44 protein-coding genes, 1 tRNA gene and 1 pseudogene (2 of these 46 running past the window's edge) are annotated in these 57,671 nt (G+C 67.5%); 17 read left to right on the plus strand and 29 right to left on the minus strand.

Features of this window, described 5'->3' with window-relative positions; genetic code table 11:
• Positions 1 to 80, minus strand: the start of a protein-coding gene (locus HRL51_RS10605; RefSeq protein WP_172191748.1) for an ROK family glucokinase. 868 nt of this gene lie to the left of the window's left edge; the window shows 80 of its 948 coding nt (coding positions 1-80); its start codon is at positions 78 to 80; its stop codon lies off the left edge, out of view.
• A 342-nt stretch (positions 81 to 422) separates the two neighbouring features.
• On the opposite strand from HRL51_RS10605, the gene HRL51_RS10610 reads away from it, so the two are divergent.
• Entirely contained in the window at positions 423 to 2,777 is a 2,355-nt protein-coding gene (locus tag HRL51_RS10610) for a prolyl oligopeptidase family serine peptidase (RefSeq protein WP_172191750.1), read from the plus strand.
• Positions 2,778 to 2,906: 129 nt separating this feature from the next.
• Here HRL51_RS10610 and HRL51_RS10615 read toward each other — a convergent pair whose 3' ends face one another.
• On the minus strand, positions 2,907 to 4,409 hold the full coding sequence (locus tag HRL51_RS10615; protein WP_172119236.1) for a DHA2 family efflux MFS transporter permease subunit: 1,503 nt from the start codon (positions 4,407 to 4,409) through the stop codon (positions 2,907 to 2,909).
• A gap of 171 nt (positions 4,410 to 4,580) precedes the next feature.
• A complete protein-coding gene (locus HRL51_RS11905) occupies positions 4,581 to 5,057 on the minus strand; it encodes a maltose acetyltransferase domain-containing protein (protein WP_172119235.1) in 477 nt (158 codons plus the stop codon).
• A gap of 191 nt (positions 5,058 to 5,248) precedes the next feature.
• Between HRL51_RS11905 and HRL51_RS10625 the strand changes: the two genes are divergently transcribed.
• A complete protein-coding gene (locus tag HRL51_RS10625) occupies positions 5,249 to 6,961 on the plus strand; it encodes a GMC oxidoreductase (RefSeq protein WP_172119234.1) in 1,713 nt (570 codons plus the stop codon).
• A 758-nt stretch (positions 6,962 to 7,719) separates the two neighbouring features.
• Here the strand turns inward: HRL51_RS10625 and HRL51_RS10630 are convergent.
• The 10 genes from HRL51_RS10630 to HRL51_RS10675 all read right to left on the minus strand — a co-directional run bounded on the left by HRL51_RS10630 (position 7,720) and on the right by HRL51_RS10675 (position 21,831).
• Positions 7,720 to 8,721 (minus strand): TIM barrel protein, encoded by a 1,002-nt coding sequence (locus tag HRL51_RS10630; protein WP_172119233.1) that lies wholly within the window; start codon positions 8,719 to 8,721, stop codon positions 7,720 to 7,722.
• A gap of 6 nt (positions 8,722 to 8,727) precedes the next feature.
• Positions 8,728 to 9,153 carry a C-glycoside deglycosidase beta subunit domain-containing protein gene (locus HRL51_RS10635; protein ID WP_172119232.1) on the minus strand — a complete coding sequence of 142 codons (426 nt, stop codon included), beginning with the start codon at positions 9,151 to 9,153 and terminating at the stop codon, positions 8,728 to 8,730.
• A gap of 29 nt (positions 9,154 to 9,182) precedes the next feature.
• Positions 9,183 to 9,575, minus strand: coding sequence for a C-glycoside deglycosidase beta subunit domain-containing protein (locus tag HRL51_RS10640; RefSeq protein WP_172119231.1), 393 nt, complete (start codon positions 9,573 to 9,575; stop codon positions 9,183 to 9,185).
• Position 9,576: 1 nt separating this feature from the next.
• Positions 9,577 to 10,608: a sugar phosphate isomerase/epimerase family protein gene (locus HRL51_RS10645; RefSeq protein WP_216666060.1), complete on the minus strand. Its 1,032-nt coding sequence runs from the start codon at positions 10,606 to 10,608 to the stop codon at positions 9,577 to 9,579.
• Positions 10,609 to 10,782: 174 nt separating this feature from the next.
• Positions 10,783 to 11,907 (minus strand): Gfo/Idh/MocA family protein, encoded by a 1,125-nt coding sequence (locus HRL51_RS10650; RefSeq protein ID WP_172119230.1) that lies wholly within the window; start codon positions 11,905 to 11,907, stop codon positions 10,783 to 10,785.
• Positions 11,908 to 12,399: 492 nt separating this feature from the next.
• Entirely contained in the window at positions 12,400 to 15,315 is a 2,916-nt protein-coding gene (locus HRL51_RS10655) for a glycosyl hydrolase (protein ID WP_172191752.1), read from the minus strand.
• An 89-nt stretch (positions 15,316 to 15,404) separates the two neighbouring features.
• Positions 15,405 to 16,940 carry a family 43 glycosylhydrolase gene (locus HRL51_RS10660; protein ID WP_172191754.1) on the minus strand — a complete coding sequence of 512 codons (1,536 nt, stop codon included), beginning with the start codon at positions 16,938 to 16,940 and terminating at the stop codon, positions 15,405 to 15,407.
• 17 nt (positions 16,941 to 16,957) lie between these two features.
• A complete protein-coding gene (locus tag HRL51_RS10665) occupies positions 16,958 to 18,016 on the minus strand; it encodes an alpha/beta hydrolase (protein ID WP_172191756.1) in 1,059 nt (352 codons plus the stop codon).
• A gap of 30 nt (positions 18,017 to 18,046) precedes the next feature.
• Entirely contained in the window at positions 18,047 to 20,299 is a 2,253-nt protein-coding gene (locus tag HRL51_RS10670; protein ID WP_218957637.1) for a glycoside hydrolase family 3 N-terminal domain-containing protein, read from the minus strand.
• A gap of 107 nt (positions 20,300 to 20,406) precedes the next feature.
• On the minus strand, positions 20,407 to 21,831 hold the full coding sequence (locus HRL51_RS10675) for an MFS transporter (RefSeq protein WP_172191758.1): 1,425 nt from the start codon (positions 21,829 to 21,831) through the stop codon (positions 20,407 to 20,409).
• Positions 21,832 to 22,033: 202 nt separating this feature from the next.
• On the opposite strand from HRL51_RS10675, the gene HRL51_RS10680 reads away from it, so the two are divergent.
• A complete protein-coding gene (locus HRL51_RS10680) occupies positions 22,034 to 23,344 on the plus strand; it encodes an ROK family protein (RefSeq protein WP_172191760.1) in 1,311 nt (436 codons plus the stop codon).
• An 87-nt stretch (positions 23,345 to 23,431) separates the two neighbouring features.
• Here the strand turns inward: HRL51_RS10680 and HRL51_RS10685 are convergent, their stop codons facing one another.
• Genes HRL51_RS10685 through HRL51_RS10695 form a run of 3 tightly spaced genes read right to left on the minus strand, consistent with a single transcriptional unit; the run spans position 23,432 to position 26,586 of the window.
• Complete coding sequence (locus HRL51_RS10685; protein WP_172191762.1) at positions 23,432 to 25,087, minus strand: DUF5597 domain-containing protein; 1,656 nt, start codon at positions 25,085 to 25,087, stop codon at positions 23,432 to 23,434.
• A gap of 53 nt (positions 25,088 to 25,140) precedes the next feature.
• Positions 25,141 to 25,545 (minus strand): C-glycoside deglycosidase beta subunit domain-containing protein, encoded by a 405-nt coding sequence (locus tag HRL51_RS10690; RefSeq protein WP_172119223.1) that lies wholly within the window; start codon positions 25,543 to 25,545, stop codon positions 25,141 to 25,143.
• 9 nt (positions 25,546 to 25,554) lie between these two features.
• Complete coding sequence (locus HRL51_RS10695) at positions 25,555 to 26,586, minus strand: sugar phosphate isomerase/epimerase family protein (RefSeq protein ID WP_172119222.1); 1,032 nt, start codon at positions 26,584 to 26,586, stop codon at positions 25,555 to 25,557.
• 258 nt (positions 26,587 to 26,844) lie between these two features.
• On the opposite strand from HRL51_RS10695, the gene HRL51_RS10700 reads away from it, so the two are divergent.
• The 4 genes from HRL51_RS10700 (at position 26,845) to HRL51_RS10715 (ending at position 31,371) form a co-directional block, all read left to right on the plus strand.
• Positions 26,845 to 28,062, plus strand: a complete 1,218-nt coding sequence (locus tag HRL51_RS10700) for an ROK family protein (protein ID WP_172119221.1) — start codon at positions 26,845 to 26,847, stop codon at positions 28,060 to 28,062.
• 193 nt (positions 28,063 to 28,255) lie between these two features.
• Entirely contained in the window at positions 28,256 to 29,263 is a 1,008-nt protein-coding gene (locus HRL51_RS10705) for a sugar phosphate isomerase/epimerase family protein (protein WP_172119220.1), read from the plus strand.
• Positions 29,264 to 29,470: 207 nt separating this feature from the next.
• Positions 29,471 to 30,769, plus strand: a complete 1,299-nt coding sequence (locus HRL51_RS10710) for an AAA family ATPase (protein ID WP_172191764.1) — start codon at positions 29,471 to 29,473, stop codon at positions 30,767 to 30,769.
• On the plus strand, positions 30,766 to 31,371 hold the full coding sequence (locus HRL51_RS10715) for an RloB family protein (protein ID WP_172119218.1): 606 nt from the start codon (positions 30,766 to 30,768) through the stop codon (positions 31,369 to 31,371). The genes HRL51_RS10710 and HRL51_RS10715 overlap by 4 nt, the downstream gene beginning before the upstream one ends.
• 190 nt (positions 31,372 to 31,561) lie before the next feature.
• Here the strand turns inward: HRL51_RS10715 and HRL51_RS10720 are convergent, their stop codons facing one another.
• The 5 genes from HRL51_RS10720 to HRL51_RS10740 form a co-directional block, all read right to left on the minus strand.
• On the minus strand, positions 31,562 to 33,073 hold the full coding sequence (locus tag HRL51_RS10720; RefSeq protein ID WP_172119217.1) for an MFS transporter: 1,512 nt from the start codon (positions 33,071 to 33,073) through the stop codon (positions 31,562 to 31,564).
• Between the two features lie 74 nt (positions 33,074 to 33,147).
• Positions 33,148 to 33,957 (minus strand): IspD/TarI family cytidylyltransferase, encoded by an 810-nt coding sequence (locus HRL51_RS10725; RefSeq protein ID WP_172191766.1) that lies wholly within the window; start codon positions 33,955 to 33,957, stop codon positions 33,148 to 33,150.
• Positions 33,958 to 34,068: 111 nt separating this feature from the next.
• Complete coding sequence (locus HRL51_RS10730) at positions 34,069 to 34,563, minus strand: CarD family transcriptional regulator (RefSeq protein ID WP_172119215.1); 495 nt, start codon at positions 34,561 to 34,563, stop codon at positions 34,069 to 34,071.
• Between the two features lie 222 nt (positions 34,564 to 34,785).
• On the minus strand, positions 34,786 to 35,490 hold the full coding sequence (locus HRL51_RS10735; protein ID WP_172191768.1) for a response regulator transcription factor: 705 nt from the start codon (positions 35,488 to 35,490) through the stop codon (positions 34,786 to 34,788).
• On the minus strand, positions 35,487 to 36,770 hold the full coding sequence (locus tag HRL51_RS10740; RefSeq protein ID WP_172191770.1) for a sensor histidine kinase: 1,284 nt from the start codon (positions 36,768 to 36,770) through the stop codon (positions 35,487 to 35,489). The genes HRL51_RS10735 and HRL51_RS10740 overlap by 4 nt, the downstream gene beginning before the upstream one ends.
• Positions 36,771 to 37,015: 245 nt before the next feature.
• Between HRL51_RS10740 and phoU the strand changes: the two genes are divergently transcribed.
• Positions 37,016 to 37,696, plus strand: coding sequence for a phosphate signaling complex protein PhoU (phoU, locus tag HRL51_RS10745; protein ID WP_172119212.1), 681 nt, complete (start codon positions 37,016 to 37,018; stop codon positions 37,694 to 37,696).
• Positions 37,697 to 37,889: 193 nt separating this feature from the next.
• On the opposite strand, the gene HRL51_RS10750 is transcribed toward phoU, so the two are convergent.
• Positions 37,890 to 38,627: a phosphoglyceromutase gene (locus tag HRL51_RS10750; RefSeq protein ID WP_172119211.1), complete on the minus strand. Its 738-nt coding sequence runs from the start codon at positions 38,625 to 38,627 to the stop codon at positions 37,890 to 37,892.
• 280 nt (positions 38,628 to 38,907) lie between these two features.
• Between HRL51_RS10750 and HRL51_RS11810 the strand changes: the two are divergent.
• Positions 38,908 to 39,191, plus strand: a pseudogene (locus HRL51_RS11810) (integrase core domain-containing protein); the annotation flags it as partial.
• Positions 39,192 to 39,305: 114 nt separating this feature from the next.
• Here HRL51_RS11810 and HRL51_RS10760 read toward each other — a convergent pair.
• The 3 genes from HRL51_RS10760 to HRL51_RS10770 form a co-directional block, all read right to left on the minus strand.
• Positions 39,306 to 39,635: a histone-like nucleoid-structuring protein Lsr2 gene (locus HRL51_RS10760; RefSeq protein ID WP_172191774.1), complete on the minus strand. Its 330-nt coding sequence runs from the start codon at positions 39,633 to 39,635 to the stop codon at positions 39,306 to 39,308.
• A 387-nt stretch (positions 39,636 to 40,022) separates the two neighbouring features.
• Entirely contained in the window at positions 40,023 to 40,406 is a 384-nt protein-coding gene (locus tag HRL51_RS10765; protein ID WP_172191776.1) for an RNA polymerase sigma factor sigma-70 region 4 domain-containing protein, read from the minus strand.
• Positions 40,407 to 40,533: 127 nt separating this feature from the next.
• Positions 40,534 to 40,609, minus strand: a tRNA-Thr gene (locus HRL51_RS10770).
• Between the two features lie 195 nt (positions 40,610 to 40,804).
• Between HRL51_RS10770 and HRL51_RS10775 the strand changes: the two genes are divergently transcribed.
• On the plus strand, positions 40,805 to 42,253 hold the full coding sequence (locus HRL51_RS10775; RefSeq protein ID WP_172191778.1) for an amino acid permease: 1,449 nt from the start codon (positions 40,805 to 40,807) through the stop codon (positions 42,251 to 42,253).
• Between the two features lie 5 nt (positions 42,254 to 42,258).
• Positions 42,259 to 43,287 (plus strand): asparaginase, encoded by a 1,029-nt coding sequence (locus tag HRL51_RS10780; protein ID WP_172191780.1) that lies wholly within the window; start codon positions 42,259 to 42,261, stop codon positions 43,285 to 43,287.
• A gap of 244 nt (positions 43,288 to 43,531) precedes the next feature.
• On the opposite strand, the gene HRL51_RS10785 is transcribed toward HRL51_RS10780, so the two are convergent.
• From HRL51_RS10785 to HRL51_RS10800, 4 genes are all read right to left on the minus strand, one after another.
• The gene (locus tag HRL51_RS10785; RefSeq protein ID WP_172119209.1) at positions 43,532 to 45,067 is read right to left on the minus strand and encodes an alpha/beta hydrolase; all 1,536 of its coding nucleotides are present in this window, start codon (positions 45,065 to 45,067) and stop codon (positions 43,532 to 43,534) included.
• A 357-nt stretch (positions 45,068 to 45,424) separates the two neighbouring features.
• The gene (locus HRL51_RS10790; RefSeq protein WP_172191782.1) at positions 45,425 to 46,660 is read right to left on the minus strand and encodes a DNA polymerase III subunit delta'; all 1,236 of its coding nucleotides are present in this window, start codon (positions 46,658 to 46,660) and stop codon (positions 45,425 to 45,427) included.
• Positions 46,657 to 47,418 (minus strand): dTMP kinase, encoded by a 762-nt coding sequence (gene tmk / locus HRL51_RS10795; protein ID WP_172191784.1) that lies wholly within the window; start codon positions 47,416 to 47,418, stop codon positions 46,657 to 46,659. Before tmk ends, HRL51_RS10790 begins: the two co-directional genes overlap by 4 nt.
• A 59-nt stretch (positions 47,419 to 47,477) precedes the next feature.
• Positions 47,478 to 48,500 carry a LacI family DNA-binding transcriptional regulator gene (locus HRL51_RS10800; RefSeq protein ID WP_172119198.1) on the minus strand — a complete coding sequence of 341 codons (1,023 nt, stop codon included), beginning with the start codon at positions 48,498 to 48,500 and terminating at the stop codon, positions 47,478 to 47,480.
• Between the two features lie 143 nt (positions 48,501 to 48,643).
• On the opposite strand from HRL51_RS10800, the gene HRL51_RS10805 reads away from it, so the two are divergent.
• From HRL51_RS10805 to HRL51_RS10830, 6 genes are all read left to right on the plus strand, one after another.
• On the plus strand, positions 48,644 to 51,862 hold the full coding sequence (locus HRL51_RS10805; RefSeq protein WP_172119197.1) for an alpha-mannosidase: 3,219 nt from the start codon (positions 48,644 to 48,646) through the stop codon (positions 51,860 to 51,862).
• Between the two features lies 1 nt (position 51,863).
• Entirely contained in the window at positions 51,864 to 53,063 is a 1,200-nt protein-coding gene (locus HRL51_RS10810; RefSeq protein ID WP_172191786.1) for a glycoside hydrolase 5 family protein, read from the plus strand.
• A gap of 159 nt (positions 53,064 to 53,222) precedes the next feature.
• Positions 53,223 to 54,518, plus strand: coding sequence for an ABC transporter substrate-binding protein (locus HRL51_RS10815; RefSeq protein WP_244960175.1), 1,296 nt, complete (start codon positions 53,223 to 53,225; stop codon positions 54,516 to 54,518).
• A 95-nt stretch (positions 54,519 to 54,613) separates the two neighbouring features.
• Positions 54,614 to 55,711, plus strand: coding sequence for a carbohydrate ABC transporter permease (locus HRL51_RS10820; RefSeq protein WP_172191788.1), 1,098 nt, complete (start codon positions 54,614 to 54,616; stop codon positions 55,709 to 55,711).
• Positions 55,708 to 56,604: a carbohydrate ABC transporter permease gene (locus HRL51_RS10825; RefSeq protein WP_172119194.1), complete on the plus strand. Its 897-nt coding sequence runs from the start codon at positions 55,708 to 55,710 to the stop codon at positions 56,602 to 56,604. Before HRL51_RS10820 ends, HRL51_RS10825 begins: the two co-directional genes overlap by 4 nt.
• A 615-nt stretch (positions 56,605 to 57,219) precedes the next feature.
• On the plus strand, positions 57,220 to 57,671 hold the 5' portion of the coding sequence (locus tag HRL51_RS10830; RefSeq protein WP_172119193.1) for an arginine deiminase. It continues 772 nt past the right edge of the window; only the first 452 of its 1,224 coding nucleotides appear in the window; it begins with the start codon at positions 57,220 to 57,222; its stop codon lies beyond the right edge, outside the window.

Genomic DNA, 57,671 nt, shown 5'->3' on the forward strand with positions numbered 1-57,671 from the left:
GCGATGACGTTGCCACCCTCGTCCACGACTCCCGCCGCGATCTTGGTGCCGCCGACGTCCACACCGATGCTCAGTGCCATCCCTCGCTCCTTCACAACCTGACCTGGGTGCGCTACCCCAGCGATAGTAGTGGGCTGAGGTACCTATCGATCCTATTGTCAGGCAGGGTGATGGTCACCGTTGGGGGCCTTACCCGCTCATTCTGCCCACCAGGAACAAAAGTCCACGCCATCTCCTCCCCGGCTCCTGCGCCACAGACACACACTCACAGCAATTCAGCACACTTCCAGCCGCTGCGGGCGGAAGTGCACCTCCTTCCCCTCCCCCGGGAGCAGACAGCTCCCTATCGTCCGAGGGCACCACCACACGGTCACACGGAGGTCGCCTTGTCAGCCCCCACCACCCCAGGCAGGGCTGAGCACATGCCAGCCCACCCCGGCCCAGTCCCACTTCCCAGTGATCTCCTCGCACCCGCATGGCTTGAGGAGGTCACTGGAAGGCGTGCCACCGCATGGGTTGAGGCGCACAACCGCGCCACCCACGAGCGCTTCAACGATCCCGCCACGCACGATCTCACCATCACCCTGCAAAGGCTCATGGACTGCCCTGGGCGGATCCCTGTGGTCTCCTCCCATCACGGCATGCTGTACGGACTGTGGACCGATGCGGACCATCCACGCGGCATCTGGCGACGCACCACCTGGCTCTCCTACGTCGCCGGAGCCCCCAGCCGTGCTGACCGCGCCCCCGGGCACACACAGTGGGAGGAGCTGCTCGACGTTGACGCGCTGAGCGCCACCAGCACCGAGCCACTGGCCTGGGCGGGGGCACAGGTCCTCAGCCGGGGCCCGCTCACGGGCTGTCGTGCCCTGGTCAGCCTGTCCCAAGGTGGCTCCGACGCCACATCGGTCCAGGAGTACGACCTAGAACAGCACCGCTTCATACCGGCCAGCGAGGGAGGTTTCACCCAGGCCCCCTCAAAAGGGATGATGACCTGGGCTGATGACACGGGACAGCGGGTCCTCGTCAGTGGCGGCCTACCTGACCGATTCGCCTTGGCGGCGGGGCTGCCTCGTCAGGTGCGACGGCTCACGCGTGGTCAACGCATGGAGGATGCCGAGGTCCTGGTCACCGCGTCCGCCGACTCACTGGCGGCAGTGGCCGCACGCGATCCCTGGGGGCGTACCTGGCTGACGACCATCCCTTCCTGGGACCGCACACGCATCTGGCTGCTACCCGACTCCGCCTACGGCGAGTCCGGCATCGGTGACCGCCTGCTTGATGACGGTGGAGAGCACGTGCCCGCCGGGGCGGTACGTCTAGAGGTGCCGGACAGTGCCCGGGCGGGAGTCGGGCGGGACTGGTTGACCATCGAGCTGCACGATCCCTGGTGCGTGCAGGGGCGGACCTACCGTCCCGGCACGCTGCTGGCGGCACCGTTGGATGCGTACCTCGCCGGGCAGCGGGACCTCGAGGTGCTCTTCGAGCCGACCGACTCCTGCGTCCTGGCCTCCGCCACCTGGACGCGTCACCACCTGGTCCTGACGATCCTCGACGACGTCGTCACGCGCTTGGAGGTCTGCACCCCACCTCGGCCCGACTCCTCTGAGGCACCCCAGAGCGGTTGGCTCCATCATGACCTTGACCTCACCGGCGCAGCAGATGTGCCAGGTCCGCCGGACACACCTCGCAGTGAGCTGCGTGCGGGCCGGGCCCTGCTGACCGTGTCCGCACAGGCGGTCGATCCAGCGGACACTGATGAGGGGGACTATGTGTGGATCTCCGCTACGGGCTGGACGACGCCGTCCTCCCTGGCAGTGGCGCGTCTGTCTGACAACGGCCACGTGGTGGGGATGAGGGTTGTGCGGCAGGCTCCCGCACGGTTTGACGCGCGCGGGGTGGATGTCACCCAGCACGTGGCGGTGAGCGCCGACGGCACGCTGGTGCCGTACTTCCAGGTGGGACGCACCGACCCTCTCCCGGCCTCACCGCGACACCATGAGCAGGGAGCGCAGCATGACCAGGGTGCGGATGTGCAGCGTGACGGACAGGGCCAGCAGGTAGGCGGGTGCAAGCACCCGCGCCGGGTCCTGCTCCACGCGTACGGGGGCTTTGGACATGTCACTGGGCCCCGCTACGAGCCAGTGATGGGCAAGGCGTGGCTCGAGGCCGGTGGCACCTACGTGCTGGCGTGCGTGCGTGGCGGGGGTGAGTACGGTCCCGCCTGGCACGAGGCCGGCCGCTTGGCCGCTCGCCACCATGTGGTTGAGGACCTGGAAGCGGTGGTGGACTCGCTCCACACGCGTGGCGTGGCCTCGCCGTCGAGCCTGACGGTGTCGGCGTCGTCGGCTGGCGCCCTGGGAGTGGGGGCGCTGATGTGCCGGCGCCCGCACCACGTGGGCGCCGTGGTGCTGGAGGCACCTTTGACCGATCTGGGACGTTATCCCCATCTGCTTGCCGGGGCCTCGTGGATCGGGGAGCTGGGTGATCCTGACGATCCTCAGCAGTGGACGTGGATACGCAAGCTGTCCCCGTTGCATCAGGTGAGCACAGGGGTGAGGTATCCGCCGCTGCTGGTGCTGGCCTCCAGCCACGATGATCGGGTCCATCCCTGGCATGCCCGCGCACTGGTGCACCGCCTCGAGGAGCTGGGGCAGCCGGTGTGGTACGAGGAGACTACGGAGGGAGGCCATCACAGCGGGGTCACCAGCGCGCAGACAGCAAGGACGGCGGCGCTGACCTACACCTTCGCGTGGGAGCACACGACCTCCCACTAGCTGCCCCTCCCACCCGCACCCCGCACCCGCACCCCGCACCCCGCACCCGCACCCCAGCCGGACAACCTTTTCGTATCCTGGACAACGTAAAACCCTGGTTTCCCATTGTCCGAGTTACGAAAAGGTTGTCTACCGGGAGGAATGGGGGGCGCGGACCAGCTGCATCGGCAGACGGAACGCCATGACAAAGGCCAGTCCCATCGCCACCGCTGGGACCCAGAAGGCCCCGGCAAAGGCCTCAGCCGCCTGGGACAGGCCCACCACCCGCTGGGCGCCCCCGAACTCTCCCGCCACTGCCGCGCTCGCCAGCTCAGACGCAGCCAGCAGCAGAGCCAACGTCACCGACACCACCGCAATCCCTACCGCCCCGAAGACCTGCTGGCCGATGTTGAACAGCGTCGTGGCGTTACCAACCTCGGCCCGCGGCACCGCCTGCAGGGCAGCAGTGGACACCGGCATCATCGTTCCCCCGATTCCCATGCCTTGGAGCGTGAGGATCGCAGCGAGGTACCACAAGCTCGTGTCTGCGCCGACCTGGGTCAGCGCCAGGACAGAGGCAAACATCGCAGCCATCCCGAACGGGATGACCTTGCCCGGGGCATGGCGGTCAACCGCATTGGCGGCCAGGGGCATCGTTATCAACGCCCCCAGGCCGGTCGGCGCGATGAACAGCCCCGCTTCCATGGCCCCCAGGCCACGCACCTGCTGGAAGTAGGAGGGCAGAAGCAGCAGGTCAGCGGTGAAGCCGGTCTGGAAGAAGACGGCCAGCATGATGGCGTTGCGGTAAGGGCGCAGTCGCAGGATGCTCAGGTCTAACAGGGGATGTGCAGCCTGAAGTGAATGACGAACGAAGGCCGCGACCATGACGAGCCCGAGCACAAGCGGCAGCCACACCATCGGCGCGGTCACGGGCAGACCGGAACCTGCATTGGACACACCCCACAGCGTCAGTGCCAGTCCTGGGGACATGAGAGCCACCCCCACACCGTCGAGCACAGCCTGACCGCTCTGCCGCGAACGTGGCAGCACCGCCAGCCCCAGAACCACCGCGGCAGCTCCGAAGGGCACGTTGATGAGGAACACCCAGTGCCAGGACGCTACCTCGACCAGCCACCCGCCCAGGATGGGACCCACGATGGGCGCGATGAGCATAGGAATGCCCATCAGCCCCATCATCTTGCCCAGGCGGTCGCCAGCAACCGAGGCGACCAGAGCTGTACCCACCGGCATGATGCAGCCACCACAGAGTCCCTGCAGGACACGCATGGTGATGAGAACCCCCAGGCTGGGGGACAGGGCGCACAGCACCGAGGCGATGGTGAACAATGCGATGGAGCCGATATACATCCGACGGTGGCCAGTACGGCGAAGACCGTAGTCGGTCAAAGGGATGATGGCAGCCGTGGCCAGCGCATATCCGGTAATAGCCCAGGCCACCGAGGAGTACGCAGGGAGGGCACCGTCGGGAGCTGCGTAGTAGCTCTGGAGGGCCGGAATCGCCACGTTGATGATCGTCCCGTCCAGAACCGACATGAACGAGCCGATCATGACGACGGCAGCAACCTTGTACGGGTTGACTCCGCTGCTGTTGCCCTTGACGGAGTGGGTGTGGGCAGAGGTGTCCACGGACATGGATTCACGCACTTTCTTCTGGGGTTGGGGACCCACTATGGAACTCTTCGACGCCGGTCTGCGGGCGCTTGATGAACGCGCTGCGCAAGGACCGCTCCAGGGCCGGTCACAAGGCTGGGCTGTGACTCTCGAGGTCATCACCAGATCGTCAGGAAGGGACCGGCCCAGCCGTCAATCCGAGCCCGCCCCAGCAGGACGCTGCTCGCTGCTTAACCGGCCATGGACGAGCGAGCCAGGTGAATGGACAGAATCCGCCTCGTCGATCGGTCGCACCGGGCGTGCCGGCGATCCGACGGCGAGCCATCCGGAAGGCAGGTCATGCGTGACAATGCTGCCGGCTCCGACCACCACGTCATCGCCAATGGTGACAGGAACGTCGTTGAGGATCGTGACGTTGAAGTTGGCAAAGAAGCGTTTGCCAATGCGTGTATGGACACCGCAGTTGACCTGGAGAGGACCACGAACATAGAAGCCCTCGCCGATCTCATCAAAGATCTGGGGGATGATCTCCTGGCGCTGAGGGTCTAGCTCGTCGAGCGCGTTATACCGCCGGCACAGGTCATGGGCACGTGCCTTCATCGGCCGGTAACCGGGCCAGGCGGCATCAAAGAGCAGCCCGGCACGTGCTCGAGCGTCCTGGTCCTCCATCAGCCACCTCCCGCCTCGTCCTTGCGACCATGGCCCATCCTGCCGTGGAGGGAGGTCTGAGAGATCGCCGACGGAGCGCACCTTCTGCTCGAGGCGTGCGGAACGAAGAGCTTGCAGCACCTCAACTGGGACCGCGCTCTCTAGCCTGTTACCAGCTATTCGATGCAAGCACTAAGGAAGGTGTTGCTGTCATGGCAGACAGCCAGAACATCGATCGTCACTTTGACGCCATCGTCATCGGATCCGGTCCGGCCGGTTCTACCGCGGTCCATGAGCTCACGCAGGCGGGCATGGATGTCCTCCTGCTGGAGGCCGGCCGAGAGCTGACCGAAGAGGACTTCACGCCACCGGTATACGGAAAGCCGAAAGGTATGGGCCTCGACCTTGGCGTCCGGGCAAAGCGGGTCCTCAAGGACCACCAGTGGAACCAGGCCCGGCGCTCTTTCTACTCTGACACCTCCTCCCGTTTCCTCGTCAATGACTGGGAGCACCCCTACACCTACCCGCTGAACGCGCCCTTCCTCTACATCCGTTCCCGCCTCCTGGGTGGGCGCATGCACGCCTACGGACGCGTGCTCCAGCGCATGAGTGACCTTGACTTCAAGGCCGCGTCTCTCGATGGCGTGGGTATCGACTGGCCTTTCGAGTACAAGGACATCGCTCCTTACTACGACCGCGTCGAGGAGCTCGTCGGCCTGTATGGCGACGACGATCCTGGCGTCACCCACCCTCCGGCGGGAAAGTACATCGGCCCCAGCCACCTCAACGAGATGGAGACTGAGTTCAAGCACGTCGTCGAACAGCGCTGGCCGGAGCGTCACGTCATCGGCTACCGGTTCCAGGCCCCTTTCCTGGACCGAGTGCCACCGGGGATCCGTGAGGCCCGCAAGACGGGCCGGCTGACGATCCGCACCCACGCCGTCGTCACACGTATCACCACTGACCCGCGCACAGGGCTGGCTACCGGGGCCGTGTTCGTGGATGCACGCACCAAGGTGGAGCACAAGGTGGTGGGCGACGTCGTCCTGCTGTGCGCCTCAGCCATCGAGTCGGTGCGGCTGCTGCTGAGCTCCGGGAGCTCGCGTCACCCTGAGGGGCTGGCCAACTCCAACGGGCTCGTGGGCCACTACCTGCTGGAGCAGGCCCTGGCCCTGGGGTACGGCGACGACCCCAAGCGGCCCGGATACTTCGGTCCCTCCACCCAGGCCGAGCCCGATCCGTTCTACGGTGGTAGCGGCGGCTTCCTCATCCCCCGCTACCAGAACATGAACGGACAGACCGAGCGATTCAAGCGTGGCTACTCCTTCCAGGGACTGGCGGGACGTGTGCCGGTCCCCGAGGACGCCCCCGGCATGTTTGGGTTTGGGGCAGGAATTGAGATGCTGCCGCAGTTCGGTAACCACGTGCGCCTCAACAAGCGCGTCAAGGACAAGTGGGGAGTGCCTGCGCCGCACATCGTGGTGCGCAACAATGACAACGACCGCCTCATGGTCGATGCCGCCGTGCGGGACATCAACGAGATGATGGATGCGGCAGGACTGCGCAAGAATTTTGTGGCCTCCAACTTCGGCATCCACTCGCGCACGGTCTGGCCGGACTTCAACCCGGCGCAGCGGGCGATCTTCCGCATGGGTATCCGCATGTCGGTGATGAATGGGGTGTCGATCCACGAGGCAGGGGGAGCCCGCATGGGCCACGACCCGGCACTGAGCGTCCTCAACGGCGTCAACCAGTCCTGGGACGTGCCCAACCTCTTCGTCACTGACGCAGCCTCCTTCCCCACCGGATCGACCGAGGGACCAGCCCTGACGATCATGGCCGTGACGGCGCGCGCCTGTGACTACATCGCCAGGGCCCATGCCTCGGGTGAGCTGACCCGACCAACCCAGGACGTGGCTCTCTAAGGGCGTCCGTCTGGGGGCTCGCTCAGCCCCAGGTGCCCACGCTGCCTTCGCGGCGCCTCGTTGCTACGAGGCGCCGCGAAGGCATGGCACGGGTTCCCACGCCCGAGACGGCAGGATCCACAGGCCGATCTCGGCCACGTGCGAGGGCTGTCCCCTCAGCCTCCACAGAGATCCAGCACACGCGTTCCCACCAAAGCGTGCAGAAGTCAGCGACGGGCTACCGACATCAGTATCAGCCATTTTCTCCCGTCATCACGCCATTTTTTCAAAGAACGCACGTCATCTGCGTCGAGAGTCACAGCGTGACAGGCATAAGAGCAGCATCCTGGCGGCGCTTAGGGTAGAGCCATCACGACCACATGACTGATCGGACCGATCAGCCCGTGTTCGCGGATACCACATCACCAATCTCCGAAAGGAACGCCCATGTTCTTCAACTCCATTGACGCCAACACTGTCCGTGCCATGGCTGAGGTCGTGAACGACAAGCTCACCGAGAAGGCCACCGAGGACGACCAGCACTGACCCTGGGGTCCCGCCGCTGAGACGGGACGCTGCGCAGGGACTCGTATCCTCCCGGTCTCGCTCTGACGAGGCCACTGACACCAACAGGCCGGAGACAATGTGGTCTCCGGCCTTTACTGCGTCCAGACACAGCCGCCCACCCCCTCCCTCCCACGAGCACGACGGCGGCAGCCCCCCCCCACAGGAGGCTCACCGCCGTCGTGGTCGAAGCCGCTAGAGGCTCGCCCCGCTCGTCACAGCGTCTCCAGGATCCCTCGGCACAGCTCGAGGTGGCGATCGATCTGCTCGTCGGCGTCGTCAAGGTAGAAGGCGTGCCCCTCGTACTCAGTGAGGAAGACACCCTGGAACCCGCCCTTGACAAGGATGCTCAAGGCCTGCTCATAGGGGATGGTCGGCTCCACGATCCGTCCGTCAGCCTCACGCTCCAGGTGGTAGAACTTGCCGTGCACGTAGTTGACGAACGGCACCATGTCCCCAAAGGTGTCCAGCTCGGCGGGGGCAAAGGACAGGTACCCAAACCACTCAGAGATAGCGATCCTCTCCCCCTCACCACCACCCATGGTGGTGCGCACGTGCTCCCACATCTCCTCCTCGCTCATCCCGCCGTGGCGGTGAGCGATGATCCAGTCGAGGTTCTCGCGCTTGGCACCCAGGCCCACGTAACGTTCCACCGCGATCTGGGTGGGACGCTCAATGAAAATGCCGAAGTCCGGGACCAGGCCAAAGCTGCCCAGCTGGTGCCTGTCGATCGTCTCCATGAATCCCAGGGTGGTGGGGTCCGACGGCGTGTGCGGGGCATGGATCTCGAAGCCGATCTTCACTCCGTACTTCTCGGCCAGGTCGTTGACCTGGGGCGCCAGCTCCGGGCCGAAGCCGGTGGCACGCATGACGGTGGCGCCCAGGGCACGCGCCGTCATGATGTCCAGGCGGATGTCGGAGAGGATGTCCTCCTGGCTCATCCGGTAGCCGGTGATACGGCCCAGGTCCACGTAGCCGCCGTAGGAGTAGACCTCGACGCCGTGCCGGCGGCCAGCCTCCAGGACCGCGTCGATCTCGTCGGCGCGCGGGGTGGGGTACTGCTGGAAGGTCTGGGCTCCCACCAGCTCCACCTTGGACACGCCCTTGGCAGCCACGTGCTCAAAGATGGTGTCGATGCTCCAGTCATCACGCTCAATGAACTGCTGGGTGTAGCCGTAGCAGGAGACGGCTTGCTCAATACCGTTGATCGTTGCCATGTCTGCTCACTCCTCAACCGTCAGGGTCTTGCGGGCGGAGGCGTCCAGCATCCCGAAGACACCGGGTGCGAACTCCATGTAGACCACGCGGCACTCGCACACGAGGTCGACGTCGTACTGGCCGGCAGCGAGCGGCTCGCCAGACACGTGCAGGCGGAGAGGGGTCTTGACCCCCCAGTACTCGGTGAAGGCGAGGGGCAGCTGCGAGATGCGCAGGAACTTGCCGTTGACCTCGACGAGGATCCGGTCCTCATCCACCCGCTGACCGTCCACGCTCAGCTCGAGACGCTCGATGGCGGACACTGGCGTCCCCCGGTAGTAGTTGAAGCCGACGTCGAGCACGTAGCCGACGGCACGACCCTCCTCGGTCTCGTTAGCAAGACGGCGCAGTACCTTCTCGTCAAAACCGAGCTTCATGAACTTGGTTGGCATTGCTCACTCCTTATCGTGGCTCAAGGCGGTCAGGCGATCGTGACCGTACGGGTGAAGCGGTTCTCGGAGAGGATGGGCAGGTAGGACACCCGCAGCCTGAGGTTGACGTGGATCTCGTGCTCGCCAGCGGCCAGCCCACCTGGACGCAGCACCTGGATCTGGGCGAAGGTGCGCAGCTCCCACCGCACGTCAGACACGTCTGCGAGCTCGGCGAAGGTACGACTGACACCGTTGTAGACGAAGCGAAGGTCCACCTCATCCACCGCGACGCCGTCAACGACGACCTCGGGCACCTCGATCATGGACAGGCCCAGCCCGCGGTAGTAGGGGATATGGGTGTCGAGCTCAAAGCCCGTCACCTCGCCGCCCTCGCTCACAAGGTGACGGACCGAGCCCTCGCGGATGATCATCTCGTTGAACACGTCACTTCTCCTCGCGCGCTTCAGCCGACAGCAGGGCCTTGAGCATGGTCTGGTGGGCAGCAACCTGGGCGACGGAGTCGACCGTCTCCACGTCCTCAACGTGCCGGTTGCCCTCGTACTCGCTGGACAGGTACCCGTCGTACCCGATCTCCTCCAGCACAGGCACGATCTCGTGGTAGGGGATGGAGTACTCGTGCCAGTAGTCGAAGCCCTCCACCTCGTGCATCTCGTAGAACTTGGCGTGGATGTGCTTGATGAGCTGCGCATGCTCACGCAGGCAGTCCACCGGCTGGGCGATCATGAAGGTGGCGTTGCGAGCAAGCCCCAGCGTCACACCATCAGCGCCCTGCTTCTCAAGGCGGTCGAACAAGGCCTGAGTGTCACCATGGGCGTTGTAGGTCTCCACGATCTCCTGGGCAAGAGCGGGGTCGGCACCATCGCGCAGGGCACGATCGGCCAGGACGCGGGGCAGACGGTAGACGAAGATCCCCATGTCCGGCACGCAGCCGACGACGTCGGTCCCCACGCGCTCGCCCACCTCAAGGTGACGCTTGATCCAGTCATCCTCGAAGGAGTAGGGGGAGTGGACCTCCACCCCCATCCACACCCCGTGGTCGCGGGCATAGGGGGCAGCGGCCTCCACCACCTGCGGGGGCGTGTTGACGATGACGCGGATACCTTTGGCCCCTAGCTTGGCGGTATGCCGAATGTCTCGCTTGAGGGAGTCGACCATCTCATCAAGGTTGAGCAAGCGGTCCTTGTAGCGCTTGGTGTCCAGGAACATGTCGTGGACGGTCGGCGTGGTACCGTAGCGCTCCATCAGCTCGCGCCAGTGGTCATAGAACGAGTCAGGTAGGTCAGGCTGGCCGGGGAAAGGGAAACCGGGGATCATCTGCTCGCCGAGCGTCTCGATACCCAGCGCACCCTCCTTGGCGGCTGCAGCGACCGCGTCCTCAAGGGTGAAGGTCCCGTGGGCGTACTCGTGCTGGTAGGAGTAGAGGCTGACACCGCGTTTGATCTGTGATGCGGTCACAATGCGCTCCTCTCTGAGCGGGTGCGTGGGGGGGGCTGGCTGTGGCGTCAGCTCCGGGTGGTGGTGGCCGACGGCGTCAACCACCTGTGCCTGCCCCGCACCCTGGGTGCGGGGCAGGCCGGGGGCGCGGGGCGCCGTCGTCGCCTCTGAGACAGGACGACGGCGCTCCGCAGCTCAGTCGAAGTAGACCGGCTTGCCGCCCTGAGCGGCGGAGGTGTAGATCCCGTCCAGGATCTCGGTGACAACGACGGCCTGGTCAGCCGTGACGTAGGGCTCGGTGTCATTGATGATGGCGTCCAGCCACAGGCCCGCCTCTCGGCCACCCATGTAGGCGAAGCCGTTCTGGGCACCGCCCACACCACCGGCGGAGAAGTAGGCGCCTCCCTCGCCGAAGGTGGTGTTGGTCTGCTTGCCGCCCTCGATCTGGTTGACCTCGACGACGAGGTTGGCCGAGCCGCTCGGGTCCTGGATGGTCTCGGCACCAGCCTCAGTACCGCACAGGGTGACGCAGCCTTCGCGAGCCGCCTTGATGTTGAGGGCCCAGGAGGCCTCGACGAAGAGCGAGGCGCCGTTCTTGAAGGTGACGAAGCCGAAGGCCGAGTCCTCGACCTCGTAGGTGGCGGGGTCCCACTCACCGCCGATGTTGCCCTGAGGCTTGTCGCCCAGCTTGTAGTTGACCACGCCGGTCACCGAGGCGATCTCGTAGTTGTTCATGAGCCACAGGCACACGTCGATCGAGTGACCACCCAGATCGATGAGAGGGCCACCGCCCTGCTTGGACTTGTCGGTGAAGACACCCCAGATCGGCACGCCGCGACGACGGGTGGCGTGGGCCTTGGCGGTGTAGATCTCGCCGAACTTGCCCTCGTCCACCAGGGCCTTGAGGAACTGGTACTCCTCGCGCTGACGGTACTGGAAGCCGACGGAGAGCTTCTTGCCCACGCGCTTGGCGGTGTCGCGCATGAGCCGGGCGTCCTCAGCGGTGACGGCCATGGGCTTCTCCACCAGGACGTGCTTACCTCCCTCCAGGGCCGCGCAGGTGATCTCGCAGTGGTTGGCGTTCCACGTGCACACGTGGATGACGTCGATGTCGGGGTCCTCGGTCAGGCGCTTGTAGTCGGTGGTGGTGTAGGCGCTGTCATTGCCCCACTGGGCCTTGGCGGCCTCGGCACGCTCGATGTCGTAGTCACAGAAGGCCACGACCTCCGCCTTGTCCTTGTGCTGGGCGAGGCCCACCAGGTGCTTCTGGGTGCCGATGAATCCGAGGCCGACGATGCCGACGCGAAGCTTGTCACTCATGGGTGAACTCCTGTGTTCGTCCTTGGGGCGGCCTGCGGTGGCCGTCCGTGGCGGGGTGTGTCCCCCGCCTCACGGGATTCATTAAATCGACGCTCGCGGGCCGATCCCAATACTTTCACCGCCCACTTACGCCCTGACCGTGCATAAGAAGTGATCGCGTCACCGCATCAGCGGCAGGCAGCGACGGACCCGAAGCAGGTCGACGAGGGAGTACGGATCGTGCGGATGCGCAGCTCGCGGTGCAGCCGAGGGCTCGCACTCAGGGGCGAAGCGGGCCCAGCGCCCCACACGCTCAGCGACCTCCATGCACAGAGGCGTGGATCGTCGTCGACCATGACGGGCAGGACCGTCGGCCCTTCCTCAGTGCGTGCGAGAAGCTGAGCAGTAAGAGCACCATCGTCCACGGTGTCGTCTCCGTGCCCCTCGACCACCGTGCCGCACCTGCTACGCAGACTCGGGCTTCTGTGAGACCACCGGCCGGCCTTCGCGGGCTCAGACGAGCAGGCGCACCGGCCCGAGGAGGCCGTGAGGCACGCTCGGATGCTCCACGGGCCACGGGCCGGTCATGTACACGTCGGCGGCGAGGGTGGCGTTGCGCAGGGTCGTACGTACCTCGATCTCGATGACCAGCTCCCGGCCCGCCGCGACCTCGTCCGCGAGCGCGCTGCCGACCTCCACAACGTCGTCGGGCCGCAGGACGGTGGCGAGCACGCTCCCGCCCACGCTCACCGTGGCGACGCCGCCAACGCGCCCGAGGCTCAGACGTGCCCCGGCCAGGAGCCCGGCCTCAACGGGCGCGCCGTCCGCCCCGGTGACACGAGCGCGGTAGCGGCCCGTGCCGGAGACGTCCGTGAGACCGGGGACCTCACGCCAGTCGGCGGGGCCCTGGCCGTCGAGGGTGAGGGTGCGTGCTCCCGCCTCCTCTTCCGCGGTGACGACCAGCTCGCCCCACACGAGACCAAGAGCCTGCCCACAGGGTGCCAGCGCCTCGGTGCGGGCGCCGGTCCCCACAAGCGCCCCAGCCACGCGCACCGGCGCCTGCGGCTGCGCCCCCGCAGCCAGGGCCGGCGCCCCCACGCGCACGATGGCCAGGCCGAGCGGGGCGAGGGCAAGGTCGACGAGGGTGCGTCCCTCGGCGCTTCGGGCTGCCACCGGCCGCAGGGCCCCGGCGTCGAGGTCGATGACGGTTGCCGCCCCCTCGCCCTCGACGTCGAGCGTGAGGCTCACGGCGGAGTCGGCGTCGGGGTTGTAGACGAGGACGAGACGCCCCTCGTCGGCATCACGCACCTGGGACAGGAGGACCGGCCCCCGCCAGCCGGCGCGCGGGCGCACGCCCAGGTCGGCGAGCGCGGCGGGTACCTCGTCCCAGTCGGCCACCCGCCGGGTGCGCGCAGCCGCCAGGGCCCGCACGACGTCGTCGGCCACCTGAGCCGAACGGTCGTGCCCGCCCCACCCGGTGTCGCGGGCAGGCGGGGGCCCCACGACGACGACGGCGAGGCCCGCCTCGGCGGCGTCGGCGAGCGCACGGGCGGCGTCGGCGGTCAGTGACGAGGTCTCGAGGACGAGGGCCCGGTAGGCGGGCCCGTCGGGGAAGAGGACGGGTGTACCGGTGGCGTCCTGCCCCACGACGCCGGGCTCAGCCAGGCCGACGGGGTCGAGGACCTGCACGCCGTAGCCGGCGCGCTCGAGCGGCTCGGCGTCGATGAGGCGGTCGGGGGCGGTGGCGTCGTCGTCTGCGGACCCCCGGGCGGCGGTCGTGAGGAAGCCGTCGCGGTAGACGGCGACGTCGGTGCGCGGCGTGCCGGTCTCGAGGACGGCGGTGCCGCGCGCCCAGTAGCCGGTCAGCGCCTTCCACGCCTCCCACTGGGGGAAATGACGGTGGTTCCACGACTCGGAGACGATCGTGCCGAAGCGGCCTTGAGTGGGCCAGGGCGCGTCGGGGGCCTGTGAGGCGAAACCGTGCACGAATGGCTTGGTGACCCCCAGTGCCCACTCCTTGTCAAGCATCTGGCGATAGTCAGGCAGACCGAAGTCGTAGCACCGGTCCATCTGAGCACCCAGCTCGGTGGAGACACGCAGCGCCCCGCCCTGGTGCGCGCCAGAGATGCACGAGCGCTGCCAGTCCACGGAGAACCGCCACGTGGGGAAGTCCATGCGCATCGGCACCCTGTCCCCTGAGTTGAGGGACTCCACCTCCGCACGCCCGCCGCAGCGCACCAGCTCCCGGAAGGACCGCACCGGCTCCAGGTTCTGCCCGTACGCGGCCTGGGCCTTGTAGCGCATCCCATGACCGCGAGCCCAGCCCTGAATGACGTGCAGGTGCTCGCTGACGTAGAGATCGGTCAGGAGCCGCTCATAGTCGCTGCGCACCCGGCGGCCCAGGTCACTGGCTTTCCCGTCTGCCCTGACGCCCACAAAGTCAGGGCGGGGATCGTCCTGCGGTACCCAGTACCGGCACTGCCCGTGCACCATGAGGAGAGGAAGGTAGCGGGTGAGGTCGTCACCGTGGCGGCTGGCAAAGCGCTCGAGCATGTCCGGGACCCAGAACAGGCAGTTGGCATTCAGCTCGAGGGAGTCCTCAAACATCTCCACGGCGGTGGACCCCGGTGCCGTGAGGGCCTGGGCGCAGCCACCGACCTGGTGCTCATCGAGGTAGCTCAGCGCCGCACGGGTGGCTCGCGCGTCAAGGAAGCTGGCAGCGCCCTGCTCACTGTCTCGTGACCAGAACGCGGTCACGGCCCACCGTCCCGGCCCGGGAGCCCATGTGACGACGGCGTTGGTACCTTCCGTGCGCACTGCGGGAGTCAGGACGGTCAGGGAGTCCTCGTCAATCACCGTCGAGTGCAAGGGTGGGTCAATTTTTGTGGGTTGCCCCCAGGGACTGCCTGAGGGCACGACGCGCGGGGCACGTCCTCGCTCGTGTACTCGTGCGGCGACGACGGCAACCAGTCGGCTGGGCCGCACGCCGCCAGGATCGTCAAATGGCAGCGGTACCGGCGTGGTGTGGCTGCGACGATCGCCGTCGATCCACCTGACCCCGTACTGCAGCTCCTGGGCTGCGTACTCGGTGCCGCTCGCTGTGTTGGGCGTCTGGAGGGGCCAGGCGGCGCCCAGGGTCATAGCGACGCCGACGTCGAGGCGGGCAGCCTCCGCCAGGACGGCCGCGAGCGCCTCGCGCTGGGCGTCATCGGCCCAAAACCCGGGCGAGAAGGCGATCTCCACCTCTCCAAAGCCAGCGTCGGCAATGGCGTGCAGCTCCTCGATGAGCTCGGCGACGGGCGTGGGCGACTGCCACCACCAGCGGATGCCGGGGCGGTCGGTGCGCGGCGGGTGGGCCAGGTGCTCGGCGCTCAGGCTCGTGCGGGTGGCGGGGCGGTGCAGGTCGTCCCGGTCGCTAGCGGTGGTCATCGTGTCTCCTTGTGCGTCGTCGGTGCCGAGACCGGATGTTTCTGACGCCCAGACCGGACGGCTGTGCCGGGTACCCGGGACCGGTGGTGTCACAGGGCCCGGTAGGTCACGTGGCTGAAGCGGGCGTGGCCGTCCCCGGCGGCGAAGAGGGCCGGGCGCAGGGAGACGAGGTCGTTGGCGGTGTTGGCGTGGTATCCGGAGCACTCGAGGGTCAGGGGGTAGTGCGCCCACTCCTCAGCCCCGATCGGGCGGTAGTACATGTCGACGACGTGCTCCCGCTTGACGATCGCCAGGTCGAGGGCGGTGACGGGCTCCTCCAGCCGCTCGTGCCCCCAGGTGCGGGTGCCGCCGGTCCAGGCCTGAAGCCGGCCGGGGGCGAGCTCAAGGCCGAGGAAGAGACGGTGGTTGAAGAACAGGAGCAGTCCGGCGGTCGTCGAGCTGCCGTCGACGAGCGAGACGCTGGTCTCGACGCGGTAGGAGCGGTCCGGCGCCCGCAGGGTCATGGGTGAGGAGGTCGACGGGTCGGTGCCCTTGCCCGCGAGCAGGAGACCGCCGTCAGTCAGGACGGCGCGCTCGGTCTCGTCGGCCCCAGGCTGGTCGAAGGTCCAGCGCCAGCCCCAGGCGAGCCGGGTGAAGTCGTCGGAGAGCGCAAAGCCGTGAGGGCGCTGCTCCCTGCCGCCGCCGGGCAGCGGCAGGGGCTTGCGCAGGTCGCCGCCTCGGGCAACGGGCCAGCCGTCATCGGTCCAGTCGACGGGTTCGAGGAGAATCTGGCGGCCCAGGCCCTGGGCGCCGTTCTCGTAGGCGTGGTAGACGACGTACCACTGGCCCCCAGGGCCCTCGAGGAGGGTGCCGTGCCCGCGCGACCACCAGGGCTGGGCGGGGTCAGTGCAGCGCACGAGCGGGTTGGTCGGCATATTCTCCCAGGGCCCGTCGATGCTGCGCGAGCGGGCGACGATAATCATGTGGCTCGTGGCCGGCCCTGCGGTGCCGCCGACGGCGGAGACGAGGTAGTGCCAGCCGTCTCGCACGACGTGCTTGGGGCCCTCGAGGGAGTAGGCCTCGACGACCCAGTCCTCGGGATAGTGCCAGCCGTCGTAGACGTGCTCGACGGGCCCGGCGGTGGCCAGGCCGTCATCACTCAGACGCACCCGATCGACGCCGTTGAGGAAGAGGTAGCGCTGACCGTCCTCGCCGACGGCGTGACCGGGGTCGATGTAGCCACGCAGGCCGAGGTCAACGGGCCCGTGCCACTCGCCCTCGATATCGTCGGCCCACATGACGGCGATCGTGGGAGCGTCCACCGTGGACCAGGAGGTTGGCATGAAGGGGATGTACATGTAGAAGCGGCCCTCGTGCTCCACCAGGTCGGTGGCGAAGACGCTGCCCCAGGGCTCGGGGCAGGCGTGGCCGACGGGCTCCCAGTCAACGAGGTTGTCGGAGCGCCACAGCACCAGGGCGGGGCTGGACTCGAAGGAGGAGAAGGTGAGGTAGTAGCGCTCCCCCACGCGCAGGACCGTCGGGTCGGGGTAGTCACCGCCCATGACGGGGTTGCGGTAGGTACCGTCGCCGAGGTTGGCGCGGCGCTGGTTCTCGATGCTGTGGCCCCAGGCGGGAGTGGTGCTCATGGTGATTCCTCGTGTGCTCAGTGGACGACGTCGGTGATGAAGGCGGCGGCGTGCGCGCAGGTGGTCTTGGCGGAGGGCAGCCCGGGGACGGACAGGTGCCCGTGGGTCTCGCCGGCCACAGTGTGGGTCTCGACGTCGACGCCGGCCTCAGCGAGCTGGGCGGCGAAACGCTCGCCGGAGGCGCGCAGCTCATCGCACTCGCAGTTCTCGATGTAGGTGCGCGGGTAGCCGGTGAGGTCGTCGGCGTTGCCGGGCATGGCGTAGTCGAGATGCTCGACGTCGGTCATGGCGGGGCCGAGGAGGATCGCCATGAGCTCGTCGTTGTGCACCCGGCTCGCCTCGGGCCCGGCGTAGAGGAGCGGCGGCAGGGTGTCGAGGACAGCAGTGAGCTCCTCGCTCGGCTCGGTCAGTGGGTAGTGGAGGAGCGGGTAGATGAGCAGGACCCCCGCGGGGGCGAGGGCGGCGTCGCGCCCGTGGAGGCCGACGGAGGCGGCGAGGCAGGCGCCGGCAGAGCCTCCGCCGACGACGACGCGCTCAGGGTCGGTGGGCAGGCCGTGGCCGCCGTCGCGCACCCACCGGTAGGCAGCCCAGCAGTCGTCATGGGGCACGGGATGGTGCACGCCACCGCCGGCAAGCCGATAGCCGACGCTGATGACGGGTAACCCCGTGGCATCGGCGAGGCGGGCGGCCGTGTGGTCGGCCTCAACCGTGTCGAGGTCGCCGAAGATGAACGCGCCCCCGTGGATCCACACGACGGCGCCGCGCCGGCCCTCGGCATCGGGCTCGGCCATGCGGTACGGGGTGTAGATGCGCACGGGCACCTCGCCGTGGGGTCCGGGGGCGACTTCGTCCCGCCGCTCGACCTCGGGCAGGTCGGTGGGCTCAACGGGCCGGTCGTAGAGGTCGGCTTGGGCCTGGTGGGCGGCGGTGAAGGCAGGGCCTCGCGGCGGCAGGCCGTTAAGGACGTGGACGCGCTCGGCGTGGACGCCCGCCAGGCGTCCGAGCTTCTCGGGGGCGTCGTTGAGGACGACGGGAGCGCCGTCACGGGTCGTGCCGTTGATGCGTGCAGTGGGCATTGTGGCTCTCTTGTCTGCCGGTAGGGGCGCTCAGGCGGTGACGGTGAGGGTGAGCGGGGTGGCGTCGGGGTCGGCACCGAGGCGGATCTCGAAGTCGCCGGGCTCGACGCGCCAGCCGGAGCCGTCGTCGTCCCACAGGGCCAGGTGGCGGTGCTCCAGGCGCAGGGTGACCTCGGTGGACTGTCCGGCAGCGAGGCTCACGCGGGCGAAGCCGGCGAGGCGGCGCACGGCGGGGGCGAGACTGGCGACGACATCGCGGGTGAAGAGGAGGACCACCTCATCGCCGTCACAGTCCCCGGTGTTGGTGACAGTGACGGTGACGTCCACACCCTCGCCGTCGGACAGCTCAGCGACGGGGACGCTTGAGCGAGACAGGGCGGCACCGGTGTAGCTGAAGCGTGTGTAGCTCAGGCCGTGGCCGAATCGGAAGCGGGGGCCGAGCTCGAGGTCACGGTACTTGGAGGTGAAGAACTCCTGGAGGTTGGCCGGCCCGTCCAGACCCATGTCAAAGGCCGGCTTGGTCATCTCTCCACCGCGCGTGGCCGGGCGGCCAGTGCTCTCGTGGGCGTCATAGGCGGCCGGGAGCTGTCCCACCGACCGGGGGAAGGTCATGGGGAGACGGCCCGAAGGGCTGACGGCACCGGTGAGGAGGTCAGCGATGACCTCGGGCGCGGTGGTCCCCAGGTGCCAGGTGGCCAGCACCGCGGCAGGCTCCTCGATCCAGTCCTCGGTCACGAGCGGGCGGCCGCTCACCAGGACCACCACCACCGGCGTACCGGTGGCCACAGCGGCGTGGACAAGGTCCTCCTGGCCTCCAGGTACACGCAGGTCCGCCCGGGAGGTGGCCTCCCCCGTCAGCTGGCTCGGCTCCTCAAGCACCAGGACGACGACGTCAGCGCCCGCCGCGGCATCGCTGAGCTCCTTAATCTCGTAGGGCGAGACAGCCAGGGGGTCTCCTCCGCCGAGGACCTTCACCTCGGGCGGCTCAGTGCCTGCGGCCTCGGCGCTGGCCGCCAGGGCGGCCGGCAGCGTGTCGGCCAGGCTCATCGTCGGCGAGGCCGCGAAGTGCTGGACCCACGCGCCCAGGTGGTCCGTGCTGGTGGCGCCCGGGCCCGCGAGCACGATGCGGCGCAGTCCCGGGCGCAAGGGCAGGGTGCCGTCATTGGTCAGCAGGACGGGAGCGCGCTCGGCGGCCCGTCGCGCCGCCTCCAGGTGCGCGGCCGTGGGAGCAGTGATCTCGGCACCGGCGTCCACATAGGGGTTGTCGAAGAGCCCGAGCGCCATCTTGAGGGCGAGGACCCGGCGTACGGCGTCATCGACGCGGGCCACCAGATCCGGATCGTCCGGGTCCAGCAGGGCGGGAGCGTCCGGACGCGTGACGGGGTCATAGAGGTGGGCGCCCATCTCGACGTCGAGTCCGGCGAGCAGTGAGGTGGTGGCGGCTTCTGCGAGGTCGTTGACGATGCCGTGGGGCACGAGGTTCTCGACGCCGCTGGCGTCCCCGACGACGACGCCCGTGAAGCCGAGCCCGTCCTTGAGCAGGTCAGTAAGCAGGCGGTGGTTGGCGTGGACGGGGCGTCCGTTGATCGTGTTGAAGGAGGCCATGACGGATCCGGCGCCCGCGTCAACGACGGCCTCGAAGGGCGGCAGGTAGGTGGCGCGCAGGCGCTGATCGGACATGTCGACGGTGTTGTAGTCACGTCCCCCCTCAGCGGCGCCGTAGCCGATGAAGTGCTTGGCCGTGGCCACCAGTGTGCCGGGCTCGTCCAGGCGCTCGTGCTGGTAGCCCTCCACCATGGCTACCCCCATGGCACCAGTGAGCAGCGGGTCCTCCCCGAATCCCTCCGCGACACGCCCCCAGCGCGGGTCCCGGGAGATGTCCACCATGGGCGAGAAGGTCCAGGTCACTCCGCCGGATCGGGCCTCGGCCCCGCTGACCTGGGCGCAGGTGCGGGCGACCTCGGGGGTGAACGTAGCGGCCATGGCCAGTGACGTGGGGAAGGTGGTGCGTTGGCCGTGAATGACGTCCAGGCCGATGAGCAGCGGGATGCCGTGCTGGGACTCCTCGACGGCGGCGCGCTGGACGGCGTTGGTCGTGGCAGCGTCGCCTGGCCAGAACAGGGCACCAATGCCTGACCGGGCCGCCTCCAGGCACTCCTCCTGGCTCATCTTGAAGGTGATCTGGACCTGGTTCAGCTTCTCCTCCCAGGTGAGGGCGGCGAGGATCTCCTCCACGCGGCTGCGCTGGGAGTCGGTCAGCTGGTCGGAGGGTGAAGGTGGCACGGTGGGCTCCTGAGGGGTGCGGGGGCGGTGCGGAAACGGGAAGGGTACGGGATGCCGGGCTGAGGGACCTGCCTGTCACCTCAGCCCGGCACGCGGGGGTACGTGACTTAGTCCTGAGTGTGCTCGAGCTGCTCAGCACGGACGGCGCGTACGGCGTCGAGCTCGGCGGAGACCTCCTCCATGCGCCTGGTGGACAGCTTCCAGAAGAACAGCGGGATGACGGCGACCAGCGCGAAGGCGGCAGGCATGAGGTTGGCGGCGATATTGATGCCGTTGATGGCCTGTGCCGTCTGCTGCTGGGCGGCGCCGTCGTAGCCGAAGAAGCCCATGATGTACAGGGTGAAGGCGCCACCGATGGCCGAGGCGATCTTGGTAGCCAGGGAGACTGCGGCGTAGGAGGTGCCGTCAGCGCGGATACCGGTCTTGAGCTCGTAGTAGTCGACGGCGTCAGGAACCATGGACAGGGCGACCGGGGCCGCGAAACCTGAGGCGCCGTAGCAGAACTGCAGGACGTAGAGCACCGCCATCCCCATCGAGTCACCGACCACGAAGATCGCCATGAGGAAGACCGCTGACAGGACGAGAGAGGTGACGATCATGGTGCGCTTACCGACCTTGAGCGCAAAGGGAGGGAAGACCAGCTGCCCCACCATGTTGCCGATCGAGAAGGCCAGCATGACCGGTGCCATGAGGACCGGGCTTCCCAGCACGTTGACGCAGTAGAAGAACATGACGCCGATGCGCCCGAACAGGCCCACGAGGTTGAGCAGGAGGAAGAGGAAGACGATCATGAGCTGACCGTTGGTCACCACGGCCTTGACGGTGTCCAGGAAGCTGACTTTCTTCTGCTCCGGCGTCAGGGTGATGCGCTCACGCACTGTGAATCCGGTGATGAGGAACATCGGCAGGGCGATGAGGGCATACAGGCTCATCGTGATGATGAAGGAGCGGGAGTCGTACCCCTTCTCCCCCGCAGCCTGGCCGGCGAAGTAGACCAGCAGCAACGGGGTGCCCACGTTGAGGATGAGCTGGGCGACAGTTGATCCCTGCGCGCGGATCCAGTTGAGCGTGACACGCTCACCAGAGTCAGTGGTCATGACGCCGGCCAGGGAGCCGTAGGCCATGTTGGCCACGGTGTAGGCGAAGCAGAGCAGCACGTAGGTCACGCCCGCCCAGACGACCTTCGCGCTGGTGCCGTGGAAAGGCATCCAGAAGGCCAGGACCATGGTGATGGACAGGACCGGAGCACCGAAGATGACGTAGGGGCGGAAACGGCCCCAGCGCGAGTTGGTACGTTCGGCGACGTAGCCGAAGGCAAGGTCCTGGACCCCGTCGAGGATACGGGCGATCAACAGGATGTTGCCTGCGACGACGGGAGCGATCAGTGCGACGTCGGTGTAGAACGCCAGCAGGTAGGAGCCGACGGTGGTCCAGATGAACTGGGAGCCGAACTCGGCAAAGGCGAAGGAGACCTTCTCCTTCAGGGGGACCTGGCCACCCTTGCGCGGTGCGGTCACTGACTGGGACGCCATGACAGGCCTTTCTGTGGTGTGAGAGGCGGGCTGCTGTGCCCGGAACTCCCGAGGGCGGACATCAATGTCACCTGCCCTCGCGGCGTTCTTCCTTCAGTCAACGCACCGTCAGAGTGCACAGCAAGCATTCAGGTCGCTACTTTTGCACGTCAGGTGCATATGGAGTCAGCTTCTTGCCCCACAAGACACGTACACTCACAATGTGACCGCCCACGAGACGCCCCCACCCGCCACCACACGCGGCATCTCATTCGTCCATGTCACCCAGCTCGCGGAGATCATCCGCGAGACCCGCCGCTACCCCTCCGGCCTGACCCGCGCCGACCTCGCCGAGACCCTGACCATGGGGCGCAACGCCGTTGACCGGCGGTTGCAGACCCTGACCGAGATCGGGGTGCTCGTTCCCGCAGGACGCGGTGTATCCACCGGAGGGCGCGCCCCTCAGATGTGGCGATTCAATCCCGATGTCGCCACCGTCCTGGTTCTCGCCGTGTCCTACCGGCGCTCCACCGCAGCACTCATGACACTGGGGGGCACAGTTGTCGAGCGCGCGACCTGGGATGAGGGACTCCTGGACGGGCCCCACACCGTGCTCGCCTCCGCCCAGCACCACCTGGAGGAGCTACGCCACTGCCGTCCCGACCTTCCCGGTCCCTGGACCGTTGGGGTCTCACTGCCCATCCCCGTCGACTTTCGTGACGGCAGCATCGTCCCCCCTGTCACCGGGGCGGCTGACGGCGACTCCGACTGGACCGGTTTCCCCATTCGTTCCCGCCTGACCCAGGCACTCGGCCTGAGCGTCTGGGTCGACGACGAGGTCAATACCCTTGCCTTGGCAGCCTCCACGCGCATCGGCGCTCCGAAGGACCTGCTCTACATCCGCCTCTCCCTGGGACTGGGAATGGGGATCGTCTCCTCCGAACAGGTCCACCGCGGCGTCGGCGCGGCCTCCGGGGAGATCGCCCACATCCAGATCTCCGGCGCAGGAGGCTCACGGTGCCGCTGCGGCCGGCGCGGCTGCCTTGAGACCCACGTCTCGGGGGGCGCCATGGAGGCCACTGCCTCCACTGCGCAGGCCCTGCGTTCCTCCCCCTACTTGCGTGAGGTCATGAGTGAGCGCAACGTCATCCATGATCGCGACGTCTTCCGCGGGGTCGCACAAGGTGACCGAGTGTGCCGTCGTATCGTCACCGAGGCAGCAGACAAGCTTGCCACTGTGCTCGCCGTCCTCGCCACCACCTACAACCCGGGAGAGGTCATCCTCGGCGGTGACATCGCCATCGCCGGGGACTACGTGCGCACCGTCGTCACCCAGTCAATGAGCCAGAGGGTCCTACCGGTCACGGCAGCGCGTCTACGCATCCGGATGGGAGGTACTGACGACTCCCTCGTCGGAGCGTGCGCCCTTGCAACCGAGCGCATCCTCAACCCCCACGTGCTCTACTCCTGGCTGCCCCACGCCACCCCGGTGGGAGTTGAAGCCCTCCTCAAGCACCGCCGCCAAGACGGATGACACCAGCATCGAGCACACGTACAACGCCACACCGCTGAGCCCCTACCCTGCAACAGGATCGCAGGTGCTCCCCATGGGAATCGGGGCTCAGGGTAATGGGGCTTCACCAGGCATGTCACCACGCCGCAGCACCGTGACTCTCACCATCGCCAGCCGGTCCAGGGGCAGTAGGTTCAAGCGCTCGTCACCATTGAGATTGCGGCCTGGCTGCCACACGCCATCGCGGTAGCATCCCTCGACGGCGTCGTCGATCTCCACCAGCTCGCCCTCCAGCCCCGAGGGCTCCAGCACGAGTCCCTGACCAATGACCAGGACCTCATCGGGACCCAGCTCAACCAGCAGACCCATTGCACGCATATCAGGCGGGGAGGGAACCAACGCGCCTTCCGTCGTCTCGTCTCGCAGGCCTTCAGCCTCCGTGCGCACCTGCACACCTGCGTCCAGGAACATTGCCCGCAGTACGTCCGCCGATCCCCGGGCTGACCAGCGCAGCCCTCCGAGCTCCACGACCTGGCTCTGTCCTGGCTCAAGGAGCACCGGACGGATCCGCCCCTCACGCTGGGCGGTCACAATGATCCTCTCCGCCCCAGCCAGCAGGTGATACAGATCCGCCACCTGACCGTCATGACGCACGTCGTCAACGCCAAAGACATTGACGCCAATCGCACCGCATCCCACAGCCCACACAAGGTTACCCACCGCCAGGCGGCTCTCGGGCAGCAGAAGGGGGTTGTCCAGACGTCGGTACGGCGCGACAGCCGAACGGACGTCGTCCGTATAGACGTCCGGGGCCACCAGCGCCAGGCTCGGAGCAGCCGCCTTCCACACGTCAATGACGCCCGACGCCGGCCCACCCGAGGGGTACTGCCCCGGGTGCTCCTGTCCGGGCTGCGGACCAAGCCACGCGTTGGCGTAGTACGTCACCGGCAGCACCCGGGCGGCCGCGGCAGCCAGCTCCTCACAGTACGAGGCGAATCCCCAGGCCATGAAGGCCTCGTCCGTGTACTCGCCCTCCCCGAAGACCTCAGTCCAGGAGCCTGAACGACGGCGCCCCCGGTCAACCCAGGCGTCCAGGAGTGCGCCGCTATGGTCCTCATTGCCCTCGTGGGCGGCCAGGTAGTCCACCAGGTCGCTCGGCACCGGCGCCTGCCAGGCGGCACGGGCCGGCACGCTGCCATCACGCGATCCGCCCAACAGACCGGTCTCGTTCTCCACCTGGACCATCACCAGCGGGCCACCGTCGTCGGCAGCCGCACCGCATGAGGACAGGTGCGCCGCCAGAGCCTCGAAGGCAGCGCGGTCAGCCGCCCGCAGCCGCGGCGAGAACACTGAGAGCACCGGTGTCCCCGGCCGGGCAAAAGCCGAGTCGCCCCGAGCGCCAACCGGCTCAGCGCGCACAAACCTCGTGCAGTCCGCGCGCACCCACCGTGGTGCATAGGTGGAGGCAGCGTTCTTGAACGCCCCAAACCACAGCAGGGTCAGAGCCAGTCCCCGTTCCGCCGCCATCTCGACCAGGGCAGTGACGCCGTCGAAGACGAAACACCCCTCCTCCGGCTCAACGAGGTGCCAGGACACGGTAGCCGTCACGGCATTGCCTCCCAGGGCCACCACCGTGTCGAAGACGTCACGAGCGCGCTCCAGGTCCGAGGACGTGGAGTTGTGCAGCTGGCCGCCCAGCAGCAACCGCGGGACCCCCGCCACCTGAACGTGCTGGATCCCCTGCGCCCCGCGTGACTGCCGCATCGCCCGTCTTCCTTCGCTGTCCGCCGTGTCCTGACGCCTTGCCCACATCTGCCTTACGCCTCGATCGTCACCGTCCGACGCATCTGTCCGGAGAAGGGCACCGGGATGTAGGCCACACGTACCGACACCCGCAGCAGCACCTCATGCTCGCCCGTGCTGAGCCCACCCGGGCGCAGGACACGGACCACTGCCTCGTCCTCGTACTCCCAGCGGAAGGACGTCACAGTCTCCATCTCAGCCAAGGTGAACCAGTGCTCACCACCATCAGCGGTGAAACGGATGTCCTCCCGGGGCACGGCCTCGCCGTCAACCTCCACCTCGACGTCGTGCACCATCGACAGCGGGATTCCCCGGTAGTAGGGCACACGGGTGCGCATCTCAAAGCCCAGCGCCTCATCCGACTGCGGATCTGGCACATTGGTCAAGGAACCAGCGGTGAAAATGTATCCGTCAAACATGGTCTGTCCTTACTTTCCCTGCACGCCGTCACCCAGGTGGCGCGACATCATGTCCTGGTGGGCGCGCACCTGCTCCAGGTCGCGGATCTGCTCGCCCGGAAGCACGAAGCGCTGTCCCTCGTACTCCGAGCAGACGAAGCCGTCCCAGCCAATCTGGTTGAGGCGGGTGAAAATGCGTCCGTAGTCGATGGAGTACTCCTCCCCGTCCTGTGTCATCTCCCAGAACTTGCCGTGGAAGGACTTGATGTAGGGGGCAAACTCATCCAGGGTGTCCAAGCTCGTGTTCTCGTACCCGGTGGCCATCATCGCGTAGAAACGGTCCTGGAAGGTGTGGAAGTGACGCGAGAGCTCCTCCGGGAACTCGTAGTCATCCGGGTTGCTGGGGTTACGGGGGAAGGCCTGACGAGGGTCAGAGCCGGAGGCGAAAATGTCATCGATGTAGGAGATGACGTTCTCATCCACCCCCATGAGCTCACGGAAGTAACGGGTGGAGACGCGCGGGTGACGCTGGCAGTAGATCCCGAAGTCCACCACAAGCCCGACCAGCGGGGAGTCCACCTCCTTCATCTCCTTGATCCAGGCCGCTGTCATCGGGTGGTCAAAGCTCATGCCCGCATGGACCTCAACGGCCAGGGTGATGTCAAGCTTCTCTGCCAGCGGCAGGACCCGGCGGATCACAGCAGGGTCGGTCTGGGAGACCACACGCACGAGGTGGAATCCCAGGCGGTGAGTCAGACGCAGGTCAGCACTGAGCAGCTCGCACTGCTCCTCAATAGTCAGCCAGCGGTTCTTGTACAGCGAGGAGTTGATGAAGATGTCGTTGGAGACGCGCTCCAGACCTGAACGGTCCAGGCTCGCGTTAAACGCTGCAACAGTCTCGTCCGTGGCGTTCGCCGCGCCACGGACCATCTGGTCGCTGAGGATCTCCACGCCCTGCGCCCCCGTGTCCACGACGGCGTCAAGCACTCCATCCACACCAAGTCCACCGCGCCCATAGGCATCTTGGAGCGAGTACAGCGACACGCCCGTCTTGATCGTCATATGAGTTCTCCTTTCCCAGCCCTGCCCGTCATTGGGGTGACCGGTGCGGCCGGCAGACGCAACAGCAGGTGAGCCGAGGCGCGATAGCCGCATCACTCCGAGGTGAGTCGGACGCTCATGAAGGTACGAAACCAGCCTTGTCACACGCCAGCAGCCAGCAGCATGCTTTTGCACCAATGGGACGAAAGAATCGACCCCCCAGCACGAACCCGATCATTACAGTGGAGGACGTCAGACTTCCTGAGAGAGAAGGCATCCATGCCGAGTGTCCTGTCCACCATCGATCCGGACGTCCTGACCATCGCCAACCTTGTGCGCACCCACCAGGCACTGACCCGCCAGGAGCTGGCCAGACGAACAGGCATGGGGCGCAACACGGTCTCCGCACTCGTAGGCACGGCCATCGAGGCCGGCCTCCTGGTGCCTGACGGCTCAGCCCCGTCCACGGGAGGACGGGCTCCGCAGACGTGGCGCTTCTGCCAGGAGACCGGCCGCATCCTCGTCATCGGTGTTCATTCTGAGACCCTCATGCTGGCGGTCACTGACCTGGGCGGACGCACACTGAGCTCACGCACCCGCCCATGGCAGATCTCTGACGGGCCGGAGGCGACCTTCACGCAGGCGCTGAGTGATTTCGAGGACATGCAAGCCGGCCTGCCCGACGCCGCCCGCACGGTGTGGGGAGCAGGCGTCTCCCTCCCCGGCCCTATCAACCACCTCACCGGCCGGCCCACGGCACCCCCGATCATGCCCGGTTGGGACGGTTTCGATGTGCGCGGCTGGCTCGAGCAGCGGCTAGGGGTCGGCGTCGTCGTCGACAACGACGTCAACACCATGCTTCTGGGCTACGCCACCTCCCTGCCAGCCCAACGACACCGCGACCCCGGGGACATCTTGTACGTGCACTTCGGGACAGGCATTGGGGCAGGACTGATGTCAGGTGGTCACATCCACCGTGGGGCCGACGGTGCTGCCGGGGACATCGGCCACGTCAGAGTCACTGAGGCTGACAATGTGGTGTGCCGGTGCGGACGCACTGGCTGCCTCGAGGCAGTCGCCGGAGGGTGGGCGCTGCTGCGTGACGCGCGGCGTGCCGCGAAGGACGGGCTGAGCCCTCACTTGAAGGGGCGGTTGCACAGCAGCGGGGCGCTGGGCCTGGACGATATCGTCAGCGGTGTGGCTGCCGGGGACACTGAGTGCCTGACGCTCGTGGTGCGCTCAGCCACCGCCGTCGGGCAGGCGCTGGCCATGGTGGTGAGCTTCTTCAACCCCCGGCGCGTGGTGCTGGCCGGGCCTCTGCCCGAGGGCTGTCCCCTGTTCGTCACCGCCGCGGAGCGGATTGTGCGCGAACGGGCACTGACCCTGGCAACCCAAGGCCTAGAGATCATCGCCGGCAACCACGAGGCTCAGGACGAGCGGCACGGAGCCGCAATCCTTGCTGTTGACGCCCTGTTCGCAAAGGAGACATCGGCCTGATACCGGGGTGGGAACCGGGGCAGTGATCGACGGCGACCCACCACCCCCTTCTGCACGGCCAGCGCAAAAGCGGCAGTCGTCCCCCTCCCTCTGGCCAAGGACCACGCCATAGCGTCAAGGCATCCCACCGCACCGCGACGGCGTCACCGACCACCGCACCGCGGTCGCGCTCACCCTGCGAAGGAGCAGTGTCATGCCTAGGAACATCAACCTCTTCACCGGCCAGTGGGTCGATCTCCCCTTTGAGGAGGTGTGTGCTCTCGCCGAGCAGTGGGGCTTCGACGGCCTCGAGGTTCCCGTCGCCGGCGACCACCTTGACGTCTACCGCGCCGCCGAGGACGACGCCTACTGCCAGGAGTGGAAAGACCGCCTGGCACGCCACAATCTCAGCTGCTACGCCATCTCCAACCACTCCACCGGCCAGCTCATCTGTGACGATCCCATCGACTTCCGTCACCGCGGGCTCGTCGGCGACCGCGTGTGGGGCGAGGGCGAGTCCGACGCCGAGGGTATCCGCGAGCGCGCCGCCGAAGAGCTCAAGCTGACCGCCCGCGTCGCCGCCAAGCTCGGCGCCGAGGTCGTCACCGGATTCACCGGATCCAAGATCTGGAAGTACGTGGCCATGTACCCGCCGGTCGGTTCCGACGTCATCGCCGACGGCTACGAGGACTTCGCGCGCCGCTTCAACCCCATCATGGACGTCTTCGACTCCGAGGGCGTGAAGTTCGCCCTTGAGGTTCACCCCAGCGAGATCGCCTACGACTACTGGACCACCAAGGCCACGCTTGAGGCCATCGACCACCGTGACGCCTTCGGCATCAACTGGGACCCCTCCCACATGATCTGGCAGGGAATCGACCCCGCTGTCTTCCTGACCGACTTTGCCGACCGCATCTACCACGTCCACTGCAAGGACACCAAGACCCACTTCGACGGCCGAAACGGCCGCCTGTCCTCCCACCTGTCCTGGGACGACCCACGCCGTGGCTGGACCTTTGTCTCCGCCGGCCTGGGAGACGCTGACCTGGATGGCTACTTCCGTACCCTCAACCAGATCGGCTACACCGGCCCGATCTCGATCGAGTGGGAGGACTCCGGCATGGACCGTCTCCACGGCGCGCCCCTGGCCCTGAGGTACGCCCGCGAGCACGTCTACGACCTGCCTGAGGCCGCCTTCGACTCACACTTTTCCAACCGCTGAGAACAGCTCCTACCCGCGGGCCGGTAGCACCACACCAGTGCTATCGGCCCGCGACGTATCTCAGCCCACGACACACGAGGCTCATCTGGGCGAGTGCTTGACGACCAGAGCATGGGATGAGGACGACCCTAGGCCGCAACAGCTCATAGATCGCCTATTTTCGAAAAAATCTTCCCTTTTTTACTAGAGATCTATATACTTGCCGACATGTTGCTCTCCTTCTCGGCTGAGAACTTCCGCTGCTTCGCCAACGAGGCCACGCTTGACCTCATCCACCCGTCACTCAAGACTGTGCGCCCCCATCAGGGAGCTTCCTGGGCCACCTCGACTTGGAGGGTCGCGGCCATCTTTGGAGCCAACGCCTCTGGCAAGTCCACGCTTCTCGGAGCCATCGACTGCCTTGTCGCTAGCCTCTCCGGACAACGAGCCCTCCTGCACCAGCCTTACTCCCTGAGCGATGCGAATCTGAATTCAGCCACCTCCTACGCTGTCGAGTTCATTCATGAGGACCAGCGCTACGAGTACCGCGTTGAGGCGCAGCCTTGGGGCATTACCCGAGAGGAGCTGTGGGCCCAGCCCTACTCGCGCAAGCTCTTTGTCCGCACCCAACAGACGCCAGACACTAAGCTCACCATCAAGGCCGGCCCCTCTCTTCGAGGAGCAACTCAGGAGGTACGCCGGATCACCACAGCCCAGGACCTGTTCCTCGCCATGGCCTTGCGATACCAGCACGCCACTCTCGCCCCCATCGCACATACCCTCAGCGAGATCCGCACAATTCACCACAGCGACGAGGAGCGCTCGGCGCGCCTGACCTGGCTCATGCGTCGCCTCGCGGAGCGCCCCACCTGGTGGAACACGTTATCTGACGCCGTCGCACACAGCGCAGACCTCGGTATCGCCTCAGTTGAGCTAGAGGAGAAAGAGGTACCCTCCGAGGCCCTTGACTCCCTCCGCCGCCTCCTTCAGGCGGCCAATGGTGAGGAGGTCGAGATCCCCGAGGCCGTGAGAGAGATGCTCGGACGTTCCCTCAGCTTCCTCCACAGAGGTCCCGATGGGCACACGCACTCACTGCCGCTGCAAGCCCAGAGCCAAGGCACGCTCACCTGGCTCGCCACGGTCGGCCCCTCCATCGAGGCACTACATGAAGGCAAGACTCTCCTGATCGATGAGCTTGACGCCAGTCTTCACCCTACACTCGTAGCCACACTGGTGGAGATGTTCAAAGACCCTGATCTCAATCCTCTGGGCGCACAGCTCATCTTCACCACTCATGACGCTACCTTGCTCGCAAACTCTCCCACACAGCTGCTTGAGGCTGGAGAGGTCTGGATGTGTGAGAAGAACCTGGCAGGCCAGAGCGAGATATTCTCTCTTGCGGACTTTGACAGTCTGCGCCGCGGGACGAACAAGCAGAAGCAGTACCTTGCCGGAGCATTCGGTGCGATCCCGATCGTTGACCTCTCACCCATTCGCCGAGCCCTCACGCATGAGGAGCCGAGATGAAGCGTTCCCGCTCGAAGAGACGGCCACCTCGCCAAGAGCGGCGAACCATCCTTCTCGTCACCAACGGCCAGGTAACTGAGAAGACATATCTCGACGACCTCAAGCAACGAGTCGATCGCAAGCGGTTCTCTCTCACTACAAGGTTCATTCCCGGTGAGCCACAGACTGTCCTTGAGGAGCTTGATCGCTCAGACATCTCCGCATTCGCCGAGGTATGGATCATCATCGACCACGACGGAGTTGATCGATCGAGCATCATCACGCGGTGCCGTCAGTTGTGCACAAAACGCACAACCGTTACTCCAGTCATCTCCGTACCGTGCTTCGAGGTCTGGCTCAATGCGCACTACGCACCCGTGCGCCATTACACGGACCAGAAGGACGCGCAGCGGCACTACCTCACTCTGACGGGCCTGTCAGCACAAGACGCCAAGAAGCTCGCAGGATCCTTCCCCTGGGAGAACGCTGCAATCGCTGCTCAGCAGTGCCACCTACCTGATGCTGAGTTGCCGCAGAAAGGAAGCCAGGGGTCTTCCCCTTCCACCACGATGCCTCACCTCTTGCACAGTCTCGGCCTTCTGGAGACCAAGGATCTGCACTGACGGGCCATCTGCCGCACACGATCGCATCGGACACATCGCTGGCCAGATAGGTAAAAATGCCTGACGAGCACCTCCACCGAGCCGAGTTCATCAACCGCTCCCTCGCCGACTTCCGCCCCAGTCCCCACCTTTGATCGTCGGTCCGTCTCCCGCGTCGCTACAGCCCGCCCCGCCTGCCCGCAGGCCCGGCTCAGTCCAGCTCCGTAATGTGCCCAGCAGGGTCACCCACTCGCAGCATGAGCACCAGCCCAGCGCCCAGCACCGCCACGATGCCGAGGATCCCCCAATAGCTGGCCTCACCGCCTACCACGCTCTTGCCGATCCAGATGAACAGCCCGTACATCGCCGGCGCCAGGAAGGAGACCGCGCGACCCGTCGTCGCGTAGAGCCCGAAGATCTCACCCTCGCGCCCGGTCGGAATCACTCGCGCCAGGAAGGAACGTGCCGCGGACTGGGCCGGCCCCACACAGGCCGACAGCGTGAGCCCAAGCGCCCAGAAGACCGCTGCTCCGCCGTCGTGCAGGAGAAAGACCAGCATCCCAGCCACCACCAGGATCCCCAGCGATCCCAGGATCACACGCCTCGGACCGAGGAGATCATCCAACCGTCCCGAGATAATCGTGGCGACCCCTGCCACGACGTTGGCGGCAATAGCGAAGATGATGACGTCGGAGCTGCTGAAGCCGAAGGTGTTCTGGGCGATGATCCCACCGTAGGTGAACACTCCAGCCAGCCCGTCACGGAAGACCGCCGCGGCCAGGAGGAACCACAGCACCTCCGGGTGGCTGCGGTACAGCGCCACCAGGGTGCGCCACAGCCTCTTGTATGAGGCCCACAGAGACTCACGTCGTGCCTTGACCGCACGCCCCTGAAGGACCGCTGGCTCAGACTCCATCGCAGCCTGGCTGCGCTCACTCCCACGCACGTCGTCGTCAGCCTCGTCCTGTCGGTACCGGCGCACTCCCCGTCCGGACTGGGTCAGGAGCACCGGGATCGCGCTGAGCCCGAACCAGGCCGCAGCCACGAGCATGGCCGCGCGCACGTTGAGCCCGTTCTCACTGGTCACCCCGAACCAGCCCACCTCAGGGTTGATGAAGCCGACGAAGAGGATGAGCAGCAGCACGATCCCGCCGAGGTAGCCCATCCCCCAGCCCAGGCCCGAGACCGCACCGACCTTGTCCTTGGGGGCGAGCGAGGCAAGCAGCCCGTTGTAGTTGACCGAGGCCAGCTCAAAGAAGACGTTGCCCACGCCCAGCAGCGTGATCCCGAGCCACAGGTAACCAGGCGCCGGCAGGACGAAGAACAAGCCTGCGCTGATCGCCACCACAACAGCGGTATAGGCCCCCAGCCAGAAGATGGTCCGTCCAGCGCGATCGGAGCGCTGCCCAGTGACAGGAGCGAGCAGGGCGATGCACGCTCCCGCGATGGTCAGGCCGAGCGAGAGGGAGGACTCGGTGACGTCCTTGTCGCCGAAGGCCGAGCTCGTGAGGTAGACCGTGAAGACGAAAGTGGTGATGACGGCGTTGAATGCCGCCGAGCCCCAGTCCCACAGGCCCCAGGCCACCACAGGCCATGTCAGCCAGCGGCGCGAGCCGCCCGGGCGGGTCGAGCCCGCGTACGGCCGCGGCTCGGCCTCGGGGAGGGAACCAGCGTGGGGGCCGTCGTTCTCGTGGGGATCAGCCGTCCGGCTCATGGGGGTCATACGGTGAGCCTAGGGCCTTACCGGTTGCCGGGCAGTGACTTCGCGGTGACGATCCTGTGCCGCGTCGCCGCCCGTCATCTCTCCAGGAGCAGCTGGGCCAGGGCCAGGTCCAGGGGCGTGGTCACCTTGAGGGACATGGGGTCCCCGGGGACGACGACGACGCTGCCGCCCGCTGCCTCGACCAGCCCGGCGTCGTCGGAGGCCGCGATCGCCTCGTCACCGGCACGGTCCGCACCCAGGCGATGAGCTGCCAGCAGGGTCTCCGTCGCGAAGCCCTGCGGCGTCTGGACCGCCCGCAGGCGGGTACGGTCCGGCGTCGCCGCTACCTGCTCCACGCCGTCGTCAGCGTGCCTCTGCCTGGCAGCACGATCCGCACCCGTCTGCGCCGGGGACGGTGACGCCTCCTCGGCGGCCCGGACCTCCTTGACGGTATCGGTAACCGGCAGCGCCGGGACGACGGCGTCGTAGCCAGCCTGCACCGCCGCGACCACCCGTTGGGTGACGGCGGGCGGAGTCAGCGCCCGGGCGGCGTCGTGCACGAGGACGACCTGGGCCTGCGGGCAGGCACGCAGCGCTGCCTCCAGCCCGCGCGCCACGCTGGCCTGCCGGGAGGTCGCCGCCCCGGCCACGACCTCGACCGTGGCCTGGCTCGTTCCCCCTAGCCCGGCCAGCTCTGCTGTGAAGACCTTGACCTGGTCGGCCGGTGCCGTGACCACGACGTGGTCGACGACCCCCGAGTCCAACAGGCCGCGTGCGGCTCTGCGTAGCAGGCTCTCTCCCGCCAGCGGCACCAGCGCCTTGGGCACCTGCGCTCCCAGCCGTGTGCCCGAGCCCGCAGCCGTGAGGACGGCGACGACAGCGGAGCCATGATGCATGTCAGCCATGGCCAGCACGCTACCCCACTCCCTGAACAGACAACCTGTTCGTTAGTCGGACAACCCACATGCCAGGTTTTGGGTTGTCCGACTAACGAACAGGTTGTCTGTACGGAAGGGTCAGGCAGCGGTGCCGGAGGCAAGGACCTCGTCGAGCTTGGACTCGGCGGCGTCCTCCTCGGTCTTCTCCGCCAGGGCCAGCTCGGAGACGAGGATCTGACGGGCCTTGGACAGCATGCGCTTCTCACCGGCAGACAGGCCACGGTCCGTGTCACGCCGGGACAGGTCACGCACGACCTCGGCGACCTTGATGACGTCGCCGGAGGCGATCTTCTCCTGGTTGGCCTTGAAACGGCGGGACCAGTTGGTCGGCTCCTCGGTCAGGGGCGCACGCAGGACGTCAAAGACCTTCTCCAGGCCAGCGGCGTCAACCACATCACGGACACCGATGTAGTCCACGCTGTCAGCCGGGACGAGGATCGTCAGGTCACCCTGAGCGACCTCCAGCTGTAGGTAGGTCTTCTCCTCGCCGCGCACCTTGCGCTGGCGGATGTCAATGATCCGGGCCGCACCGTGGTGCGGGTAGACGACGGTCTCGCCGACTTCAAAGGTCATAGGTGACGTCACTCCAGTCCGATCTGCGAGTACCCAGTTTATCAGGAATACCGCTAAATCCCAGGGGATTCTCCTCACAGCGAGAGGTCTTGCGCGCTGCAGGGAAGGCTTTTGGCGAGCGGCACCGCCGTCCCTGGGCAACGCCGTCGCCGGCACCCGCACCGGTGAGGGCCACGCCCGCCCAGGAGCCAGCCCCCCCCCCACCACAAGGCCCCGTGCGGCTCAGCCCCGGCTGACAAGCTTGTAGCCCAGGCCGCGCACCGTCACCAGGAGCGTGGGCTCGCTGGGCTCACGTTCGATCTTGGCCCGGATCCGCTTGACGTGGACGTCCAGCGTCTTGGTGTCACCCACGTAGTCAGCGCCCCAGACCCGGTCGATGATCTGCCCGCGCGTGAGAACCCGGTCCGCGTTGCGCAGGAAGAGCTCCAGCAGCTCGAACTCGCGCAGCGGCATCGCCACCACCTCGCCGTCCACACGCACCTCGTGCCGCTCGACGTCCATGGACACCCGGCCGGCCTCCATGACGGGCACGACCGGCTCCTCCTCGCGGGTACGACGCAGCACGGCGTGCACGCGCGCGACGAGCTCACGGTAGGAGTAGGGCTTGGTGACGTAGTCGTCCGCGCCGATCTCCAGGCCGACGATCTTGTCCACCTCGGAGTCCTTGGCCGTGAGCATGATGACCGGGACGTTGGAGGACCGACGGATCCGCCGGCACACCTCCGTGCCGCTGAGCCTGGGCAGCATGAGGTCCAGCAGCACGAGGTCGATCGGCTCACCGCCTCCGGCACGGCCCGACTCCTCGAAGAGATCGACGGCCACCGCCCCGTCCTCGGCCTCGACGACGTCGTAGCCGTCACGGCGCAGACTGAAGGCGAGCGGCTCGCGGTAGCTCTCCTCGTCCTCGACGAGCAGGATCCGGGTCATGAGTACGTACGTCCCTTCTCAGACAGGGTTCCAGGAGTGGCAGGCGCAGGCTGCGAGGCCCGGTCGGTGCCGGCGGGCTGGTTCGTCTCGCTGCGGGTCCGGGCGGAGGAGGGCTGCCCGCTCTCGGTTCCAGCGGCGTCATCCGGGCGCAGGCGCGGCAGGACGAGGGTGAAGGTCGAGCCGCGCCCGGGCGCCGACCACAGCTCGACCGTGCCACCGTGGTCGGCGGCCACGTGCTTGACGATCGACAGCCCGAGCCCCGTCCCGCCGGTCGCACGCGAGCGGGCCTTGTCCACGCGGAAGAAGCGCTCGAAGACCCTCTCCTGGTCCTCCTTGGGGATGCCGATGCCCTGGTCGACGACGGCGATGCGCACCAGGTCCGAGTCCGACGGGTCCACGGACACGCCCACGCTCACGCGCGTGCGCGGGTCGGAGTAGCGGATGGCGTTGTCCAGGAGGTTGCGCACGGCGGTGGCGATGAGCGCCCCGTCCCCACGCACCATGAGCCCCTTCGTGCCTCCCGCCACGAGCGAGATCTCACGGGCCTCGGCCGTCACGCGGACGCGGTCGACGGACTCGGCGACGACGGCGTCCACGTCCACGTCCTGCGGGCTCGCCAGCGCGTCACCCTCCTGCAGGCGCGAGAGCTCGATGATCTCCTGGACCAGGACGCCCAGACGGCACGACTCCTTGCTCATGCGGCCTGCGAAGCCGCGGACCACCTCGGCGTTATCGGCGTTGTCCTCGATGGTCTCAGCCAGCAGCGCGATCGCACCCACCGGGGTCTTGAGCTCGTGGGAGATGTTGACGACGAAGTCCCGCCGCATGTCCTCCACCCGCTTCTCCGCCGTACGGTCGTCGATGAGGACGAGGACGCGCCCGCGTCCGATCCCGGCCACTCGCACGTGGAGAAAGAACTGCCCGGAGCCCGGGACCCGCCCGCGCGCCACGGCCAGGTCCGCGTCCTCGGCCACGCCCGTGGCCCGCACGCGGGAGACCATCTGGGCCACGCGGGGCTCGCTGACGGCGTCCTGCCCCACGACGTTGAAGGTGTAGGCCGACGCCGAGGCCCGCAGGATCTCGTCATCAGCGTCCAGGACGACGACAGCCGAGCGCAGCGCCGCCAGCACCGGCACGATCGGGTCCTGGGAGGTCAGCGCCGGGTCGGGGACGACCGAGCGGCGCCGGTCACGCGCCGCCAGGCCGAAGGCGGTGCCAGCGGCGGTGCCGACAGCGACACCCGCAAGGGCGACGACGATCAGCAACCAGGTGGTACCCACGCCTCACAGGGTAGGGGGCAAAGGCGAGCGCGCGCGACCTCGTAGGCAGGCTCATGCCAGGTGTTCACCAAGCGTGTGCGCACGCGTCGCCAGCCGTTCACCTGGGAAGCACATCCTGAGCACGTCCTGCGGCCGCGGAGGCCTGCCACTACGGTGGTGCCTGGCGGCGGCACACCTCGCCCCGCGCGCGTTCGCGCGCCCTCTGCCCGGCGCTCCGGGCGCGACACAGAAACAGGAGCCGCCTCGTGCGCGTCATCTTCTACCAGGAGCTCCAGCAGCTGGGCTCTGACCTCCAGTCCATGGCCCAGCAGGTCGCCACTGCGATCGAGCGGGCGGCAGAGTCCCTGCGCAACGGGGACATCATCATCGCTGAGCAGGTGATCGACGCCGACGAGCGCATCAACGACCTCCAGCGCGACATCGACGACATGTGCGTCATGCTCCTGGCCCGCCAGCAGCCGGTCGCCGGAGACCTTCGCAACGTCATCTCCGCCCTGCGCATGGCTCAGACCCTGGAGCGCCAGGGTGACCTCGCCCGCCACGTCGCCGCTATCGCCCGCGGCCGCTACCCCGAGCCCCCGGTCCCCGAGCCCGTCCTCGGCCTCATCCTGCAGATGGCTGACCACGCGGTGAAGGCCGGACAGGAGGTGGTCCGCCTCATCGAGACCCAGGACCTGGGCCTGGCTGCCCAGATCCAAGCCAATGACAGTGAGCTGGACGCCTTGCACCGCACGTCGTTCCAGATGATCCTGGACCCGGCCAACGAGCTCAGTCGCCAGCAGGTGGTGGACGCCGTCCTCATGGGCCGGTTCCTGGAGCGCTTCGGCGACCACTCCACCTCCGTGGCCCGTCGCGTGGCCTACCTGGTCTCCGGCCAGCCGGTGCCCGAGACGCACGACGACGAGGACGCCGACGCCCTGCACTGACGTCACCGGCGCTCCCAGCCTCCCCGCCGGGGCGCCGTCGACCTCTTTCCGCTCCGGCCGCCGTCAGCCCGGCGCGAGCGTGCATGCGCAGACTGCACACTCACCACAGGCTCACGAGCGAGGGCTCGGTCCACCGGAATCCGGTGGACCGAGCCCTCGCTCGTCCCTGGGACGCGTTCTCAGGCGTCCTGCCTCACTTGCCCTGGTTGGCGACGGCGGCGATCTTCGCCTCCGCCTCGGGGTCCAGGTAGCGCCCACCCTTCTTGAGGGGCTTGAGGGTCTCCTCGTCCAGCTCGTAGACGAGCGGGATGCCGGTGGGGATATTGACGCCCGCGATGTCCTCGTCAGAGATCTCGTCGAGGTGCTTGACGATCGCACGCAGCGAGTTGCCGTGGGCGGCGATCATGACGGTCCTGCCGGTCTTGATCTCCGGGACGATCGTGCCCTCCCAGTAGGGGAGCAGACGCTCAAGCACGTCCTTGAGGCACTCGGTGGCCGGGATCGGCTCGCCGGCGTAACGCGGGTCGGAGTCCTGGGAGAACTCGGAGCCAGCCTCGATGGCCGGCGGCGGCACGTCGTAGGAGCGGCGCCACTGCATGAACTGCTCCTCCCCGTACTCGTCGCGGATCTCCTTCTTGTTCTTGCCCTGGAGAGCGCCGTAGTGACGCTCGTTGAGACGCCAGTTGCGCTCAACCGGGACCCAGTGGCGGTCAGCGGCGTCGAGCGCCAGGTTGGCCGTCATGATGGCGCGGCGAAGCATCGAGGTGAAGAGCTTCTCAGGGAGGACACCAGCCTCCTTGAGGAGCTCACCACCGTGAGTCGCCTCGGCGCGGCCCTTCTCCGACAGCGGGACGTCAACCCACCCGGTGAAGAGGTTCTTTGCGTTCCATTCGCTCTCGCCGTGGCGGAGCAGCACAAGGGTGTATGCCATAGCCCTATCCTGCCAGGCCGACGCCGAAAAGGACCAGGCCCTAGGTGTACTGGCCGGGGAGGGTTGGTTGAGCCACTGCGATCCGGGCGTGTGAGCAAGGGCAGGGCCTTGCTGGTTGAGCGGGACTGGCGACAGCGCCGCCTCAAGCCAGGAAGGTCCTCTTGTGTCCCACGCTAACGCAGCACTGATCCCGAGGCACCGTCTGATCGTCGCCCGTCTCGTCGTCGACAACGGCGTGCCGATCTGCGAGGTCGCCGCGAGGTTCCAGGTCTCGTGGCCCACGATCGAGCGGGTCCCGTCTGACAACGGGTCGGCCTGCACGTCACACCTGTGGCAGCAGGTCTGCGACCAGCTCGGCATCACGGTGAGGAAGACCCGCCCCTACCGGCCGCGGACCAGTGGCAGGATCGAACGCTTCCACCCCACTCTGGCCGACGGCTGGGCCTCGCCCGCTGCTACGGCTGCGAGCAAGAACGGCGCGACGCCCTCGCTGGCTGGATCCACTTCTACAATCACCACAGGCCCCACTCAGCCTGCGACAACAAGCCACCCATACCCGCTTGACCACGCCCCCGATCAGTACACCCAGGGCCTGGGACGACAGGGGCTCCGGCGTCGTCGAACGACAGAGCCTGGCCGTCAGCGCGAGGCCCTGTCGTTCGACGACGGCACGGAAGATCAGGCGTGAGCCTGCTCGTAGGCCTCGCGCACCCCAGCGGAGATACGACCGCGGGCAGAGACCTCAACCCCGTTCTCACGCGCCCACTCCCGGATCTTCTGGGTGTTGCCACCGGCTGCGCCAGCCGGACGACGGCGACCGGCACCACGACGCCCGCCCGTACGACGAGCCTTGCTGATCCACTCGGCAAGAGACTCACGCAGAGCAGCCGCGTGCTCGTCATTGAGGTCGATCTCGTAGGTGACCCCGTCAATCCCGAAAGTCACCGTCTGCGTAGCAGGTCCGTTGTCAATGTCGTCCACGAGAATGACCTGAGTCTTTTGCGCCATGATGAATCCTTTGCTTGTGAGGCGTACGCACGATCACGTAAAACATCGCCCGATTACAGGAAATCGTAATGCCACTCGCACCGGTGATGCAAGAGGATATTGGGGTCGATTTCGGAGCAGGGACGAAAGAGAAAAAGGTCGAATACTTTCGCTTAGGAGACTCCGTGACCGGCCTCGTCCTACGCACGCCTACGACGCCGCCTCACGATCACGAGACGCCAGGCAGCTTCGCCATTCAGGGCTGCCCGAGCTCTCCACCTTTTCCGGCCACGGACCCGGTACCGGCCACGGCTCCAGCGACGAGCCGCACAACTCTGCGTCAGACAGAATACGGCGTTATCACGCCATTTCGTGGAGCCACCTGTGGGAATCGAATCCACCACCTGTTCATGACGAGTGAATGCGTGTGGCGGTCAGCTGTGACACCCTGCCCCTGGACACGCCCATGACGGTGGCCGTGTCCGAGACCGTCAGCCCCTCGGCGCGTAGGGCGAGGGCGGCCTCGCGCCACGCGCTGGCGGCCTCCTTCTGGAGGCGGGAGGCGCGCTCGGTGGCCTGGCGGGCCGCCCTGACCTGTGCCGCGCTGGCCACGTCCGGGGTGACGGTGATGTCCCAGCCTGAGTGGTCGACGGTCTCCTCGATGGTGTCGAGATAGTCGACGACCTGCTGGCGGGCGTCGGCCAGGTGGGTGACCTGGGTCCAGCAGTCGTCGCCGTTCCACAGCTCCCAGCCGCCGCTCCAGCGGCGGGTGGTGATGTTGAGTGCACTCATTTCCTGCTCTCCTCGATGACCGAGGGTGGGGACGACCCAGGCGCCATCGGGTCGACCATTCCTAGGCTGCCTAGGGGTGCAGGGGCTTCCAGGAGATGAGATCTTTTGGCGTTATCGCGCCATTTCGTGGAGCCACCTGTGGGAATCGAACCCACGACCTATTCATTACGAGTGAATCGCTCTGCCGACTGAGCTAAGGTGGCACACTGCGAAAGCAGCGCAGCACACGCTACCGGCGCTGAGCAGCGATCGCAAACCACGGGTCACCGTCGACCACGTGGTTCTGGACACAACAAACCGCGCGTGTGACGCCTACACATCTCCAACCAGTACTACCCTCTCGCACGGTCCACCGTTCCTCACCACGGCGGACCACCTTCCCTACCTAGGAGGTACACATGTCCACCCACCCACCAAGCGCGGCGCCACATCAGACCCAAGACAAGGGTGACGCCGGTTACAACAAGGCCCTGAAGAACCGTCACCTCCAGATGATCGCCATCGGCGGCTCGATCGGGACCGGGCTGTTCCTGGGGGCCGGCGGGCGCCTGGCCCAGGGCGGTCCCGGCCTCGCCCTGGCCTACGCGGTGTGCGGCGTCTTCGCTTTCCTCATGGTGCGGGCCCTGGGCGAGCTAGCCATCCGCCGCCCCTCCTCAGGGGCCTTTGTCTCCTACGCACGTGAGTTCCTGGGGGAGAAAGGAGCCTATGTCACCGGCTGGTTCTTCTTCCTGGACTGGTCCGTCACCGTCATGGCGGACATCACCGCCGTCGCCCTCTACCTGCATTACTGGAGCGCCTTCCACGTGATCCCGCAGTGGGTGCTGGCACTGATCGCCCTAGCCCTGGTCTTCGTCCTCAACATGCTCAACGTCAAGATGTTCGGCGAGGCTGAGTTCTGGTTCGCCCTCATCAAGGTCGCCGCCATCGTGGCCTTCATGCTCGTGGCCATCTGGGCGATCGTCACCGGCGCCCCGGTGGACGGCTCGCCAGCTGGCTTCCACAACATCGCCGACAACGGTGGCCTGTTCCCCGAGGGCCTGCCCGCCGTCGTCGCCCTGACGCTTGGCGTCATCTTCGCCTTCGGTGGCACCGAGATGGTGGGCGTGGCCGCCGGTGAGGCGAAGGACGCCGCGAAGATCCTGCCCAAGGCCATCAACTCGATGATCCTGCGCATCTTCGTCTTCTACGTCGGCTCGGTGGCCCTCATGGCCGTGGTCCTGCCCTACACGGCGTACTCCGCCAACGAGTCGCCCTTCGTCACCTTCTTCTCCGGCATCGGCATCCCCCACGCCGGCGACATCATCCAGGTGGTTGTCCTCACCGCTGCGTTGTCCTCCCTCAACGCGGGGCTCTACGCCACCGGCCGCACCCTGCGCTCCATGGCCGTGGCTGGTGAGGCCCCGAAGATGGCTGCCCACCTCAACAAGCACAAGGTCCCCTCCGGCGGCATCATCATCACCTCGGCACTCGGTCTGCTCGGCGTGCTGCTCAATGCCTTCCTCGCCGAGGACGCCTTTGAGATCGTCATGAACCTGGCCGGCATCGGCATCGCCGGTACCTGGGCCGCCATCCTCGTCACCCACCTGGCTTTCCTGCGCCAGGTCAAGCAGGGCCGGGCCACCCGCCCCGACTACCGGATGCCTGGAGCCCCCTACACCAACTACGCGGCGCTGCTGTTCTTCACCGTGGTCGTGGCCTCCAACCTCACCTCGCCTGCCGGACGCTGGACCCTGGCGCTGTTCGTCGTCGTCATCATCATGATGATCGCCGGCTGGTACGCCGTGCGCGGCCGGATCCGCGCCGACCTGCTCGATGAGGTCCTGGCCGAGGACGTCAAGGAAGCCTAGAGAGCATGCGTATCCACATCACCTACACCGGTGGCACCATCGGGATGGTGGACTCCCCCCACGGCCTGGTGCCGGGGGCGGACCTGGAGGGCTGGCTCAGCACCCTCCTGGGAGAGAACGCCACCGGCCAGGACCTGGGGCGCGAGGACGTGACCCTCACCGCCCTGGAGCCGCTCATCGACTCCTCCAACGCCACCCCAGAGTCCTGGCAGCTCATCGTCGACGACCTGCGCGCCAGGGCCACGGGCCCCAACCCACCCGATGCCTTCATCATCCTGCACGGCACGGATACGATGGCCTACACCTCAGCCGCACTGTCCTACGCCCTGACGGACCTGACACAGCCCGTCATCGTCACAGGCTCCCAGCTGCCGCTGGGCGTCGTGGGCTCAGACGCTGCCCCCAACGTCACGGGCGCCCTGCGCGCTGCCGTGAGCGGGCGTATCAATGGTGTCACGCTCTTCTTCGGCCACCGTCTGCTGGCAGGCAACCGGGCCACCAAGACCAGCGCGTGGGCCTTCCGGGGCTTCGACTCGCCCTCGGTAGCGCCCCTGGCCCTGACCGGGGCGCCGTGGCAGTGGTCCGCACCCCTGGCCTGCGCGCACGGCTGGGAAGGCACGGCCCTGCCCTACACCCGGCACGACGTTGCCGTCATCGACCTTGTTCCTGGTATTACCGCCGCCCGGCTCAAGGCGATGGTGACACCCGAGCCTGAGGTCGTCATCCTGCGGGCCTTCGGCGTGGGTAACGTCCCCTCCGACGAGCCGGGACTGACCGACGTCGTGGCCGGGCTCATCGAGGCCGAGGTCGCCGTCGTCGTCACCTCTCAGTGCCATCAGGCCGAGGTCGTGCTCGGGCACTACGAGACCGGTGACGCCATCGCACGCGCCGGCGCCGTCGGCAGCCGAGACATGACGCTGGAGGCGGTCTACGCCAAGGTGCAGTTTCTGCTCGCCCAAGGCCTGCGCGGGGCCGAGCTAGCCGCCTGGATCGAACGGTCCATCGCCGGGGAGCTCACCGAGTCCCGGGACTGAGGCGGGCAGGCGCACTCTCGGACACAGGCACTCCCAGCGACCGTCTGGCTGTCGGTCCGTCAGGCTATCGGCCCGTCCGGCTGTCCGACCGTCTACGCCCCCACCGACCACCATGTCCCGGGCCGACCACGAGTGCCTCGACCGCCCCCCGTATTCGCGCACATACGGGGGGCGGTCGAGGCACTCGTGGTCTGTGGCGCTTTTCGTGGTCGGCCGGGCCTGTCGTGGTCGAACGCGCCCGGACCTACTCCCGCCCCCGGCAGACCAACTCGTCCTCGGGCATCACGCCAGCCAGCAGGTAGGCATCCACTGCCGTCGTCACGCAGCTGCCCGCGCGGCCGTAGGCGGTGTGCCCGTTGCCCTCCCAGGTCACCAACGCTGCGGAGTCGAGCTGGCTGACCAGGGCCTGGCTCCACTCATACGGCGTCGCCGGGTCCCCCGTGGTCCCCACCACGAGCACCGGGGCCGCACCCGAGGCATGGATCGGCGTCCGCTCACGCGCGGAGGAACGCCCCCAGGTCTGGCAGTACAGGTCCGAGTAGGCCAGGTCCGCCCCGAAGGTAGGCGAGGCCTCTGCCAGCTGCGCCGCCTCCTCCTGCCAGGAAGCTGGGTCACCCACCACCGGGTAGTCCAGGCAGTTAATGGCCCCGATGACCTCATCGCCATTGCCGGAGTACGTCCCATCGGCATTGCGCGAGGCGAAGAGATCAGCGATGTAGAGCATCGTGGACCCGTCGTTCTGAAGCATGGCCTGGTTGAGCGCCTCGGCGAGCACGGACCAGGACTCGTCCTGGTAGAGCACGCCGATCATCGCGTCCTCGGCCAGGGAGTAGGTCAGCGGCCGGTCCGGATCGGAGGTGGGCACAGGTGCGGTGGCGGCACGCTGCAGGAAGTCACGCACCTGCTTGACGCCGTTGTCCACCCCGCCGTTGAGCGGGCAGCCGTTGCCGGCCTGGCAGTCCTCGACGAAGGCACGCAACGCGTTCTCAAACCCCTTGGCCTGGCCCAACGTCATCTCACCGGCATTCAGCGTCGGGTCAATCGCCCCGTCCAGGACCATGCGCCCCACATGGGAGGGGAAGAGCTCAGCATAGGTCGCTCCCAGGTAGGTGCCGTAGGAGTACCCCAGGTAGGTCAGCACCTCGTCCCCGACCAGCGCCCTCAGGACGTCCAGGTCCCGCGCTGCCGAGACGGTGTCGATATGATCGAGCAGCCCCGGCGTCCGCGTACGCTTCTCGCACGCCGCCGCGTAGTCCGCCGTGTACGAGACCACCTGCCTCTGGGCCTCCTCGGCGCTCAGCTCGGCAGCCGGGGTCTGCCCCTGCCCGGCCCGGTCCTCGTCGAGCTCGGCGTCAGTCAGGCAGTCCACAGCGGTCGAGGCCCCCACGCCTCGCGGGTCGAAGCCGACGACGTCGTAGGCCGCGATGAGGTCGTCAGAGAAGTGGCCGTCCACCGAGTCCACGAGGGTCAGCCCGCTGCCACCGGGACCGCCGGGATTGACGAAGAGCGTGCCGACCGCCTCCTTGGTGGCCGGTCGCTTCTTCAGCGCGACCTGGATCGCCTGTCCGTCCGGGGCGGCGTAGTCCAGCGGCACGCTGGCCACGGCGCAGGAGAAGCTGCCGTCCTCAGTCTCCTCGACGTCATCGCCCTCGTCGCAGGGGTACCACTGCAGGTCCTGGTCGTAGAACTGCGCCAGGCCGGCGGGGACCGGGGCCGGGCTCCCCGTGGCGGCGACGGCCTCGGGTGCCGACGACGACGCACCGCCGCCGCACGCTGTCATGACGCAGGCCAGGAGCGCGGCCGCTCCGGCCAGGCCGGCACGCCTCCGGCGAGCCGGCCTGCGGAGGACAGGCGCACCGAGAGCATCTGGGACGGTAGTCGTGGGCGAGGGCGTCGTGGTCACCCCGGCAGCCTACGGGTACGGCGTCAGCCGGTCACTCCTCCTGGAAGCGGAGCCTGCCCATACCCACCACCGAGGTCGCTCCGGCCCGCGGGTGCAAGGAGGCCGCAGGCCGATAGCCCGCGAGCGCTCACAGGCCGTGCCTCGCGCGTTCCCTGCCCTGCACACGCCATGACCCACCTGGCACCTTCCGTGAGAGAGGAGAGCCTGCCGGGTACGCAGGAGAGGCGGAGAGCCTCAGGCCTGGGGCCGCAGCTGAACCATGAGCGCCTCGACGGCCAGCAACGGGGCCGCGTTGGAGCGCAGGCGCGCCCGGCACTCCTCGATCGCCGCGATCCGCTCCAGCGACTGGCTCGGACCGGTGCTGCGCGCTACCTGCGTCACGACCTCGTCCAGGTCGATGTTGACCCGCTCAACGTCTGAGCCCATCTGCGTGGCCAGCACGTCACGGTAGAAGGAGAGCAGGTCGATCATCGCCCGGTCCAGGACGTCGGTGCGCGCGCGCTTGGCCCGTCGCTTCTGGTCCTCCTCCAGCTGACGTACCTGGGCGCGCAGAGCGGGCGGCACCTTGGCGTCCCCCTCCATGCCGAGGGCGCGCATCAGCTCAGCCTTCTCCGCCGCGTCGCGCTGCTCGGTGGCCTCCTTGGCCTCGGTCTCCGCGTTGTCCACGAGCTCGGCCGCGGCCAGGACGGCGTCACCGACGCTGCGCAGGCTCACCGGCGCCAGCAGAAGCCGACGGCGTCGCTCCCAGGCACCGGGACCGGTCGCCAGGTGCCGGGCCAGCCCGATGTGCGACTGGCTCGCCCGCGCTGCTCGCGCAGCCAGCTGCGGGTCAGCCCCGTCACGGCGTACCAGGAGCTCGGCCACTGCCTGCGCAGGCGGGACACGCAGCGTCACCAGGCGGCACCGTGAGCGGATGGTCGGCAGGACGTCGTCGGCCGAGGGGGTGCACAGGATCCACACCGTCTGCGGTGGAGGCTCCTCGATGGACTTCAGCAGCACGTTCGTGGTGCGCTCGACCATACGGTCCGCGTCCTCGACCAGGATGACGCGCCAGCGTCCGGTCCACGGACGCCGCTGCGCCTCACCGATGAGCTCCTTGACCTCCTCCATGGTGATGAGGAGCTTGTCGGTAGCCAGACGGACCACGTCCGGGTGCGAGCCGCCCATGACGTCACGGCAGGCCTTGCACTGCCCGCAGCCCGGCTGCGGCCCGGTGCACTGCAGGGCGGCGGCGAAGGCACGTGCTGCGTTCGACCGCCCGGACCCAGGCGGGCCAGTGACCAGCCAGGCGTGGGTCATCGCCGAGGCGTCCACGGCGCCCAGGCTGCCAGCGCCCCGTGCCGCGTGGTCGTCCTCGCCCGCCTTCCCGGCGCTCTCGCGCTCCAGGGCGGTCACCCGTGCTGCCGCAGCCGCAGCCTGGAAGGCGTCCACCACCCGGTCCTGGCCGACGACGTCCTCCCATACGCTCATCGTGTCTCCTCCACCCCGCCGTGAGCGCTGGCGAAGGCCGCCAGGCCCGCCCAGGTGCTGCCGGCGCTCGTGCCGCCCGCGGCGACCCTGGACCGGATCAGTCCCGCCACTGCCGCCCTGACCTGGGCAGCGACCTCCTCGACGCTGCGCTCAGCCTCGATGACGGCAAAGCGTTCTGGCTCTGCGGCCGCCAGGGCGAGGAACTCCTCGCGCAGGGCGACGTGGAAGGTGCTGGGCTCACGCTCCAGGCGGTCCAGCGCTGCCCTCCTGCCCGCGCGGCGGGCCCCGGTCCCAGGATCCGCGTCCAGCAGGAGGGTCAGGTCAGGCAGGAGGCCCTGAGCAGCCCACAGGGACAGGTGCCGGACCTCCTTCGGCCCGAGAGCACGCGCAGCACCCTGGTAGGCCACCGAGGAGTCGAGGTAGCGGTCAGTGATGACGACGGCACCGCGCGCCAGCGCCGGGCGCACCCGGGTCTGCACGTGGTGGGCCCGGTCCGCGGCGTACAGCAGGGCCTCGGCACGGGGTGAGACCTCACCTCCGTGCAGCAGGATCCTGCGGATCTGACTACCGAGCTCAGTCCCCCCGGGCTCACGAGTCACCAGGCAGTCCACGCCCGAGGCCTCCAGCAGGGCGACCAGCCGCTTGATCTGGGTGGTCTTGCCGACACCGTCGCCCCCCTCGAAGCTGAGGAACAGGCCCGGCCCAGCCTGGGCACCGGGACGGTCTGCCACGGGGAGGTCAACGTGTTCCTGGGTCACGGTGCCAGGGTAGCGGGCAGCACCGACAGCAACCGGCCCACCTGGGCAGGGCTCGCTGCTCAGACCCGCTCAGGGGCTGGCAGGTGGGAGGAGTCCCGCACGATCAGGCCGGGGGTACGAGCCTGTACGGTCTGGCTCACGCCGTCGTCCAGGTAGTCCACGAGCAGACGCGTGGCGGTCTGCGCCATAGCGCCCGGGTCACGGTGCAGCGCCGTGATCGGCGGGTCGAGCAGGCGCAGGACCGAGGAGTCCTCCAGGGAGACCACGGCCACGTCCTTGCCGATCCGCAGCGCGGATCGCCGCAGCTCGGCCACGCCCCCGACCGTGAGGACCTCGTTGTCGTAGACGATCGCGTCGGGCACGCGTCGGCCACCGATCAGCTCGGCGGTAGCCTGGCCTCCCGAGCGCTCGGTGTAGTCCACCGCCTGGTCCACCATGATCTCGACCCCGGCACGCCTGCCCGCGCTGGACAGCGCCGCTGAGCGCCGGGCGTTGTGCAGCAGGCTCGCGGTGCCGCAGACGTAGGCGATGCGCTCACGCCCCTGCTCCACCAGGTGGGCCAGGACGCCGTCGATCATCCCCTCCTCGTCCCCCAGGACCGAGGGCATGCCCGAGGCGTCCATCTCGCCGACCAGCACGTAGGGCAGGGAGAGCTCGGCCAGGACCGGCAGCCGCTGGTCCTCACCACGAGGATCGACGACGACGACCCCGTCCACGCGCCTCTGCGCCCACCAGGTGCGGTAGGTGGCGATCTCCTCCGCAGGGGTCTCGACGATCTGGAGGACCAGGGACATCCCGGCCCGGTTGAGCTCGCCCTGCATGCCGACGATGAACTCGAAGAAGAAGCGCTCGGCGGACACCGCGGTGCTCGGGCGGGCGATCACCAGCCCCACCGCGCCGGCCCGGGAGGCGGACAGCGCACGCGCGGCGACGTTCGGGGTCCACCCCATCTCGTTGGCGACGGCGACGATGCGCTGGCGCGTGGCCTCCGACACGCCGGGGCGACCGTTGAGGGCGAAGGAGACTGCAGAGGGGGAGACACCGGCGACTTCGGCGATGTCCTTGATCGTAGGACGCTGCATAGTGCCAGTATGCCAACACTGATCGTCTTATTCCACCGCCACGAAACGGCTTGACCCCGCTTCTAATGCGCTTTAGTGTTGAGCCCCGCCACGGCACCGGGACCGTCGTGGCCGACCATCTCCCGCCGCCAACGGAGGCCGCTGTGCACGACAACCGCCCGATGCTCCTCAAGCACATCGATCGCATCCTGGACGAGCGGGTGCGCCCCGCCCGGACCGAGGTCGTGGCCGCTCTCGACGTCGAGGCCTGGGCCGTCACCGACACCACCGGCCCCGTCGCCGGGGTCGAGGGCGCCGGCGAGCCCGTGCCCGTGACCACGGCCCTGGCCCCCTCCACGCCCTACCGCCCCTTCGCCGTCCCTGGTGCGTGGGGACCGGCCTGGGGGACCACCTGGTTCCGGCTGGGCGTGGACGTGCCGGCTGGTCTGCGCCAGGACCACCTGGAGCTGGACATCGACCTGGGCTGGGCGGACCACTCCCCAGGCTTCCAGTGCGAGGGATCAGTACGTACCCCCGACGGCACCGTCCTCAAGGCAGTCAACCCGCGCAACCGCTGGGTCCCGGTGCGCGAGGAGGACCTGGACTCCTCCGGCCGCCTCACCGTCTACCTCGAGGGCGCCTCCAACCCCCTCATGCTGGACGTCCACCCCTTCCTGCCCACGGACGAGGGCTCACGAGCCACCCAGTCGCACGAGCCGATCTACACCTTCCGCACCGCCAACCTCGTGCGCGTGCACGACGAGGTCCGTCAGCTCGCCGCCGACCTGGACACCCTGCTCGGTCTGGCCCGCACCATGCCCGAGGACTCCCCACGGGCGTGGAAGGTCCTGATCGGCACCAGCGACGCCGTCGACCAGCTCGACCTGGCCGACGTCCCCGGCACCGCCGCCCACGTACGCTCCCTGCTGGCCCCGCTCCTGGCCGTACCTGCCGGCCCCGACGCCATCACCCTGGGGGCGATCGGCCACGCCCACATCGACTCCGCCTGGCTGTGGCCGGTACGCGAGACCCGGCGCAAGGCCGCCCGCACCCTGTCCAACGTCATCCGGCTGCTCGACGACGGCTCCCCGATGGTCTTTGCCCTGCCTGCGGCCCAGCACGTGGCCTGGATCCAGGAGGACGACCCGGCCCTGTTCGCCAGGGTCAAGGAGTACGTGGCGGCAGGCAGGATCGTCGCGGTGGGCGGCTCGTGGGTCGAGCCAGACGCCGTCCTGCCCTCCGGCGAGTCCCTGGCCCGCCAGCTGACCGAAGGAACCTCCTTCTTCCGCGACGAGCTGGGCACCACCTGCCACGAGATCTGGCTGCCGGACTCCTTCGGCTACACCGGCTCCCTGCCCCAGATCGCCCACCTGGCCGGCTATGACAGCTTCCTGACCCAGAAGATCTCCTGGAACCAGGTCGACGTCTTCCCCCACCACACCCTGTGGTGGGAGGGCATCGACGGCACCCGGATCTTCACGCACTTCCCCCCGGCCGACACCTACGGCGCCGAGGTCAGCGCCGAGCAGCTGGCCCACGCGGAGAGGAACTTCAAGGACAAGGGCCGCGCCTCCACCGAGATGTTCCTCTACGGCTACGGCGACGGCGGTGGCGGCCCCGTGCGCGAGATGCTCGAGCGCATCGAGCGCGCCCAGGACCTGTCTGGCGCCCCGAAGATCGAGCACATGTCCTCCCAGGACTTCTTCACCCGTGCTCGCCAGGAGTACCCCGACGCACCGGTGTGGGTCGGCGAGCTCTACCTGGAGAAGCACCGCGGCACGCTCACCAGCCAGGCCAGGACCAAGCGAGGCAACCGCGAGGCCGAGGCCGCCCTGCGCGAGGCTGAGACCTGGTGCACCACCGCCTGGGTGCGCGGGCTGCTCCAGGACGACGCCTACCCCGCCGCCCTCCTCCACGAGCTGTGGCGCACGACCCTGCTGTGCCAGTTCCACGACATCCTGCCTGGCTCCTCGATCGCCTGGGTCTACGAGGACGCCGAGGTCGCCCAGGCCCAGGTCATCGCGACCGCTCGCGCCCTGGCCGCCCAGGCTCGTGCCGCGCTGGCCGACGGCGTGCCCGCCACCCCGCTGACCGAGCCCCTTCCCCAGGCGCCGCGAGGCGAGCTGCCCCAGGCCCCTGAGCCGGTCCGCCAGGCGGCCCGAGCCGAGTCCGGGACGCGCCTGGTCTTCAACACCGCGCCGGTCGCGCGTCGTGTGGGCGGCACGCAGGTGCCGGCGCTCGGCGCCGCCGTCGTCCCCGCTGACCAGCAGACGCGTGTCCAGGCCCGGGCGGAGCGCACCGCCGAGGGCGGAGTCCTGGAACTCGGCGGCACCCGCGTCACCCTCGACGCCACCGGAGCCGTCACCTCCCTGCTCCTGACCGACGCCGACGGCGCCACGCAGGAGGTCGTCCCACCGGCCCAGTACCTGGGCGTGCTCCAGCTGGCCAACGACTTCCCCAACGAGTGGGACGCCTGGGACCTCGACCCCTTCTACCGCAGCTCCGTCCAGGACCTGCCTGGCACGCTCAGCGAGGTGGCTGTCGTCGACGGCGCAGCGCAGGCCGTCGTCGACGTCGTCTTCGGCACCTCCTCGGCACGTATGACGTGGCGACTGGACCCCGACAGCGAGGCCCTGGCGGTGACGGTGGAGGTCTCCTGGCACGAGACGGAGAAGGTCCTCAAGCTCGCCTTCCCCGTGGACGTCCATACCGACGAGGCCACCTACGGCGCGCAGTTCGGGCACCTGCGCCGACCCACCCACGAGAACACCTCCTGGGACGCCTACCGTTTCGAGGTCTGCGCCCACAAGTGGCTACAGGTCGGAGAGAGCGGCCGAGGCCTGGGAATCGTCAACGACGCCACCTACGGCTGGGACGTCACACGCCACGCCCGCCAGGGCGGCGCGACCTGGTCACTGGTACGCGCCACGCTGCTGCGCTCGGCACGCTACCCCGACCCCGCCCAGGACCAGGGTGAGCAGGCCTTCCGATTCGCCCTGCTCCCGGCGGCCTGCGCCGCCCCGGCCCGTGATGAGGCCTACCGTCTCGACCTACCTGCGCGTGAGCTGCCCGTGGGAGCTGACGTCGTCGCCGTCGCCCCGCTGGTGGAGGTCACCGGCGCGGTCATCGAGTCCCTGCACGCCGCTGACGACGCCTCCGGCGACGTGCTCGTGCGACTGTACGAGGCCGACGGACGCCGCAGCCGCGTGACGCTGCACGCCCCGGAGCTGCGTGACGCCACCGGCACGGACCTGCACGGCACGCCGTCGAGCGAGCTCGGTGTCCAGGTCACACCCGTGGACGGCCAGGACGCCACCTGGGCCTTCGACCTCCACCCCTTCGGTATCGCCACCGTCCGTCTGCGCTCGGAGAGGAGCCACTGACATGCGCTTCGGAGTCAACTACACCCCTCGGGTGGGCTGGTTCCACTCCTGGCTGGACCTGGACCCGGCACTCGTCGCCGAGGACATGGCCACGATCCGCTCGATCGGGGCCGACCACGTGCGGATCTTCCCGCTGTGGCCGCTGCTCCAGCCCAACCGCACGCTGATCCGTCCCACCGCGGTCGACGACGTCATGAGCGTGGTCGACCTGGCCGGGGAGGCTGGGCTGACGGTGACTGTCGACGCCCTCCAGGGCCACCTGTCCTCCTTCGACTTCCTGCCCTCGTGGGTGAGCACCTGGCACGAGCGCAACCTCTTCACCGACCCCGACGTGGTCAGCGGCGAGGCCGCGCTGGTGCGCACCCTGGCCCGCGAGCTCTCCCCGCGCCCGCACGCCGAGGGACTGAGCGTCGGCAACGAGTTCATCCAGTTCGCGGCCTCGCGCCACCCCTCCCCCTCCGTCATGACGGCCGCCGACGCGCGCCGCTGGCTGGAGACGATGCTGGGAGCCGCCCGCCAGGAGTGGGAGGACGGGTGCCTGACCCACTCCTTCGACGACGACCTGTGGTTCGACGACTCCCACCCCTTCGGCCCCGAGCACGCCGCAAGCCTGGGCGACCTGACCACCGTGCACTCCTGGGTCTTCATGCAGGTGGGCCCGCGCTACGGGGAGGGTCACCCCGCACTGGCGCTCTTCGCCCGTTACCTCGTGGAGCTGGCCCGGGCCTGGGGCGCTCCAGGCCGCAAGGTCTGGCTCCAGGAGGTCGGGGCCCCGGTCACCCACGTCCCGGCCTCGACAGCACCGGACTTCCTGCGTGAGACCATCGCCCACCTCACAGGTCTGGACGGACAGCCGGCAGCCCAGGACCTGACGGCGGTGACGTGGTGGTGCTCCCATGACGTCTCGCGCGAGCTCGCGGACTTCCCCGAGCTGGAGCACTCGCTCGGCCTCATTGCCTCCGACGGGACGGTCAAGCCTGTGGGCAAGGCCTTCCGCGACACGGTTCGCGAGGTGCACGAGCACGAGTCGAGGACGACGGCGTCGCCTGCGGCACTGGCTGCCGTCCCACAGGCACCCGTCCTCACCCTGCCCACCATCGACCCTGCCCACCGCTCAGTCGCCGGGCCGCGCTCGGAGCTGTTCGACCAGTGGGTCCGTCTGGCAGCCGACGGTCCCGCCCCCTTGCTTCGGCTTCCCTGAGGCCGAACGGCCCAGGACTGTGACCGGTCCTGGGCCGCAAGCCCGGTGCTCCGCTTCTCACATCACGACCGGATAGCATCTGGCCTCTCGTGACTAAACCGATGTAGTATCGGTTTTGTCATCCAACCAATACTCACCACTTCAACGATGAAGGGACACATGATGATCCTCTCCCGCCGCTCCGCACTGGTCGGCCTGTCAGTCGCCACGGCCGCCACCCTGGCAGCCTGCACCGGGTCCAACGGTTCCACCTCCTCATCGGGCTCTGGCGCCTCGGCAGGCTCCGGCACGCTCTCCGGCGAGATCACCTTCCAGACCTGGTCACTGAAGAACGAGAAGTTCACCCCCTACTTCGAGGACCTCATCAAGGACTTCGAGGAGCAGAACCCTGGCACCACCATCAAGTGGATCGACCAGCCCGGCGAGGGCTACGAGGAGAAGGTCCTCCAGCAGGTCAACTCCGAGGAGCTCCCGGACGTCGTCAACCTGCCTGAGGGATTTGCCTACAAGCTGGCCAAGGTGTCCCAGCTCGTTGATCTCAGGTCTGCCGACAAGGCCCTGCTGGACAGCTACGTCCAGGGCGCCGTTGAGGCCTACACCTATGAGGACGTCGAGGGCGGCACCTTCGGCTACCCGTGGTACCTGGGCACGGACGTGTGCTGGTGGAACACCGAGATGCTGGCCAAGGCCGGTCTGGATGCCGCCAACGCTCCTACGGACCTGGACGCCTACCTGGAGTGGTGCAAGACCGCCGCCGCCCAGCAGGTCTACCTGGCTTCCTCCATGCCGACCGTCACCGACATCAAGGACTACGGGGTCGAGGTCTTTGACGGTGAGAAATTCATCTTCAACACGGACAAGGCGGCCGAGCTGCTGGACAAGTACGTCGAGATCTACAAGGCCGGCGCCATGCCCGCCGAGGCACTTAACGACAACTACACCGGCAACGCCACGATGTTCACCCAGGGGAAGGTCGGCTTCACCACGGCCACCGGCTCCTTCGTCAACCAGATGACCAACGACTCGCCCAACCTGCTGGACAAGGTCGCGGTCTCCTCACGCTTCACCGTCGCCCCGCTGTACATCCAGGGCCTGTCGGTCTCGGCAACCTCGAAGAACCCTGACCTGGCCCTGGCCTTCGCCCAGTTCGCCACGAACAACGCCAACCAGGTCGAGTTCGTCAAGCTGGCTCAGGGCTTCATGCCTGGCACGGTCGAGGGCAACGAGAACCCCGACTCCTTCACCGGGGACGTGGACTCCGACCTCATGAAGGACGCCATCGCCCTGGCCGCCGCCGCCATGCCCAAGGCCGAGCTTGTCAAGCCGATCTCCTACAGCGACGACATGCAGTCCTACGTCCAGCAGCAGTTCGCCCTGGCTCTCAAGGGTGACATCTCCTCCAAGGAGGCCCTGGACGCTGCCGTGGCCTACTGCAACGACAACCTGAGCGACTGACGCCACCCGGTCCGAGGGGAGGGCAGGGTCCCTCCCCTCGGCCCCCTGTCGGTGCGCACGAGCGCACACTGAGCCCCACCGACGGACGGAGGAACATGAAACTGCACCGGCACCTGACCCCCTACCTGCTGCTGCTTCCCGCAGCGCTGTGGGTCCTGGTCTTCTCCCTGTGGCCGTTCCTCAACACCATCGTCCTGTCCTTCACCAACGCGCGACCGCTGCGTCCGGCGACCTTCGTCGCCTTCGACAACTACGCCAAGGTGCTCCACGACCCCCAGGTCGGCTACGCACTGGTCACCTGCCTGGTCTACGTCGTCGCCTGCGTACCACTGCTGACCTTCCTGCCCCTGCTGCTGTCCCTGCTCATCTCCAAGTGGATGCCGGGGATGTCCTTCTTCCGTACCGTCTACTACTTCCCGGTCATCGCCTCGGTGGTCGTGGTCGGCATCATCTGGTCCTGGATGTTCGACTCCCGGGGCGTGATCAACCAGTCCATCGAGTTCCTCGGCGGAACCGGGGTCGACTTCCTGACCAACCGCTGGTGGATCCTGGTGTGCTCGATCCTGCTGACCACATGGAAGGGACTGGGCTACTACATGGTCGTCTACCTGGCGGCTCTGGGGAACATTGGCCGTGACCTCCACGAGGCAGCCGCCCTTGACGGTGCGGGCGCCTGGCGACGCTTCTGGTCCATCACGGTCCCTGGCGTGCGCGGAGCCATGCTGCTCGTCTCAGCGCTCATCACCACCTCCGCCATGAGGATCTTCTCGGAGATCTACATCCTGACCAACGGCTCTGGCGGTCCCGGTGGCCAGGCCATGAGCCTGGTCATGCTGATCCAGCGCAAGGGCTCGGGTCTGGACGGCCAGCTCGGCTACGCCTCGGCGCTGTCGGTCATGCTCTTCTTTCTCACCATCGGCCCGCTGCTGCTGACCGCCTTCCTCAACAACGGCACCGACATCGCAGCGATGCGCAACGCCGCGCGCCAGCGCAAGGCCCACAAGAAGGCCCTGCGCGCCGCCAAGGCCAAGGCTCGCGCAGGCGTGGCCGCCCGCAACCAGGTGGCCACCCGCAACCAGGTGGCCGCCCACAACCAGAGCGCCTCTCCGCTCACAGCGACGTCGAGCCTGCCGGCTGGTACCGCACAGACCTCACCCACCCGCCTCGGCACGGACCCGGAGGCACAGGCATGACCACCACCACGCTCTCCAAGCCGTACAAGGACCGTTTCTGGCGCCGCAAGGGCGAGTCCGACTTCCTCAAGCCCACTGCGGGTGGAGCGGTCGTGCGCTACGCCCTGCTCATCCTTATCGCGGTCATCGCGGTCTTCCCCTTCGTGTGGCAGCTGTCCACCTCGCTCAAGGGCTCGATGGAGGACATCTACGCCTTCCCACCCAACCTCATCCCACGCCACCCCACCCTGGAGCACTACGCCACGGTCTCCCACACGATCCCGATCGTGAAGTACGCCTGGCACTCGCTGCTGGTCGGGATCGCCACGGTCATCAGCCAGGTCTTCTTCTGCACCTGCGCCGGCTACGCCCTGGGAGTGCTCAAGTTCAAGGGCAAGGCCCTCTTCTTCGGCCTGTTCCTGTCCACCCTGCTGCTGCCCGGTGAGGTCACGCTGACCAGCCAGTACCTCACGGTGAAGTCCCTCGGCTTCGCCAACAGTCTCGTAGGCGTGTTCCTGCCCGGTGCGATCGGCGCGATCAACGTCCTGCTCATCACCACCGCCTGCGCGATGATCCCCAAGGACATCATCGAGGCCGCCGAGATCGACGGCGCCACCACCTGGCAGCGCATCCGCCACATCGTGTGGCCCAACATCCGCGGCATGGTCACGGTCGTCGCCCTGTTCTCCTTCATCGGAGCCTGGGACGACTTCCTGTGGCCCCTGGTGGTCCTGTCCGACCCTGAGAAGTACACCCTGACGGTGGGGATGCAGTACCTGCAGTCGAACTTCGGATCGAACCCGCGAGTGGTAGCCGCAGGGACGGTCATCGCTCTCGTCCCCGTCATCATCCTGTTCGCCCTGGCACAGAAGCAGTTCTTCAAGGGCGTCCAGGAGGGTGGCGTCAAGGGGTGACCTCCCGGCCCCCGCGCACCCCTTCGCTTTCGCCATCCCCCATGCGTCGCTTTCGCCTGCGAACAGTCGATCACGCTGCTGACCGGCTGGAAACCGACTGTTCAGGAGCGAAAGCGACCGCGTGAGGGATGAGGGGGCGACCCACACCGACCGAGCCCAGGGAGTCCGCCGTTCCGCAGGACCCGGCACCCATCACCCCCCCCCGCAGGACCCCGCGCCGACCACTCCGGCCTCCTCCGGTCACCTAGCCAGTAGCACTGCGCCGGAGGCACCCACTGGTGAGGTCACTGCCGCGAGAGAGAAAAACCCGGTCGCCAGGGGGCGAGCCGTCGCCAGACGGTGAGAGACGTCAGCAACCTTTGTGCTTCTCCACAAAATCATCCCGTCGCGCCGTCATCCCACACACCGCGCACACCCCACCCAATGACGTGACGCCAGTCATATAAAAGGATTATTCCATCGGATCTATAAGTATTCTTTGCACTTTCGTACAGACGTACTATTTCTTTGCTCAGAACTCTTGCAATACCAAGTTTTATTAGTACGGTTGTACCAATCAACGAGGCGAGAACGCCTCCCCACCCTAGGCACAACGCTGTGCTGGAGATGAGACCCATGAAGCTATCCGTCGCGTCAGAGATTGGTGAGCTTGAGACCGTCATCCTCCATCGCCCCGGTAGGGAGATGGACCGGCTCACCCCAGACAACAAGGACTCCCTGCTCTTCGACGACGTCCTGTGGCTAGAGCGCGCCCAGCAAGAGCATGACCAGTTCGCGGCCACGCTCAGGAAACGCGGCACCAACGTCCTGTACCTACAGGACCTGCTCACTGACACCCTGCGCGTACCCGAGGCGCGCGAATTCCTGCTCGACGGTTCCTTGGGGACAGACCTCACCGGTTGCGCCGCCGCCCGCGTCATCCGGGAGTGGGCACAGGATGCTCCTGCGGAGGTGATCGCGCAGATGCTCATCGCGGGCATCACCAAGGCTGAGCTCCTCGAGCAGGTCACCCGCGTCCCCTCCCTCGTCCTGTCCTCCTTCGATGACGAGGACCTGCTCCTGTCCCC

The sequence above is a fragment of the Actinomyces faecalis genome (assembly GCF_013184985.2).
Classification (GTDB): domain Bacteria; phylum Actinomycetota; class Actinomycetes; order Actinomycetales; family Actinomycetaceae; genus Actinomyces; species Actinomyces faecalis.

Excerpts from the sequence above, each read along its gene's own strand:
- HRL51_RS10610 (WP_172191750.1), top strand. The coding sequence starts at position 423 with ATGCCAGCCCACCCCGGCCCAGTCCCACTTCCCAGTGATCTCCTCGCA.
- HRL51_RS10615 (WP_172119236.1), bottom strand. The coding sequence starts at position 4,409 with ATGTCCGTGGACACCTCTGCCCACACCCACTCCGTCAAGGGCAACAGC.
- HRL51_RS11905 (WP_172119235.1), bottom strand. The coding sequence starts at position 5,057 with ATGGAGGACCAGGACGCTCGAGCACGTGCCGGGCTGCTCTTTGATGCC.
- HRL51_RS10625 (WP_172119234.1), top strand. The coding sequence starts at position 5,249 with ATGGCAGACAGCCAGAACATCGATCGTCACTTTGACGCCATCGTCATC.
- HRL51_RS10630 (WP_172119233.1), bottom strand. The coding sequence starts at position 8,721 with ATGGCAACGATCAACGGTATTGAGCAAGCCGTCTCCTGCTACGGCTAC.
- HRL51_RS10635 (WP_172119232.1), bottom strand. The coding sequence starts at position 9,153 with ATGCCAACCAAGTTCATGAAGCTCGGTTTTGACGAGAAGGTACTGCGC.
- HRL51_RS10650 (WP_172119230.1), bottom strand. The coding sequence starts at position 11,907 with ATGAGTGACAAGCTTCGCGTCGGCATCGTCGGCCTCGGATTCATCGGC.
- HRL51_RS10655 (WP_172191752.1), bottom strand. The coding sequence starts at position 15,315 with ATGACCACCGCTAGCGACCGGGACGACCTGCACCGCCCCGCCACCCGC.
- HRL51_RS10660 (WP_172191754.1), bottom strand. The coding sequence starts at position 16,940 with ATGAGCACCACTCCCGCCTGGGGCCACAGCATCGAGAACCAGCGCCGC.
- HRL51_RS10665 (WP_172191756.1), bottom strand. The coding sequence starts at position 18,016 with ATGCCCACTGCACGCATCAACGGCACGACCCGTGACGGCGCTCCCGTC.
- HRL51_RS10675 (WP_172191758.1), bottom strand. The coding sequence starts at position 21,831 with ATGGCGTCCCAGTCAGTGACCGCACCGCGCAAGGGTGGCCAGGTCCCC.
- HRL51_RS10685 (WP_172191762.1), bottom strand. The coding sequence starts at position 25,087 with ATGCGGCAGTCACGCGGGGCGCAGGGGATCCAGCACGTTCAGGTGGCG.
- HRL51_RS10690 (WP_172119223.1), bottom strand. The coding sequence starts at position 25,545 with ATGTTTGACGGATACATTTTCACCGCTGGTTCCTTGACCAATGTGCCA.
- HRL51_RS10695 (WP_172119222.1), bottom strand. The coding sequence starts at position 26,586 with ATGACGATCAAGACGGGCGTGTCGCTGTACTCGCTCCAAGATGCCTAT.
- HRL51_RS10700 (WP_172119221.1), top strand. The coding sequence starts at position 26,845 with ATGCCGAGTGTCCTGTCCACCATCGATCCGGACGTCCTGACCATCGCC.
- HRL51_RS10705 (WP_172119220.1), top strand. The coding sequence starts at position 28,256 with ATGCCTAGGAACATCAACCTCTTCACCGGCCAGTGGGTCGATCTCCCC.
- HRL51_RS10710 (WP_172191764.1), top strand. The coding sequence starts at position 29,471 with ATGTTGCTCTCCTTCTCGGCTGAGAACTTCCGCTGCTTCGCCAACGAG.
- HRL51_RS10715 (WP_172119218.1), top strand. The coding sequence starts at position 30,766 with ATGAAGCGTTCCCGCTCGAAGAGACGGCCACCTCGCCAAGAGCGGCGA.
- HRL51_RS10720 (WP_172119217.1), bottom strand. The coding sequence starts at position 33,073 with ATGACCCCCATGAGCCGGACGGCTGATCCCCACGAGAACGACGGCCCC.
- HRL51_RS10725 (WP_172191766.1), bottom strand. The coding sequence starts at position 33,957 with ATGGCTGACATGCATCATGGCTCCGCTGTCGTCGCCGTCCTCACGGCT.
- HRL51_RS10730 (WP_172119215.1), bottom strand. The coding sequence starts at position 34,563 with ATGACCTTTGAAGTCGGCGAGACCGTCGTCTACCCGCACCACGGTGCG.
- HRL51_RS10735 (WP_172191768.1), bottom strand. The coding sequence starts at position 35,490 with ATGACCCGGATCCTGCTCGTCGAGGACGAGGAGAGCTACCGCGAGCCG.
- HRL51_RS10750 (WP_172119211.1), bottom strand. The coding sequence starts at position 38,627 with ATGGCATACACCCTTGTGCTGCTCCGCCACGGCGAGAGCGAATGGAAC.
- HRL51_RS10760 (WP_172191774.1), bottom strand. The coding sequence starts at position 39,635 with ATGGCGCAAAAGACTCAGGTCATTCTCGTGGACGACATTGACAACGGA.
- HRL51_RS10765 (WP_172191776.1), bottom strand. The coding sequence starts at position 40,406 with ATGAGTGCACTCAACATCACCACCCGCCGCTGGAGCGGCGGCTGGGAG.
- HRL51_RS10775 (WP_172191778.1), top strand. The coding sequence starts at position 40,805 with ATGTCCACCCACCCACCAAGCGCGGCGCCACATCAGACCCAAGACAAG.
- HRL51_RS10780 (WP_172191780.1), top strand. The coding sequence starts at position 42,259 with ATGCGTATCCACATCACCTACACCGGTGGCACCATCGGGATGGTGGAC.
- HRL51_RS10785 (WP_172119209.1), bottom strand. The coding sequence starts at position 45,067 with ATGACAGCGTGCGGCGGCGGTGCGTCGTCGTCGGCACCCGAGGCCGTC.
- HRL51_RS10790 (WP_172191782.1), bottom strand. The coding sequence starts at position 46,660 with ATGAGCGTATGGGAGGACGTCGTCGGCCAGGACCGGGTGGTGGACGCC.
- HRL51_RS10800 (WP_172119198.1), bottom strand. The coding sequence starts at position 48,500 with ATGCAGCGTCCTACGATCAAGGACATCGCCGAAGTCGCCGGTGTCTCC.
- HRL51_RS10810 (WP_172191786.1), top strand. The coding sequence starts at position 51,864 with ATGCGCTTCGGAGTCAACTACACCCCTCGGGTGGGCTGGTTCCACTCC.
- HRL51_RS10815 (WP_244960175.1), top strand. The coding sequence starts at position 53,223 with ATGATGATCCTCTCCCGCCGCTCCGCACTGGTCGGCCTGTCAGTCGCC.
- HRL51_RS10820 (WP_172191788.1), top strand. The coding sequence starts at position 54,614 with ATGAAACTGCACCGGCACCTGACCCCCTACCTGCTGCTGCTTCCCGCA.
- HRL51_RS10825 (WP_172119194.1), top strand. The coding sequence starts at position 55,708 with ATGACCACCACCACGCTCTCCAAGCCGTACAAGGACCGTTTCTGGCGC.